This window comes from Marininema mesophilum (genome assembly GCF_900106775.1).
In the GTDB taxonomy this organism is placed as follows: Bacteria; Bacillota; Bacilli; order Thermoactinomycetales; family DSM-45169; genus Marininema; species Marininema mesophilum.
Window position 1 is genome coordinate 1 of the sequence record NZ_FNNQ01000015.1, and the last position, 57,671, is coordinate 57,671.

Annotated in this window: 29 protein-coding genes (1 of these 29 running past the window's edge); 8 read left to right on the plus strand and 21 right to left on the minus strand. The window is 44.5% G+C overall.

The genetic code is table 11. The features are described 5' to 3' along the window. The 7 genes from BLV90_RS13360 to BLV90_RS13390 form a co-directional block, all read right to left on the minus strand. Positions 1–182: helix-turn-helix domain-containing protein (locus tag BLV90_RS13360; RefSeq protein ID WP_177167880.1), on the minus strand; the 182-nt coding region annotated here is incomplete at its 3' end. Between the two features lie 208 nt (positions 183–390). Beyond that, positions 391–12,675 (minus strand): non-ribosomal peptide synthetase, encoded by a 12,285-nt coding sequence (locus tag BLV90_RS13365; protein ID WP_091742043.1) that lies wholly within the window; start codon positions 12,673–12,675, stop codon positions 391–393. A 23-nt stretch (positions 12,676–12,698) separates the two neighbouring features. Then, positions 12,699–15,827: a cyclic peptide export ABC transporter gene (locus BLV90_RS13370; protein WP_245726359.1), complete on the minus strand. Its 3,129-nt coding sequence runs from the start codon at positions 15,825–15,827 to the stop codon at positions 12,699–12,701. A 24-nt stretch (positions 15,828–15,851) separates the two neighbouring features. Further along, the gene (locus BLV90_RS13375; protein WP_091742046.1) at positions 15,852–20,384 is read right to left on the minus strand and encodes a non-ribosomal peptide synthetase; all 4,533 of its coding nucleotides are present in this window, start codon (positions 20,382–20,384) and stop codon (positions 15,852–15,854) included. Between the two features lie 57 nt (positions 20,385–20,441). Further along, positions 20,442–24,710, minus strand: a complete 4,269-nt coding sequence (locus BLV90_RS13380) for a type I polyketide synthase (protein ID WP_091742049.1) — start codon at positions 24,708–24,710, stop codon at positions 20,442–20,444. After that, positions 24,707–30,460, minus strand: coding sequence for a non-ribosomal peptide synthetase (locus tag BLV90_RS13385; RefSeq protein ID WP_091742052.1), 5,754 nt, complete (start codon positions 30,458–30,460; stop codon positions 24,707–24,709). The genes BLV90_RS13380 and BLV90_RS13385 overlap by 4 nt, the downstream gene beginning before the upstream one ends. A gap of 12 nt (positions 30,461–30,472) precedes the next feature. Next, complete coding sequence (locus BLV90_RS13390; RefSeq protein ID WP_091742055.1) at positions 30,473–31,195, minus strand: thioesterase II family protein; 723 nt, start codon at positions 31,193–31,195, stop codon at positions 30,473–30,475. Positions 31,196–32,252: 1,057 nt separating this feature from the next. On the opposite strand from BLV90_RS13390, the gene BLV90_RS13395 reads away from it, so the two are divergent. Continuing rightward, entirely contained in the window at positions 32,253–33,260 is a 1,008-nt protein-coding gene (locus BLV90_RS13395; protein WP_091742058.1) for a fatty acid desaturase family protein, read from the plus strand. A 132-nt stretch (positions 33,261–33,392) separates the two neighbouring features. Here BLV90_RS13395 and BLV90_RS13400 read toward each other — a convergent pair whose 3' ends face one another. After that, the gene (locus BLV90_RS13400; RefSeq protein ID WP_091742061.1) at positions 33,393–34,436 is read right to left on the minus strand and encodes a serine hydrolase domain-containing protein; all 1,044 of its coding nucleotides are present in this window, start codon (positions 34,434–34,436) and stop codon (positions 33,393–33,395) included. Positions 34,437–34,688: 252 nt separating this feature from the next. Here BLV90_RS13400 and BLV90_RS13405 point away from each other — a divergent pair, with 252 nt between their 5' ends. After that, positions 34,689–35,522, plus strand: a complete 834-nt coding sequence (locus BLV90_RS13405; RefSeq protein ID WP_091742064.1) for an isocitrate lyase/PEP mutase family protein — start codon at positions 34,689–34,691, stop codon at positions 35,520–35,522. Here BLV90_RS13405 and BLV90_RS13410 read toward each other — a convergent pair. The 3 genes from BLV90_RS13410 to tnpB form a co-directional block, all read right to left on the minus strand. Further along, positions 35,514–36,761 carry an MFS transporter gene (locus BLV90_RS13410; RefSeq protein WP_177168067.1) on the minus strand — a complete coding sequence of 416 codons (1,248 nt, stop codon included), beginning with the start codon at positions 36,759–36,761 and terminating at the stop codon, positions 35,514–35,516. The two genes, BLV90_RS13405 and BLV90_RS13410, sit on opposite strands and share 9 nt — an antisense overlap. Before the next feature lie 185 nt (positions 36,762–36,946). Further along, the gene (locus BLV90_RS13415; RefSeq protein WP_245726360.1) at positions 36,947–38,092 is read right to left on the minus strand and encodes a HesA/MoeB/ThiF family protein; all 1,146 of its coding nucleotides are present in this window, start codon (positions 38,090–38,092) and stop codon (positions 36,947–36,949) included. Between the two features lie 135 nt (positions 38,093–38,227). Beyond that, positions 38,228–39,358: an IS200/IS605 family element RNA-guided endonuclease TnpB gene (tnpB, locus tag BLV90_RS13420; protein ID WP_091742070.1), complete on the minus strand. Its 1,131-nt coding sequence runs from the start codon at positions 39,356–39,358 to the stop codon at positions 38,228–38,230. 618 nt (positions 39,359–39,976) lie between these two features. On the opposite strand from tnpB, the gene BLV90_RS13425 reads away from it, so the two are divergent. Then, positions 39,977–40,867 carry an AraC family transcriptional regulator gene (locus tag BLV90_RS13425; protein WP_091742073.1) on the plus strand — a complete coding sequence of 297 codons (891 nt, stop codon included), beginning with the start codon at positions 39,977–39,979 and terminating at the stop codon, positions 40,865–40,867. A gap of 176 nt (positions 40,868–41,043) precedes the next feature. Here the strand turns inward: BLV90_RS13425 and BLV90_RS13430 are convergent, their stop codons facing one another. From BLV90_RS13430 to BLV90_RS13445, 4 genes are all read right to left on the minus strand, one after another. Next, positions 41,044–41,649: a histidine phosphatase family protein gene (locus tag BLV90_RS13430; RefSeq protein ID WP_177168068.1), complete on the minus strand. Its 606-nt coding sequence runs from the start codon at positions 41,647–41,649 to the stop codon at positions 41,044–41,046. Next, positions 41,646–42,527, minus strand: coding sequence for an alpha/beta fold hydrolase (locus BLV90_RS13435; protein WP_091742079.1), 882 nt, complete (start codon positions 42,525–42,527; stop codon positions 41,646–41,648). Before BLV90_RS13435 ends, BLV90_RS13430 begins: the two co-directional genes overlap by 4 nt. A gap of 259 nt (positions 42,528–42,786) precedes the next feature. Beyond that, on the minus strand, positions 42,787–44,202 hold the full coding sequence (gene pepV / locus BLV90_RS13440) for a dipeptidase PepV (RefSeq protein WP_177168072.1): 1,416 nt from the start codon (positions 44,200–44,202) through the stop codon (positions 42,787–42,789). A 27-nt stretch (positions 44,203–44,229) separates the two neighbouring features. Further along, the gene (locus BLV90_RS13445) at positions 44,230–45,054 is read right to left on the minus strand and encodes an inositol monophosphatase family protein (protein WP_245726361.1); all 825 of its coding nucleotides are present in this window, start codon (positions 45,052–45,054) and stop codon (positions 44,230–44,232) included. A 179-nt stretch (positions 45,055–45,233) separates the two neighbouring features. Here BLV90_RS13445 and BLV90_RS13450 point away from each other — a divergent pair, with 179 nt between their 5' ends. Next, positions 45,234–46,139, plus strand: a complete 906-nt coding sequence (locus tag BLV90_RS13450) for a zinc dependent phospholipase C family protein (protein WP_091742084.1) — start codon at positions 45,234–45,236, stop codon at positions 46,137–46,139. A 34-nt stretch (positions 46,140–46,173) separates the two neighbouring features. Here the strand turns inward: BLV90_RS13450 and BLV90_RS13455 are convergent, their stop codons facing one another. The 4 genes from BLV90_RS13455 to BLV90_RS13470 all read right to left on the minus strand — a co-directional run bounded on the left by BLV90_RS13455 (position 46,174) and on the right by BLV90_RS13470 (position 51,529). After that, complete coding sequence (locus BLV90_RS13455; RefSeq protein WP_091742087.1) at positions 46,174–46,392, minus strand: hypothetical protein; 219 nt, start codon at positions 46,390–46,392, stop codon at positions 46,174–46,176. A 146-nt stretch (positions 46,393–46,538) separates the two neighbouring features. Further along, positions 46,539–47,531 carry an inorganic phosphate transporter gene (locus tag BLV90_RS13460; protein WP_091742091.1) on the minus strand — a complete coding sequence of 331 codons (993 nt, stop codon included), beginning with the start codon at positions 47,529–47,531 and terminating at the stop codon, positions 46,539–46,541. After that, positions 47,524–48,144, minus strand: a complete 621-nt coding sequence (locus BLV90_RS13465) for a DUF47 domain-containing protein (RefSeq protein ID WP_091742094.1) — start codon at positions 48,142–48,144, stop codon at positions 47,524–47,526. The genes BLV90_RS13460 and BLV90_RS13465 overlap by 8 nt, the downstream gene beginning before the upstream one ends. A gap of 271 nt (positions 48,145–48,415) precedes the next feature. Beyond that, complete coding sequence (locus BLV90_RS13470; protein WP_177168069.1) at positions 48,416–51,529, minus strand: MMPL family transporter; 3,114 nt, start codon at positions 51,527–51,529, stop codon at positions 48,416–48,418. Between the two features lie 382 nt (positions 51,530–51,911). Here BLV90_RS13470 and asnB point away from each other — a divergent pair, with 382 nt between their 5' ends. Both asnB and BLV90_RS16300 read left to right on the plus strand, forming a co-directional pair. Then, the gene (asnB, locus tag BLV90_RS13475) at positions 51,912–53,756 is read left to right on the plus strand and encodes an asparagine synthase (glutamine-hydrolyzing) (protein ID WP_091742100.1); all 1,845 of its coding nucleotides are present in this window, start codon (positions 51,912–51,914) and stop codon (positions 53,754–53,756) included. A gap of 94 nt (positions 53,757–53,850) precedes the next feature. Further along, positions 53,851–54,006, plus strand: coding sequence for a hypothetical protein (locus tag BLV90_RS16300; protein ID WP_177168070.1), 156 nt, complete (start codon positions 53,851–53,853; stop codon positions 54,004–54,006). 41 nt (positions 54,007–54,047) lie between these two features. Here BLV90_RS16300 and BLV90_RS13480 read toward each other — a convergent pair whose 3' ends face one another. Together BLV90_RS13480 and BLV90_RS13485 are read right to left on the minus strand one after the other, a co-directional pair. Beyond that, positions 54,048–54,377: a hypothetical protein gene (locus BLV90_RS13480; protein ID WP_091742103.1), complete on the minus strand. Its 330-nt coding sequence runs from the start codon at positions 54,375–54,377 to the stop codon at positions 54,048–54,050. Between the two features lie 99 nt (positions 54,378–54,476). Continuing rightward, a complete protein-coding gene (locus tag BLV90_RS13485; RefSeq protein ID WP_091742106.1) occupies positions 54,477–55,394 on the minus strand; it encodes a tetratricopeptide repeat protein in 918 nt (305 codons plus the stop codon). Positions 55,395–55,725: 331 nt separating this feature from the next. Between BLV90_RS13485 and mnmA the strand changes: the two genes are divergently transcribed. Both mnmA and liaF read left to right on the plus strand, forming a co-directional pair. Then, positions 55,726–56,823: a tRNA 2-thiouridine(34) synthase MnmA gene (gene mnmA, locus BLV90_RS13490; protein ID WP_091742109.1), complete on the plus strand. Its 1,098-nt coding sequence runs from the start codon at positions 55,726–55,728 to the stop codon at positions 56,821–56,823. A 263-nt stretch (positions 56,824–57,086) separates the two neighbouring features. Next, positions 57,087–57,671 carry the 5' portion of a cell wall-active antibiotics response protein LiaF gene (gene liaF / locus BLV90_RS13495; protein WP_143035060.1) on the plus strand. It continues 303 nt past the right edge of the window, so the window shows 585 of its 888 coding nt (coding positions 1–585); it begins with the start codon at positions 57,087–57,089; its stop codon lies off the right edge, out of view.

The following is a 57,671-nucleotide window of genomic DNA, read 5'->3' on the forward strand; positions in this document are numbered from 1 at the left end:
TTCAATGAAGTCAGTTGGGCAGAACAGGTTCCATAGGTCAGACCTTTTCCTGTGCTGTCATAGGATTCGTTCCATCTGGCTAGAAAGTGATTAAACGTGAAGCGACTACAGCCGATAGATTTATTGATGAGATTGGTTTGTTCCTTCGTTGGACACAAACGAAATTTAAACGCTTTGTGCATTAGTTCACCTCCCCTATACTTAATTATATACGGGGATAGTCGAACTTGCGAGAGGGAAAAACTCCCCCTCCCTCGTTCGACGCGCCTTATATCCCATGGCTGAAGCCAGGGGTTTTACGGCGCTTTCTATAAAACACGTTGCGCACAATCTTCCTACGACATATATCTTAAATCACTCTTGAAAATCAACCAACACACCAAGGAGCACTCAAAAATCAAAAATCACGTCTTCTATCTCTGTATTTGCAACAATGACCCCTTCAATCTCTATTTCATTTAATGGGGTAGCTGGATTGGTTGTGATCGCCTCTAGAATAGCTAGATAATCCTTAGCCATCTGCTGAATCGTGTCCTTGGTAAAGAGCTTACTTGCAAATTCCAATTCAAAATGCAAATCCTGCTCTCCCTTTTCCACATATAAACTGAGATCAAATTTTGAGATGCGATTTCGATATTCGATGGGCTTTAAGGAAAGGCTATCGGTTCCCTTCCATGGCCTCTGTTCTTCTTGCAGTGACAATAACGTGGAGAAGACGGGATTTCTTGAGGGATCTCTCTTTATCGCCAACTGATCGATTAGGCTATCAAATTGATAATCCTGATTCTCCAAGGCATGTAGGGAATTATCCCGAATCTCACTCAATAGATCCTTAAACATCTTATCTCCTTTAGGGAAGGAACGGATCGCTAGTGTGTTAACGAACATCCCGATAATCTGTTGCAAATCGGCATGGGTACGTCCCAGAACAGGAGAGCCAATGATGATATCCTCCTGGGAAGAATACTTGGCCAACAAGGTGCTGTAAGCTGCAAACAGAACCATATACAGTGTCGTATCCGTTGCCACACACAATTCTTCCAAGTGTTTCTTTAATGTCTCTCCTGCTGTAAAGGTAAACCGATCTCCAGCATAGCTCTGGACCATCGGCCTTGGAAAGTCCGTTGGCAGTGTTAAAACAGGTAACTCACCAGAAAGATGATGGAGCCAGTATTCCTCCTGTTCTTTCGCTACCTCTGATTGCAAAAAGCCATGTTGCCATGCTGCAAAATCTTTATACTGCAACCCAATCTCCGGCAAGTTCTTTGCATGGTAACTCTCCAACAACTCACGTACTAAGAGTTGAATCGAGTAACCATCTGCGATGAGATGATGCATATCGGTCAATAGTACGTACTGATTTTGCGCGAGGCGAATCAAACCAATCCGAAGCAAAGGAGCTTGACTGAGATCAAAGGGCTGGACAAAGGCATCGATTCTCTGCCTCAATTCTTCATCCAATTCAATGGTTAGATCTGTAATCAGATCCTGCTCTAGGTTAATATAGCTGATGTTCACCTGAGCCATGGGATGAATTCGTTGCCTTACCTCTCCTTCCACCACCTCAAAGGAGGTACGGAGGGACTCATGTCGTTGAACCAGCTCATTGAATGCCCTCTCCAGTCGCTGTGTATCCATTACCCCTTCCAACAATGTTGCCCGCGGAAGATTGTAGCTGGTTCCAATCCCCTCCATGTAATTCAACGTATACAATCGCTGTTGTGCTGCAGAGAGTGCATAGGTTTCATGGCCGATTACTGGTTTTAACTCGGAATAGATACTCTGGGATGCACGCTTAATCTGTGTTGCCAATTCTCGCACCGTTGGTGATTTAAAAACCTCTCGGAGCAATATGTTCACATGAAGACGCTTATGAATCTCTGAGATTACCAACATCGCCTTGAGGGAATCTCCACCCCGTTCAAAGAAGTGATCATGTGCTCCTACTCCCTCGATACCAAGCAACTCTTCCCATATTTCAGCGATGGTTTGTTCCACCGCATCTTGGGGTTTCTCAAACTTCACTTCAATGATGGATTCCTCCGAGGGTTCAGGAAGCTTCTGCACATCTACTTTCCCATTTAAGGTCAGAGGGAGACTCTCCAGTTGGACAAAGGAGACCGGCATCATGTAGTAGGGAAGCTTATTCGATAGGAATTGTCTTAGCTGTAATCCATCTAGTTTCTCATCGGATACTAGATAGGCATGTAGTTGCTGGTCAAAATGATCCTTCCCTCTAGCAACCACAATGGCTTCATTGACCAACTCATGTCGTAATAAGACAGCAGCAACTTCCTCCGGCTCAACTCTAAATCCGCGAATTTTGAGCTGATGATCCACTCGTCCTAGGAACTGAATCTCACCATTTACAGTATATCGGCCTAAATCCCCTGTCCGATAAAAACGGAGGGACTCCTGTCCAAAGCAGGGTCTCTGCACAAATATTTCTCGATTTAACGCATCGTGCTGGATATAACCCTCCGTTAATCCAGCACCTGCAATACAAATTTCACCGGTTACACCCATTGGCACTGGATTGAGGTCTGCATCTAGAATCGCAACCTGAACATTGTCGATAGGCTTACCAATAATCGGCCGAGTTGCCGCTTGGTCCACATCTTTAAAATCAAAGAGATGGGCGATAGCCCCTACCGTCGCCTCAGTGGGTCCATAATGGTTCATCCACATCACTTCAGGATACTTCGCATGGAACGTACCGAGGTCAGGTAGGTTTATCTCCTCTCCACCTAAAACAACCAACCGTAAGGATAGATCCCTACCTCCTTCGCTGAAGGATGAATGATTGACCAAAATGTTAAATAACGAAGGCGTCAGCTTTAAATAACTGATCTGATGCTCCGCGAGATAGGGAAGTAGTTTTTGTGGTTGTACATAGAATCCCTTCGGAGCCAAATGCAATTCTCCACCATTTAACAAAGCAGAATAGAGACTGGTATATCCCAAATCAAAGGCGATAGAGGATAGAAGGATCGTCTTATCATGAGGTTGAATGCCTGCGGTTCGCGCAAACCATGATTGGTAGTTTACCAGGTTTTGATGCTTTATCGGTACACCCTTCGGCCTCCCTGTTGTACCCGAGGTATAAATGATATAGACCAGATCTTCTGGTAGGTTCCTATTTTCAGGGTTACTTACGCTACCAGTAAAGATCGAGGCATCATCGATATCGATGATCTCCCCAGTGAAGGCTTCTGGAGCCTGAACATGGGACTGTTTCAAAAGAATTTTCGAACCACTGGAATGAAGCATGTACTCGATGCGCTCTCCAGGAAACTCAGGGTCGATGGGGAGATACGTTGCGCCACTTTTGATCACGCCCCATAACCCCACTACCATCTCTAGGGAAGGCTCCACCATCAGCGCAACCACAGGTTGGGGGCTAGTGCCTTTTTTTATCAGATGGTGAGCCAATTGGTTGGATCGATTATTTAACGCCTGATAGGTTAACGTCTGTTTCCCAGACACTACTGCCAGTTGGTGGGGATGCTGAACAACTTGTTCTTCAAAGAGATCCTTGATCGTTTTCTCCTGTGGAAACACTACCTTGGTATCGTTAAACTGAGTGAGTTGCTCCTTTTCCCTAGTCGATAAAATATCCATCGAATGAATTGTAGAATCGATCTCTTCAACCATGTACCTAAGGATCTTCTGTAGGTGTCCCGCCATTCTTGTGATGGTCTCTTTCGTAAATAGATGACTGCGATATTGTAAGGTGAGGGTTAGCTCCCCATGCAACTCGGTCACCTTTAACTCGAGGTCAAACTTCGTCGTGTGATTCTTCATTTCACAAGGGACTATTTCAAAATCTCGCATCTGAACCTTGTTTGCATCTACGTTCTCAAAGGCAAACATCACATCGAAGAGCGGATTGCGGTTCAAATCCCGCTTAAGCTCTAACCTATCGACAAGCATCTCAAAGGGATAGTCCTGATTTTCAAGCGCATTCATGATATGGGAAGCTACATCACTGACAAATTGAGCCAGTGTCATATCCCCAGAAAGGTGATTCCGAAGGGCGAGTGTATTGACAAACATTCCAACCACATTCTCTAGCTCAGCGTGACGTCTACCTGCCACAGGAGTTCCCACTACAATATCCTGCTGACCCGTCTCTTTATAAAGCAATACATGAAAGGCCGATAGCAGGAGCACATATAGCGTCGTTCCTTGTTCACGAGCTATGCCATGCAATTGAGCAGTCACATTTTTATCGAAGGTGAATACGACCTCATCCCCGGCAAAGGTAACTCCCTCGGATCGAATGAAATCGGTTGGCAAATCGAGTAGCGGTACTTCTCCACTGAAGGACTGCAACCAAAAATCCTCTTGTTGTTTGAGATATCCTGACTGAATCTCTCGATTTTGCCAAGCCGAGAAGTCTTTGTACTGGATTTTTAGATCGGGTAACTCATCCCCGGCATAGAGAAGAGTAAATTCGTTAATCAAAATGCCGATAGATAACCCATCGGAGATGATGTGATGCATATCATACATCAACAAATAATTATCGGATGATAACTGAACCAGGGCAACCCGGAATAGAGGGGCCTTTGTTAAATCAAAGGGGCGCACAAAAATTCCCAGGTAATGATCTGGATCAGCTCCCGCTTCAGGAAGATGTTGGACAGTAAAATCAACTTCCTGATAAATCCGTTGCATGATTTGACCATCGCTCTGAACAAAGGAGGTTCGGAAAGCATCATGCCGCTGAACCAACTCCTTAAATGCCTCATCCAATCGCTTCCTATCTACATTTCCCCGAAGGATGACAGCACCTGGCATATTATAGTTCGTGCTAACCCCACTCAGCTCACTAACCATGTACATTCGTTTTTGTGCCGCTGAACACTCATAGACATTCTGGATAGGAACCGGTTCAATGGATACAAAGTGGGAGCGCTGACCCCTTCCTTCCTCAATAAGAAATGCTAATTCCTTCACCGTCGGACTTTCAAACACCTTAACCAAGGGGAGCTCCACTTCAAATTCTCGATGAATCTCTGAGATCAGGGTGATCGCATTTAACGACTGTCCACCTAACTCGAAAAATGAATCATGGATCCCAACTCGCTCTGCACCCAGAACCTTTCCCCATATCTGGGTAAGTCTTTTTTGCACATCATTCTGTGGAGATTCATAGGCCTTGGATACATCCCTAGTAATTTCCCAGCTTTCTAGCTCTTTGCGATCGATCTTTCCGTTGGGACTCATGGGGAATCGTTCCAACTCGATAAAATACGAAGGTATCATATACTCCGGAAGCTTTTGCCGTAGATTCTCCTTCAGAAACAATGCGCCCTTTTTCACAGGAGAAGGTGGAATATAAAAGGCAACTAGCATCTTCTCATTTCTCGCATCTGTCTTTACGACCACGACAGCATCCCTTACAAACTGGCTTTGGTTTAACACAACCTCCACTTCACCTATATCAATGCGATGCCCACGCACTTTGGTTTGCGCATCTTTTCTGCCCAATACTTCGATGTTTCCATCAGGGAGTAAGCGTCCCAAATCCCCCGTGCGGTACAACCGACTCCTATCCTCTTTAAAGTAGGGATCTTGTACAAATTTTTCTGCAGTAAGATCTTCTTTGTTTAGATAGCCCCTTGCAAGAGGGATTCCTCCGATACAAATCTCCCCCTTAATGCCAGCAGGTAGCAACTCCATCTTCTCACCGAGGATATAGATGCGGCGGTTGGCCAGAGGTTTTCCTACAGGAATAAAGGTAAGATCTGCACTCTTCTTTCCATGCCCTGATACATGATAGAGGGTACTGGTCATCGCTGTTTCAGCAGGGCCGTAAGCATTGAGAAAGAGAATATGCTCACAGGGTAAATCTTCCCACAGCGCTACCTTCTCTGGTGGCATCTGTTCACCACCGACAACAATGAGACGCAAACTCCCACGAGGAATAATAGGTGGTCGGTTATGCCACTCCTGAGCGACCTCTCCCCAATAGGAGGTAGGTAGATTGACCAGGGTGAGGGCATATTGCTCACACTTCTGCGAAAATTGATAGGGTGTCCAAACCTCTTTATCTCGTAAAACGAGGGTAGCTCCGGCCGCCATCGTAGAGAGAATCTGTTCAAGGGAGATATCAAAGCTGATCGAGGAGAATTGCAGCACCCGATCCTCCGCTGTCAGCTGATACCGCTTGATCATATCGAGGGCATGACTGACACAAGCCTCATGAGGCATCATCACACCCTTTGGTTTCCCCGAGGAACCCGAGGTGTAGATGATATAAGCCAGGTTATGAGGAGCGATCCTCCCTAGAGGTATCTCCTTCGATTCCAAAAGAATCGATTCCCAATCTCCCTCCCCGACCTGATCTAAGCAAAGACTGACTCCCTCATAATGGCGAACCCTTGCGGCAAGCCTCTTCTGGGTGAGCAGCACCGGTACCTGCCCATCCTCTAGCATCATATCAATGCGTTCACCAGGATACTCTGCATCCATGGGCAGGAACGCTCCACCTGCTTTGAGTACCCCAACGATCCCGATCATCATCTCAAGAGAACGCTCCACATAGACCCCGACAGGTACATCTGGGCCAACGCCCAATTGGATCAATCGGTGGGCCAATTGATTGGAACGGATATCCAACTCGTGATAGGAAAGTTGCTCATCCCCTTGCATCACCGCCGGATGATGGGGGCGTAGGAGAACCTGCTCCGCAAAAAGATCCGTAAAACAAGATTCCTTTGGATAATCCATGGAGGTATCGTTATTACCGATTAGAAGCTGATCGACCTCTTCCTTAGCCATCATGGCTACCTCACCAAGGGTTGTCGCCTCGCCTTGGATCATCTCTTCGATGATATGCACCAGGTGCCCGATCAGGCGGCTCGCCTCGCCATGATCAACATAACGAAGGTCATACAACAACTTAAAATGTAAATCTGGTTGCAAATTGCAATAGACGGTAAGCGGAAAATCCATTTGTTCCTCTACGCGCATCGACTCTACTTTTAAAGAGCCCAGCCCATCCTTGAGTGCTACATCAAAGGGATAGTTTTCAAAAATCACGATACTTTCATAGAGATCATATAGGGCAGAGTTGCGTGGAGTCTCACTCCAGCTACGAATATCGGCGAGGGGGGTGTACTCAAATTGACGCATCTGCACCTGCTTTAGCTGGATATCTTGTAGCCAAGAGGACAGATCGACCCCCTCGCTGACTGCGACCCGAAAAGGGAGTGTATTCATAAAACATCCGATCATGGCTTCAGAACCATCCAGATCGGTAGGACGCCCTGAAGAAGTAGCGCCAAAGACAATATCCTCCTGCCCAGAATAGCGGTTGAGAAGAATTGCCCAGGCTCCCTGCACCATCGTATTGATCGTGATCCGATGTTGCTTCGCGAACGCTTTCATCTTTCTTTGGACATCGAGAGAGACATCATAGCTTACATCGCCAAAGGCAGACTCGCTCGCTCTCTTCACCTTTGTAGGGAAGATACTATTAAAACGGACAGGCGTCCGAAAGCCTTTTAAGGATTTTCGCCAGTATGCCTCTGCATGATTCAAATCCTGTTTGCGATACCATCTTATATACTCCTTAAATGGGATCGCTTCCGCTAGCGTAATAGAGGCTCCTGAAGCGTACGCCTCATATAGCTGGCCAATCTCCTTCAATAAAATGCTATTACACCAACCATCCAGTTGAAGATGATGGTGGGTCCATATCACGTCATAGAGAGCATCGGCTCGTTTGATGACAAAGACCCTCATCAGGGGAGCAACAGCGAGATCAAACCCTTGTTTTCGATCTTCCTCCAACAGTTGCTCTACTTTTATTTGCCCCTCTTCCTCAGAGAGGTGCGCCCAATCTTTAAAATGAAAGGGTACCTTCACTCCCTTGTGTATCACTTGTACCGGTTCTTTTAGCCCCTTCCAGTGATAAGAAGCCCTCATGCTTTCATGACGGTCTACAATCTGCTGCCACACCTTTGCAAAAGCATCGATATTCAGGTCACTCTGAATCGAAAAGACCGTTTGCTCCACGGTAACCGAGGAGTCTGGAGAATAGATATGATGAAAAACCATGCTTTGTTGAACAGGAGAAAGAGAGTAGATATCTTCAATCGCTATGGATTGCTCTGCCCAGGTATCTAAATTCTTCTGTTCCAGAGTAGCCAACGGGAAATCCGAAGGGGTAAAATAGGTACCTTCACGTCCGAGGCAATATTGAATCAAGGATTGAAGATGAGCGAGGTAATTATCCGCTAAACGCTGGATGGTCTCAGCCTTATGCCTATTGGCGCTATACTTCCACTCCATCGTCAACACCCCGTCCACAATCATGCAATCCATCTCTAGTAAATGACTGCGGATATTCTCAGTATCGCGGGAGGAGCCCGTATTGACATCAGAAATGGTAAAACGTCCGTTGTTCCTTTGGTTTCGTTGATCCAACTGTCCCAAGTAGTTAAAGCTGATTTGGGCTCTTTGTTTGGAGGCTACTTGTGCTCGCAGATCCTCATCGGCTAGATAATAGAGAAGCTCATAACCAATGCCCCCCTTGGGGATGATCCGATATCGCTCTTTCACTCGCTGAATAACCCTGCTTAGCTCTTCCTTTTCATCGGCATCCCCTAAAATCAGCGGGAAAACCGAGGTGAACCAACCGATGGTACGAGAAACATCATGCTCTTCTAACAACTTCTCTCGACCATGACCTTCTAAATCAACCAAGGTCTTCCCTGTCCATTCTCCGAGGGTTGCAGAAAGAGCGGCTAACAGGATATCATCGATTCTAGTTCGAAAAGATGAGTGGATATCGTATACCAGATGGTGGGTTTCCTCTGCGGACATCGTGAGGGATATCCGTTGGGCTGAACCCTCCGTATTAGGCCCCTCCTCTTTATCCACAGGAATCAATGCGGCGGAAGCGGACGTCTGCTCCATCCAATAATGGAGTTCATCCTTGATCACATCCGAGTGAGCATAGTCAGATAGATACTGGGACCATTTCTTAAAGGAAAGGGTCTTGGGAGGGAGAGAGAGCTGTCCGTGATTTTCCCATTGATCATAGAGGTTTTGTAAATCCTCCATCAATACTCGCCATGAGTATCCATCGACGATCAAGTGGTGGGCGGTAATGAAAAGTCGCCCTTCCGCCTCTTCTCCTGCATAAAAGAAGGCAGCTTGAATCAAGGGACCCTCTGTGATATTTAAGCTCCTTTGTAAATGATCGATGATTCCCTTCATTTTCTCTTCTCGTACAACTTGTGTCATTCCTGACACATCATACACATGGCACTGCCCATGATCCTTTGTCTCTGCATAGGCTTGTACCCATTCCCCATCTTGCTGATCATACCGAAGCCGAAAACTATCATGGTAATCGATCAACTGGGCAAAACTCTTCCGAATTCCCTCGGGTTTCGTCCCTATCCGTGTCTCAAGGAGGATCGCTTGATTCCAGTGATGGATATTTTGCAGGTCCTGCTCAAAAAACCACTTTTGAATCGGTGTGAGCAGAGCTTCTCCCACAGGAGTATCTCTTTCTTCTTTCTTTTTAGTCCCTGTATGTTGAACCACTTGGGCTAATTCAGTGATCGTTTGGTGTTGAAACATCTGACTAACGGTTAACTGTATTCCCTTTTGCGTAGCCTTCCCAGCAATTTGAATACTTAAGATCGAATCTCCGCCCAGTTCAAAAAAGTTATCCTCCACACCAACCTGATCCTCATCTCTGCCCAACACGATGGACCAGATCTGCACCAGTTCCTTCTCCATAACGGTACGAGGAGCGACATAGGTATTGCCTGTTTTCATCTGAGGAACGGGTAGAGCTTCACGATCAATCTTCCCAATCGATGTTAATGGTAACTTATCCAATTGCATGATATACGAGGGAACCATATAACTAGGGAGGTCCACAGATACAAAATCTCGTAGACTCTTTTCTTCGAGCAAAAATTCCCCAACGACATAGGCGCACAACACACTTTTGCCCAAATCATTTTTATGATCGATCACTACGGCATCCGTCACGTGCTCATGCAGTAATAACTGGTTCTGAATCTCACCCAATTCAATCCTGTATCCGCGAATCTTCACCTGGTGATCCATGCGGCCAATCAATTCCACCTGGCCGTTGGGTAGCCATTTTCCCAAATCCCCTGTGCGATACATTCGGTCGTTTGGGTAGAAGGGATCTTGTAAAAATTTTTCTTGGGTAAGGTTTGGTAGATTTAAATACCCCTGGCTGACACCTGCCCCGGCAATATAGATCTCGCCTGCTACGCCAATCGGTGCCAAGTGATGATCCTGATCCAGGATATAACACCGTACATTTGCAATCGGCTGGCCTAAGGTTACCTTCTCTTCCGAACAGCGCAAGCTTAAAGCTTCCACCGTGTTCTCCGTCGGACCATAGTTGTTGTATACCGTATATCCTTTTTGGAGCAAGTCATTTTTTAAGGAATCATCTAGCTTTTCGCTACCTGATATGACCGTCTGTAAACTGCTCAGTTTTCGATCATGGACGAGTAACTCTTTTAACACGGTTGGAATGAAATTAATCAGATGGATCTGATGTTGTTCCACATAGTCACAGAAAGCCTCCCGATTGAGTAGGACATCTTGTCCCGCGATATGAAGAGTAGCACCATGAAGTAGCGTTGCAAAGATATCCTCCAAACTAGGATCCACTGTGTAACTGGACATCATCAACATATGCGATTGATCGGTCACCTCATATTGTTTGCCAAACCAGTGAACGAGATTGTGAACACTCTTGTTCGCAATCATAACTCCCTTTGGCTTCCCTGTTGTCCCTGATGTATAAAACAAACAGAACAAATCGCTTGGCTTCCAAGGCCTGTTCGGGGCACAACCCTCTCCGGCAAACCACTGTGGATCATCCAGAATCAAGAGCTGATTTGCGGAAAAAGCCTCAGCGACAGCCGTACTTTTTTCAGCCACCCTTTCCTGGGCAAGCAAGTACCTGACATCACTATCCTGAAAGATATGCTCTTTTCTCGCTTCTGGATAATCAGGATCAATGGGCACATAGGCACACCCACCTTTCAAAATCGCCAACATACCAAGGACCATTTCGATCGAAGGGGTTGTAAGAAGTCCGATGAACTCTCCTTTGTGGATACCCTTGCGGATTAATGCGTTTGCTAGATTGTTGGCCATTCTGTCTAACTCGCGATAGGTAAGCTCTCTTCCTTCACAAATAATGGCTACTTGATCAGGAGAATTTGCCGCCTGTTGTTGGAATTGCTCGATCACGGTAAACGGATGGGGAATTGTTGCTTGAGTATTATTAAACTCCCTAAGGATCTGATTTTTTTCTTCAGGTGCAAGCATCTCAAGCTGGGATACTAGTTGTTCTGGATGATGGACCATCTCATTGATTATGTTACAGAAGTGCGTAGCCAACCGATTCATCATTTCGGGATTAAACAGCTTTTCGTTATAACTAAAGCATACCTCCACCTCATCAAAGGCCGTCACACTAAGGGTTAAAGCATAATTGGTCTTTTCAACGGTGGAGTAAGAACCGAAGGTAAGTCCCCCTTGTCTACTTACGTCACCGTGTTGCAAAGCTTGATCCAAGGGGTAATTTTCAAAAACAACAATCGTATCAAATAGATTGGTACCTTCCTCTAGTTCACTGTATTTCTTGATATCTGATAGGGGAGTGTTGTCCACTTCTCCTCTGTCTTGCAGGGTACGATTTACTCTGCGAACCAACTCCGCTACCGTCTCACCCGATTGCGCTGTGATCCGTAAAGGGATTGTATTGATAAAGAGACCTACCAGATCCTCAATCCCTTTAAAGGCTCCTGATCGTCCGGAAACCGTCGTACCAAAAATAATATCCTGGCTGTGATTGTACCTTTGCAAGAGAGTTCCCCACACGCTGTAAATAAGCGATGCCAAGGTCACCTCATGCTCCCTTGCAAATTGATCCAAGGGCTCCTTTGCCAAATGGATCAAATCATGCCGTTCCTGTCCACCCTGCTGCCCATGGGTCGATTCATTGGATAGCAACGTTGTCTGAGCATCAAAACCTGCCAGATACTCCTGCCAAAATTGTTGCTGCCCGTTTTTATCTTGCTCTTGAATGTATTTCACAAAATCCCTGTACTTTTTTTTGTTAGGAGGCAGATAAGCCTCTCCCTGGGATACACACCTGTAGGCATCGACAAACTCCTTCAATAGAAGACCATTACTCCAACCATCATATAAAATGTGATGATTGTTGATAATCATCACATTCTTTTCTTTTTCTAATTTGCACAGGGTAATTCGGAAGGGGACCTCTCCTAGGTCAAATTTTCTCTCGCGATCCTGCCTTTGCATCTCACTCAGTAAAACCTGCTTCTCCTGCTCACTTTTACCTTGCAAATCAAGGACGGTCCATTGTAAGGGATGTTCTTTAAGGACAATCTGCACAGGAGCCTTCACCTTTTCCCAACGAAACACAGTACGAAGCATCTCGTTGCTTTGCATAACGGACTCCCAGGCTCCTCTTACATGCTCCTCATTCACTTCTCCTAGAAGCTCTATGCTTAATTGCTCAACATACTCTTCACTTTCAGGATCCTTTAAATAATGAAACAAGATCCCTTCTTGTGTTGGGGTAAGGCTAAGAATGTCTTCCACATTCTGTTTATCTAGCTTTGCCATGAAACATATCCTCCCCATTCACCTCAATAATTTGACGGCACTTTATTTGCCTGGCTCTCTTCTACGACCTGACCGTTTTCCATTTTGATCACCTTATCCGCCAAATGGAAATACCGATCATCGTGGGTGATGGCGATCACACATTTCCCCTTCTCCTTAAATTCGGGAAGCAATTCTTCGTAGAAGAATCGACGGAACTCAGGATCTTGATCCGCAGCCCATTCATCAAAGAGATAGATCGGCTTCTCATCTAAATAGCTGAGCAATAGCGCGAGCCGCTTTCTTTGACCCGTTGATAATTTTGTTGTACTGAAAATCCCGTTTTCAATGTGGAGTTTTTCATCAATACGAAGCTTCTTAAGATAGTGATCGATGGTCGCTTGCTTGGATTGATGATCGATGCCATACATCTTGGTGAACAGGTAGTAATCACTATAGATAGCGGAGAACAGTTCTCCCAATTCCTCCGGACTTATCGGCTGATCGTTCATCATGATTTCCCCGTGAACAGGAGAGTACAGTCCAGTGATCAACTTTGCCAATGTCGATTTTCCACTCCCATTACCCCCTGTGATAAAAACAATTTCCCCAGATGTAAAACGGCATTGAATCGGCCCTACGCGGAAAGCCTCACCATTTTCTCCTTGGTATTCATACTCCACAGCTCTCAAATCCAATTTGAGTTCAGGGGAGGGTAGAGCGAGTACCTCGCCCTTATATGGTTCTCTTCCTAGCTCCGTAATATAGTTGGAGAAATCAAGGATCCTCTTCCAACTAATCTTCATCTGTACCGCATTTGGTATCGTATTCAAGATGCTATTGATGGGGCCTGTCATATAGAGAAAGACGAAGACGTAGCTACGCAGGGATTCGCTTTGTCCCCCTTCAAATAACAGGGGAAACAAAAAGGTGACGGCACCGATCACAAAGGTAAAGAGCAATTCTCCAACGATAAAAACATTGGCAAACTTCAGCCCACCTAAAATCCGTTTCTCTTTATACTCGAGACAGCTCTCTTGCATGTCCCCTTTAAACTGATCCCGTTTCGTTTTTCCAATGCTGAGCTCTTTATATCCACCGACAAGATCATTGAGATATTTAAAAAAGATATTTTGGATGTTTCGGGTTTGTTCCCATAGTTTATCGGCGGATCGGCCCGCTACATAATAGAGACCCGCCGCAATCAAAATCACTCCGATTGAAATGAGAAGCCCATAAATATTGATAATCCCGAGATATACCAGGCAACAAATCAAGGTAATCGAATCTGTTAATCCCGTGATCAAACTACCCGCATGGTTGCTAATCGCCTCGGTATCATTGTTGAGCGTGGTTTGTACTTTTTCCGTTTCCATTTGTTCGATGCGTTCGTAGGGCGTATTTAATATCTTGTTTATCAAATCCATTCGTTTCTCGTAAATGATGGTATTTGTTAGCTGGATCAACTTGGTTCTTACAACCTTCTGCGCCAACACATAGACCATGACCCCTAAGACGAAGTAGAAAAATAAGTTGCTACCAGACTGATCCGTCCGATTCAAGGCTTCATTGACGATAAAGATGATGAGCGCATTACCAAACCCACTGGTAATACTGAGTACCATCAGCGGAAAAAAGCTCTTCTCTTTCTGTGCTGGAAAAATCGTCGTGAAGGTAAGGTATAGACAAAAGAGTACAATCGCGGTAAATACCGTGATCACAGCGACTGGCAAACTAGCAGGCGCCCATACTCGTATAAACTCCCAGGATAGACCGGAGAAAAAGACAGCAGGTATCTGATAAAGTCCATAGCCTGCAACTAGGACAAACAGCCATGAAAAGAGGGGAACATTGAGAACCTTTGATATCCTTTTTTCTAGGCTTCGCTGTTTCTTGAACAGTTGGCGCAAAGCAATCCCAATAAAGGTGAGGGTGGCACATATAAAGGGAATGATAAGCAGAATAACCGTGAACGAAAAGGAATCAATGCTTTTATAAATATCCCCGGTATTCTTCTTGGGATCTTTTCCTTGCAGAATATCCACGATCCCTTGCCCAATCGTATGTGTATAAGTGGAATTTAAGTTAGCTAAGACAGCCACTCCTACTTTCTCCTTCGGCCTGAAAACAATAAAGGAGGAGAAATTGGGGTTGCTTCCATCATGGGAATACTCCCCGGCACCATTCTGATAGGATTGCCAACCTGCAGCATAGGAAGAACCATCCTTATCAGGGGCGACGGATCGGTCCGCTGTGTGTGTCCGTTGGATCGCTTTTTTGTCCGCTTGTTTTAAGGAGGCTATCCCCATCTGAATCTGTAGCCATTTCTCCATATCATCTGCATTGGAAATAAAATACCCTGCAGGAGTATTTCCACGATACATAGGAGCATTGTAAGCTCTAGGTTGTAAGTAGCTGATCTTATACCCTGTAGACATCCCTTGGCGGGAAGCCTTCTCTCTAGTTAAGTAGGTATTATTCAATTGAAAGGCATCCACAAGATGCTTCTCGGCATAGCCTTCAAAGGACTGATGAGTAACTTTTTGGATGACCAATCCTAGTACATCGTAGTTGATGGTAGCGTAGGAGAATTTCTCCCCTGGGTAGCTATCCAACTTTTGGTTAACTAGCGTCCTCACCGTTCTTTCGAGGGCCTTTTTATCCTTTGCTACCGGAATTTTGGCAATCGTATGAAAGGGGATCCCACTCGTATGATGGAGAAGCTGGTTAATGGTGATATCTACGTTCTTTTTCACCTTTTTTCCTTGATACTCTCCTTCATATCTCATCTGAAACCAGGGTAGGTAGTGACTTACTGGTTTGTCTAAATCGATCCGGCCCTTTTCCGCTAGTTGATAGATCGCTGCCGCTGTATAAGCTTTACTGTTGGAACCAATTTCGAACAAGGTTTTATTGGTAACGGGTTTCTTCGACTCGATGTCCATTTGTCCAAAGCCTTTTTTGTAAACAGCTTGATCCCCCTTGACCACTACCACAGATAAACCTGGGATCTTTCCTTCATCCATCTGTTCTTCGATGAAGGATGCCAGCCGTTGCTTCTCTTTTGACGAAAGTGCGGTATCTTCTCCAGCGGCCTGAGCCATCGGCACACCTACAATACATTGTAACTGCACGATGATCATCAGAGTGATCCACACCGTTCTTGCTCTCATCATCGCCACCTATCCTCACTCCCTTCAGTCCTCAAAAATGCTGTCGAGCTCTTCACTGGATAGGGCCGTCGTTTCAAAATCACTAGGAGTAAACTCCGGTTGCTTTCTTTCACAACAATGCTGAATAAGTTGCTTCAGGTGTTGAAGGTAGGACTCCACGAACCGTATGACCGTCTCCTGCTTAAACTCCCTTTTGCTATAGGTGAAGACGAAGTGGAGCCTCTGGTTCACCGAATATGCCACAATATCGAGCAAGCAGGTCATGGTGTTATGCCGACTGCTTTCTCTCCCCGACGATTCCTCCGCCAGGGCAAACCCCTTGTGGATGAATGAGGCGCTAAAATCGCCCAAGTAATTAAAACGGACATTCCTTCGTAAATCCTTCGGCAATGAACCAGCGATGGTTTTTAATACCCCATAACTTAAGCCATTGTGGGGAACTTGCCGCAGTTGTTCTTTTAGTCCTTTGATCTGGGACGAAGTCTCCTCCCCTTCGATGGCCAATCGGATGGGATAAAAGCTGGTAAACCATCCTACTGTCCGCGAAAGATCTAGGTCTACGCCAATCTCCTCCCTACCGTGCCCTTCTAATTCAATGATCACCTCATTGGACTGTTGCTGATCCTTCATCGCCAAAGCTAAGGCCATAATCATCAGCTCATCCGCTTTTGTTCGGTAAGCATCTGGCGCCGTAAGAAGTAATTGCTCCGTTTCGGCAACCGTCAATGAACGGGTAAACTCCTCACAATCAGCTACGAGCTTCTCCCCATAGTCAGCATCCCCCCAAGCTACTGGCTCCCAGGAGTCTACCATTTCCCAATATGCTTTATGGAGGAAGGCCCCGTCTTGACTAAACTCATCTAATGCAGTGGCCCAACTTTGCACAGAATCCGTCTTCCCAGGTAGAACAACCTGCTCATCGCTGCTCATCTGTTCCACCAAACGAAAGAAATCTTCCAAAATAATGCGCCAGGATACGCCGTCTACAGCAAGATGATGCGCTGTTAACAGCAGTCGATCTCCCTGATCCCCTAGATGAAAGAGAGCAGCTTTAAAGAGGATGTCCTCTTCGATATTAAAACTAGCTTTTATCTTCTCCCCAATCTGGGCTAACTGCTTTCGTTGATCGACTATAGAAAATCCAGAAAGATCGATGCTTTCCAAGGCAATCTTCTGTGTTAGATGAGAGGCGTTGTAATAGAGTTCCTCTGTCTGTGGGTAAACATTGAAGCGGAAGGCATCATGATGGCGAACGACTAGATTGATAGCGGTCTCAAGCATATCCCGATCAACCTCACCCATCACTTTTAGTAACATCGACTGTGTATAGTGATTTCCTTCGCGCAAATGTTGGGAAAAGAACCACGCAGGTGCAGGAAGGGTTGCAATCGGTCCTGCACAGGGTTGCCCCTTAGCAGAATCCCTATCTTCTCTTGATTCCAAATATAATGCCATCTCGCTGATAATCGGATGGGATAAGATATCCTTCACCTTGATTTTGTGTCCAGTGAGGCTTGCCTTCGACTGAATCTGAATCGCTTTGATCGAATCCCCACCTAAGTGATAAAAATTATCCGTAATTCTTACATCCGCAAGGTTTAAAACTTCTTGGATGATCGCTAGTAATAGCTCTTCCTGATCATTTGTCTGTGAATCTCTCGATGCGGTAATTTCTTGGACAGACTGCATCGCCTCTGGCTTTGGCTTTGGCAATTGATCCCGATCAACCTTACCGTTGATCGTCAGCGGGATGGACTGAAGCGCAATAAAGAAAGTAGGAATCATATATTCTGGGAGCAATCCTTGTAAATAGCCCTGTAAGAGAGAGGGAGCTATCTTATATTTCTCCGTGTAGTAGGCGCATAGAAAGGGGGTATCCCCTTTGGATGTTTGTATGACTACTACCGCATCTTTCATACAGGGATGAGTGAGCAGCGCTTGTTCGATCTCCCCAGGTTCAATGCGATATCCCCGAATTTTCACCTGAGCATCGGCTCTCCCTACATACTCTACGTAGTTACAATCAACAAAACGAGCCAAATCCCCTGTCTTATACATCCGCAAACCACTAGCGAAGGGGTCAGGGATAAACCGTTCTTCAGTTAGCTCTTTTTGATTCAGATATCCCTTAGCTACTCCATCCCCAGAAATATAAAGTTCACCGACTTCACCAGTGGGTACCGGCTGCCGCTCATCATCCAGCACATAGATCTTTGTATTGGTAGCAGGGATTCCTATGGGAACAGATACACCCTGATCCTTTTTCCGATCATAAAGATGAATCATACAAGCCACCGTTGCTTCCGTTGGCCCATATTCATTAAAGATCCTTGACTCATCACCAAACCGATCATGAATTGCCTGGGCGAGGGCAACGGTTAACTCTTCTCCACCCACTATCCATGTCTTGATGGAAGAAGCCACCTTCTCCCCCTCTTTTAAAAGGGAGAGATGGGAAGGAGTAAGTTTGATTATCGTCGCCTTGTTTTCTCGCAGAATTTTATATAAAACATACTCCTCTTCATCCGGTGGATAGACGATGATCTCATTTCCACTAATCAAGGGAGGGAAGATGGAAGTAACAGTGAGATCAAAGGATAGGGAAGAGTAGAGGGGGAAAACCTCCGTGTTACTCGATCCGATATACTGCTCCACTGCCCAGGTACTATAATTAACCAACCCTCCATGCTCCACCATCGTCCCCTTCGGCTTACCAGTAGAACCCGATGTGTAGATAATGTAGGCAAGATCAGTAGGAAGACTAGGCACATCTAGATTGGAGGCTTCACCGCTGTATAGCTCTGGATCATCGAGGTCGATCACTTTATCTACCCGCATCGGGGTGGATGCGGTACCTTTGTTAATCAGCATCATTCCAAGGCCGGAATCGTGAAGCATATGTTCCTTTCGATCCCATGGATAATCGGGGTCAATAGGAAGATAAGCCCCGCCTGCCTTTAGCACAGCTAAACATCCAATAATCGTTTCCAAGGAATGTGTCGTCGATATGCCAACGATCATTCCTTTTTCCAGGTGGTTTTGCTGGAGTACCCTCGCCAACTGATTAGCACGGGCATTTACCTGCTGATAGGTTAGTTGATGATCTCCCAAGCGGATAGCCACTTTATTGGGGGTTTTTACTACTTGTTCTTCAAATAACTGAACGACACTCTTCTCCCGTGGATAAGCGCGCTCGGTTGCATTAAAATCAACGATCAGCTTTCTTTTTTCCGCTTCAGATAACAATGTGAGTTCGCTAATTTTCTGTGCAGGATTTTCTAGCATTTGCTCTGTTAGATGAATCAGTGCTCGGAACATCTGCTTGATCTGCTCCACAGAATAATCCTCAACCTTATAATCGATATCTAGTTGAAAGTCACCCGAGTTGGACCATTCACGGATAATCAGTTGCAGAGAATAGAGCTGCTTTCCATTGTAAAATTCCGTATTTTCAATCGTTGCTCCTGTAAATTCCTTGGTCAGTTCTGTGTTGTAAAAATTGATACACGTGTTCAGCAGATGATCGTGACCCTTTTTGCTTAGTTCAAGGTCCTTAATTAGTAGATCAAAGGGATACTTTTGATGATAATAGCAACGTTTCAATTCACTACCGATCAACTCAACTAAATGGGCAACTGAGACCTCTGGACTTAGCTCAAAACGAAAAGGCATGGTGCTAGTAAACATCCCCACCATACTTTTTTCTTTTTTGCCAGAGCGGTTGAGCAATGGCATTCCAATCACTAAATCCTCTTGCCGTGTTCTTTTATGAAGATAAATAAGATAGAGAAGGGCGAAAAAAGTAAAGGGGGTCGTTTGATAGTGCGAGGCCCATTCTTTGATGCGAGTGGACTGCTCTGTTGGAAGGACAAAGGTTTTTCGCTTTCCCTCACCACATATAAAACGAGCATGTTGGCTTCGTTCTGGAAGACTCGCAAATTTCTCGTTCCAAAAGTGTTTATTTTTTAAGAATCGCTCAGAGGATAAGTATTTTTGCTCCTGTTCGATATAAGAGGTATACGACTCTTGGATTTCATCCGTCAGGATCTCACCCGCAAGTCGTTTCCGATAGGAAGTGCAGATTTGTTGCGTCAGGATATTCATCGACCATCCATCGGAGATGAGATGATGCGTCTTGATCAAATACCCGCCTTCGTTCTCCCCTAGTTTAAACATCACCAACTCATATAAAGGGTAGTCATACAACGGAAACGGCTTGGCAGCTTCTAGGGAAACCCACCGAGTTAGCTCTTCCTCTGGCCTAGGGCTCCCACTAAAATCATAAAAGCGAAGGGGCGACCGTTGATATTCTGCTACGTATTGCTGAACGAATCCATCGGATTCTGTCAGGCGAAGCCTCATTCCATTATGTTGCTGGATAAACCATTGGATGGCCTCTTCCAAACAATCAAATTGAATCGCTTCTTTCATCCGTACCGTCCCGCCAATATTATGGAGGGGTTGATCGGGGTACGTTTTTTCTAAATACCAGATCCTTTTTTGCGGATGAGTAAGGGGATAATATTGCACCCCACTCTGTAGGCTAACGTTTTCCATCACGTATCACCTTTTCTCTCCATTTTATTGATGTCCCTGTACGCACCTTCTTTGCAATCACCGATGAACCCTCTCCATCTCAAATAGATTGACATCCCGGCAGTGTTGGATCATTTTTTGGGCAGCGGGTTCATCGATGGGGTTCCACTGAAAGCTCATCTTCTCTAACAACAGCATCGTTATTTCCGAACGAATATGAAATAGCGTATGGTTTTTTAGTTCTTCAACAGCAGGAATTTCATCCCCGATACTGTGTACTTGAATGTTGTAGATGTCTGACTCATAACGCTGGATTCTCTTTTCATCGAAGACATAATCTATGAATTCATCGATGGCCACCTTTTTCATCTCTAGCATTAAACTAGGATAGGTGAGCAGTTCAGATAAACTAATAAACTCTGGGTTACAAATATGATGGGTCTCATTGAGGATCTCTTCTTTATCAAATAGAGAGATTATCGCTTGGCTTACATCATCGATACAAGAAAAGTCCAAGTCTCTTTCCATCTCAGGAATCCAACCGATTTTTACATAGGATTGGATGATCGAGTAGATCGCGTTTTGTTTTATGTTTTTTTGAAACTTCCCGGATGTAGAGTCAAAAGCGATATTCCCCACCCGGAAAATATTCACCTTCAACCCTTTTCCCCGTGCCTCCATCAGCATTTTTTCCGCGTCTAGCTTAGTTTTTGGATAGGGATTATCGATAACTTGTCCCAGATCATGATCAAACTCTGTGTACATGAGATCGTGCTCCCCATCGATCTGACCAGAAGCCACTGCTAGGGTAGAAATATGATTAAAATCCTTGCTTCTACCCACGCTAGCAAAATCGATCAAGTGCTGTGTGGCCAGGGAATTGGCTACATAGGATTCTTCATATTTCCCATAGTGACTAACATTGGCCGCAGCATGCATCACACATTGGATGGTTTCACTCAACCGCTGATATACCGAGGTGTCCAAACCTAAATCAGCCTTTGTTAAGTCACCACAGTATACAAAAATGCGTTCCTTCTCTTTCTCCAGCAGTCGTGAGCCAAAAGTCTCTGCTAACTTTTCTTTGACTCTCTCTTCTGCTTTTCCTTGCTCATCGCTGCGCACAATCAGATGAAGGCAGCTTTCTGTATGATGTAGTAAATCTCGTAGCAAATAGGAGCCAAGATACCCCGTACTTCCTGTCAATAAAATATCGGAGTACGTTACCCGATGAGTGAGATCTTTTTCCTGATAGACTTGTTTCTTCTTGTTATACAGCCGGGCGACCTCACCAAAATTGAGCTGTGCCTCCCTTTCCCTGCCAATTCGTTCACGTAAAGCATGGAGGTAGGTTTTTAGCTTATTTTTATTCACCCGTTGCCCATCACTCCGCACCTGGATCTGTTCGGCAAGATCTAGCGGACGAGGATATTCAAATAAGTCATTGATCGAAAGGTGAAACTCCTTCTGTAAACGTGCCACGACATTGACTGCGGTTAAGGAGCTACCCCCCAGATCAAAAAAATCATCTTCCCGTTTAATGTGTTGTACCCCTGTGACCTCCCGATACGCGGCCATGATTTTTTGTTCTGTAGCTGTTAAAGGAGGCCCTTCTATCTCCTCTTCAAAACCGCTATTGAGGGCAGTGCTCTCCTTCTGCGGCAAAGGAATGGTACTCTCTAATCTACGGTCACTGACCCCATCCCTCTGTGGTTGGATGCGAAAAAGCTGTCGGTCAAAGGGATAGGTAGGCAAAGGGATACGGAAACGTCTCTCCCCTGAGAAAAACTGCATCCAGTCTACCTTCACTCCAGAAGCATGAAGCTTTGCGATATTTTGTAGCAAAAAGCGATAATCAGAGCCCTTTTCTTTGCTGGTAGGTACGGTGGTAGCCACGAGATGAGTGGAGGGCTTAGGTAGATGTTGTCTAACCAACGTACTTAACCCACGACCAGGCCCTACTTCCAGCAAAATCTGATTCGTATCCTTCAATAGTTCCTTGACACCTTGAGAGAATTGTACGGTTTGACGTAGGTGTGTCACCCAATATTCTGGATCTGTTGCATCTGCGGAAGTGATCCATGTCCCCGTTACGTTTGAGATATAAGGAATCTTGGGTTCATGAAAGTCCATGGTCTTCGCTTTTTCCCTAAAAGCGTGAAGAATCGGCTCCATCATGGCAGAGTGAAAAGCATGGGAAGTGATCAATTTTTTATATTGGATTTCCTCTTGGGCAAAGGAGTCGAGTAGCTCCTCCATCTCCTTATCTGGACCTGCAACCACACAGAGTGAAGGTGCATTCTCTACAGCGAGGGAGAGGTTTCCCTTCAAGCGAGGAAGTATGTTATCCTTTGGCGCCATCACGCTAACCATGCTACCAGGGGCTACTCCCTGCATCAGTTCTGCCCGGGTGGATATAAACCGGAGTGCATTTTCTAACGAGAGGACACCCGATAAACAAGCAGCAACATATTCACCGACACTGTGTCCAATGAAACGATCGGGGCGAATCCCCCATGACATCAGGGTTTTTGCCAAGGCATATTCAAAGATAAAAACAGCGGGCTGAGTATTCATCGTCTGATGAATGTGATCCTGCTCGCTTACCTCTGTCCTTGTTGGAAAAAGGATCTCTTTAAAGTCATCACCGCGGACTCTTTGTAAAATAGCACAACAGCGATCCACTTCCTCGCGAAAAACCTTTTCTTCTCTGTATAGATCCCGCCCCATATTTGGGTATTGAGACCCCTGCCCCGGAAAAAGAAAGGTAATCGGTTGGCTGGACTTACCTGCTACAGTAATGGGAGATGACTTGGTTAACTGATTTGCGGATAATTGTTCTTTTGCTTCTTTGCTATCCGAGACCACCCAGGTTCGGTTGTACCTGCACTTCTTTCTACCAATCAATAATGTATAGGCGATATCTGCTATGTTTACATCGGGATGTTGTTCCAAATAAGTAAGTAGCCGCTTTCCCTGTTCATCCAGGGATTTTTTTGATTGGGCAGAGAGTGCCAACACATGATCGCTTCTTCCTGGATCGGATTCTCCTCGATCAGGGGCTTCCTCCAAAATAGCATGGGCGTTCGTCCCCCCTATACCAAAGGAACTTACCCCAGCTCGTAATGGAGAGGATGACGGCCTCCATTCCTGCAATTGTGTATTCACATAAAAAGGACTATTGGCAAAGTCGATTTTCTCATTGGGTTGTTCAAAGTTAATACTTGAGGGGATTAATCGATGCTTCAAGGAAAGAGCCGTTTTTATAAACCCGGCAATCCCTGCCGCATTATCTAGATGGCCAATGTTTGCTTTCACAGATCCAAGCGCACAGTAGTTGCGCTTATTTGTATGAAAGGCTACTTTAAGACCCTCAACCTCAATTGGATCGCCTAATACCGTGCCTGTACCATGGGTTTCTACGTAGGAGATGCTTTCCGGCTCTACCTCTGCCATCTGATGAGCCGCTCTAATCGCTTCCGCTTGACCATCCACACTAGGGGCAGTGAAGCTGATTTTATCCGCTCCATCATTATTGATCGCTGTTCCCTTTACTACCGCATAGATGTTATCCCCAGCGGCTATCGCATCCTCTAGTCGCTTGAGGACAACCACCCCTGCTCCATTTCCATTGACGGTCCCCTTTGCGCCAGCATCAAAAGGACGGCAGTGACCATCTGGGGACATAATCATCCCCTCTTGATAAAAATAGCCTCGCTTTTCTGGGAGGGTGATTGAAACCCCACCCGCTAAAGCCATATCACAATCCCCACTCAATAGCGCCTGAGCCGCCAAATGTACTGCGACTAACGACGAAGAACAAGCCGTTTGTACGGTATAACTGGGGCCCTTTAAATTTAATTGATGAGAAAGGCGTGTACTGAAAAACTGGGAACTATTGAGCAACAACGCTTCTCTCATAAAATCACCAGCATGTTGGAAAACCGTGTTCATCCAATAAAGATTCGTTCCGCTACCGATGTAGACCCCAACTAGCTCCTCCATCTCATCGGTAGCATAACCACTATGCTCCAGCGCCTCCCATGCACACTCATGGAGCACTTTCACCTGGGGGTCCATCACTTCTGCTTCACGGGGGGAATAACCAAATAAGTGATGATCAAACCACTCGGTTCCGGCAATTGCCCCGCCCGCCTTCACGTACTCCGGATGCCGGATCGTCTCCCAGTCGATACCCGCATCTCGCAGTTCCTCATCAGAAAAGTGAGTGACCGACTCAACTCCATTTTTGAGATTTTCCCAGAAAGCATCGATATGACTACCACCAGGAAATCGACAAGCCATACCGACAATAGCGATCTCCAAACCATTACTTGTACTAGTCATTTTAATCCCCGCTTTTTTTTCATTCTCTGTTTTAAGCGATTCTTAGACTCCTTCATCACCTGACTTCGATCCGCCGCTTCTCTTGTCCCTTCCCGTGAATCCCCTTGTAATTGCTTTGCAAGGGAGTAGATAGTGGTATATCGGAACAAGGCTACTACGGGCATCTCGATGTTCAGCTCTTCTCGCAAGCGATTACTCACCTGTATCACCGTGAGAGAGTTTCCGCCAAGATCAAAGAAATGATCGTGTAAACCTACCTGTTTTACACCAAGGATTTGTTGCCAAATCGATGCGATGGCTTTTTCTAAAGGAGTAACTGGTTCGGTATAGTTGGTACCTTGGGACATATACTGATCGTCCGTCTTCTCCTGCAACTGTTTGATATCGACTTTATCGCTTGAGGTTAACGGGAGCTGATCCAGCCTTACAAAATGAGCTGGGATCATATAGTGAGGAACGATTTCCTCTAAAAAAGATCGCAACTCAGCAATCATCATCCTCTCATCCGTCACCACATAAGCACACAAATACAAGTCCCCATCAGGTGTACTTTTGGGAATGACGACGGCGTCTGTCACCCGAGGGTGTTTGACAAGATGAACGTTGATCTCATTGGGTTCAATTCGTACGCCTTTGATCTTTACCTGATGATCCTCTCTACCGATATACTGGATCTTTCCATCGGGTAACCACCTTACAAGATCACCTGTGCGATACATCCTCTCCCCCGGAGCAAAGGGATTTTCCATAAATCGCTCCTGAGTTAGCTCCAATCGATTACGATATCCACGTGCTACTCCCGCTCCACCGATCCATAGCTCTCCCGTCACACCGATGGGAACAGGATGAAGCGCTGGATTCAGGATATAAGCCTTATAATTGGTCAAGGGCTTCCCAATCGGTAGGCTTGTTCCTTGTACGACTCCATCACAGATGTAACAGGTTGCATAGATAGTTGCTTCCGTGGGTCCATATAGATTGACGATCTTCTCTGCCTGTATCGATGCCTGCAATTGATCGTATAGCTTCGTTGTAAACGCTTCCCCAGCTAACATGATGGTACGTAAGCGAGGGCGTGTATCAAGATTAGCTAACAAGGCATTCATATGGGCAGGTACAGCCCCCATCACATCTACCTGATTCTCTTCAATAAACGACCATAATCTTTTAGGATCGACTGTTGTCTCTTTCTCCGGAATAAAGAGTTGACCACCCGATAAGAAGGGGAGGAGCAATTGTTGCACCGAAACATCAAAGGTGAATTTAGCCAATAGCAGATGGCTGAAGGATGCATCAAATTCCAATGTAGTAATTAGCCCTAACAACTGATTAACAATTTGCCTGTGTTCAACCATGACACCCTTTGGTCGACCTGTCGTCCCCGAGGTATAGATCACATAGGCCAAATCCTCTGGGCTATTTTCTAGCTGAAGAGGAGAACCATCCTCCTGAACGATCTCTTCATCCGCAAAATCAAGCACTTCCTGTTCCAGGGTGAAACGACTGGTAAACTGAGACTGCATCAGTACGTGTTTACAGCCACTGTCTTGTAAAATGTAGTCGACCCTACCCTCAGGAAAATCAGGGTCGATGGGTAAATAGGCACCACCCGATTTTAAGACTGCCCATACTCCGATAACCATCTCTAGTGATGGCTCTGCAACAATCGCTACAATCGACTTTTTGTCTACCCCTTTTCTTCTTAAGTAGCGAGCCAGCTGATTGGCACGCTTATCCAACTCCACATAGGTTAACTCTTCTCCTCCATAACTAAGTGCTAACGAAGTAGGTGTACGTTTTACTTGCTCTGCAAACAAATCAGGAAGGATCTGCTGATCGAGAACATCCCCTGCTGTCGTATTAAAGTCGATAAGAATCTTTTTCTCTTCTTGCTTTGGCAGGAATCGGACCTCCCGCAAAAGGATATCCCCTTTGCTACTCACCGCATCCAGTAACTGAATAAACTGCTCCGCCATGCGATCCATCGTTTCCTGCACAAAAAGTGCTGTCCGATACTGAAAGTCAAAGGAGATTGATTCTTTATTTTCAAAGGCATGAATGGATAGATCAAACTGTGTCATCCCTGTTTCCAGAGAGTGTTTATGAAAGGAGAGCTCTCCAGTATCGATCACACTCGGCTCATTCTCCAGGGTAAATAAAACATCAAACAACGGATTTCGCTCCGTGTTCCGTTGCACACCCAATTGATCCACCAACAATTCAAAGGGATAATCCTCATGGTCAAGGGCATTAAGGGTGTTCTCTTTAACCTCAGCTAGTAATTGATTAAAGGACTGATCCCCTCTTGGGAAATTTCTCATCACGACGGTGTTGACGAACATGCCCATTAACGCTTCCAAACCGGGTCGGTTTCTCCCTGAAACCGGCGAACCAATGGCAATATCCTCTTGACCTGTATACTTGTACAATAGGGTATTGAAGGCAGAGAGCAACACCATATAGAGAGTGGTTCCATGTGTAGCAGCCAAGCTTCGCAAACGGGATGTTAACTCAGCACTCGTTTCGATAGAGACGCGGTCGCCCATAAAATGCTGGGAAGGTTGGCGAGGGAAATCGGTATTTAACTGCAACACGGGTACGTCGTTTTTAAATACCTCTAACCAATAGGCTTCGTTCTTTTTAAAAAGTTCACTTTGATTCATCCTCTGTTGCCATACCGCATAGTCACGATACTGCAAGGTTGGGCTTACAGGATGATCCCCATCATAGTGACGAATAAACTCTCTCATCACTAATTCCATCGAAATGCCGTCGAAAATAATATGGTGAGCATCCGTCAGTAACAAGTGTTTTTTATGATCCACCTGGAGTACCTTTACGCGGAATAATGGAGCATGCTCCAGATCAAATGGTTGAATAAAGCGCTGTACATGGTCTTCTAGTTCTTCCTCTTTCACTTCAGCAAAATCAACGATGTTCTCCATATGGGGATGAATCCGCTGAACTAATTCACCCTCTGCAAAAGCAAAGGAAGTGCGGAGAGATTCATGGTGTTCCATCAACCGTTGAATCGCCTCGGATAACTTTTCTCGATTCAAGTTCCCTTCAATCATCGTCGCAGTGGGTAGGTTGTAGGCGACAGAATTTTCTTCTAGTTGCCACAGAATAAACAGCCGCTTCTGTTGAGAGGAGACCGGATAATATTCTCTTTGCTCCGTGGGGTGGATGGATTGGTTTCCTAGTTCCTGTCGCTGAGAAACTAGCAGGGCTAGCTCTCTCACTGTTGGCTGACGAAAGATTTCGCTTAGATGTAGGCTCGTCTCTAATTGATCGTTCACCTTTAATAGGATTGCAGCGGCCTTTAACGAGTGACCACCTAGCTGAAAGAAGTCATCATCCAAACCAACCTTCTTAACTTCAAGCACTTCAGCCCATATTTGCGCAATCCGTTGTTCTATTTCATTTTCGGGTGCAACAAATGTAGCGCTTGCTGTCGCACCTAGATTCGTAGTAGGTAGCTTTTTTCGATTGATTTTCCCATTCTGAGTCAATGGCATTTGATCCAACTGAGTGATGTAACCTGGAACCATATACTCTGGTAATCGCTCGGCTAGAAAGCTCCGCAGTTGTTGGATGGGCACAGACACATCCGCCACAAAATAGGCACTCAATGTTTGGGTTCCAATCGAGTCCTCCAGACTGATGACAACAACTTCCTCCACATCCGGGTGCTTCACCATACACGTCTCAATCTCACCTAACTCCACTCGGAAGCCTCTGATTTTGGTTTGGTGATCGATTCTACCGATATACTCAATCGTGCCATCTGGTAACCAACGTGCAAGATCCCCTGTCTTATACACCTTTTTCTCATAGATAGTAGAAAGATTCACAAACTTACTCGCTGTTCTTGCTTGAGCTTTGTAGTAGCCACGCCCCAAACTAATTCCACTGACACATAGTTCCCCCATTACGCCTACAGGGAGTGGATTCATATTGGAATCTACCATATAAACTTCCACATGGGGGATTGGCTTCCCAATGGAAACAGGATTGAGTGCTCTAATCTCTTCATGGCTAACTTTGTAGAATGTAGTGATATCTGTACACTCTGTAGGACCATAAGTATTAAACATTTCACAGTGACAGTTCGTCGATAAAATCCATGGTTGTAGCTTCTTGGTGTTCAACGATTCTCCACCCAATACCACATTCTTCAAGGAGGAAAGTTTTATATAATTTGATTTTTTATTATAATCCAACAACGGATAAAAGGCGCTGGGTGCACAATTTAACGTAGTAATTTGATGATTAATAATATCATCAGAAATCTTATGATAGTCATAGATCCCAGGGTCAATAATCCTTAGACACCCCCCTGAGATAAGAGGCGCAAATAGGTTTTTATGGGCAGTATCGAAGCTCATCGGAGCCATCATCAACACATTTTCCATGTCAACTTCACGAATATACCACGTGAGTAAATTCACAAAGGAATTTCTCTTCAGCATCGCTGCCTTTGGTTCACCTGTGGTTCCTGATGTAAATAGGATGTACATCAGACCGTCAGCCGCATAGGTCAGACCAAGATTCTCCTCCATCGATGGTGAATTAGCTTCCTTAGCTAGAACCTTATCGATATCGATGGTATGAATGTGCCCAGGAGCGTCATAGTGGATATCGCCCGTTTTCAATAATATCTCTACATTGGAATTGGTTAATAGATAATCAATCCGCTCTGTTGGGTAATTGGGATCAATCGACAGGTATGCTCCCCCCGATTTCACAATTCCTAAAAAGCCAACAGGCATTTCAAGAGACCGTTCCACTAGGATGCCTACAATCGATCCTTCGCCGACACCCTCTTCCACTAACCGGTGAGCAATACGATTGACCTTCCTGTTCAATTCCTTGTAGCTCACTTGTTGATCCTTAAAGCCTACCGCAATCTCATCTGGCGTCTTAACTACTTGTCCCTCAAATAATTCAACCACGAATCTGGTTTCTGGCGGCTCAGTAGCCGTGTCGTTAAATTGGTAGAGGACTCGATCTTTTTCCTCTTCGGATAACATACTAATCTCAGAGAGTAGACCAGTAGGGTTACGAACTCCAGAGAGGAGCACTTGATTTAGTTGATCAAGTACTCGGCGTAACTGCTCATGTTTCCTTTGATCCTTAAAAGACACCTTGCATTCTATCTGTTCACCGATCACATTAAATTGAAAGATCGTATCCGCATAAGAAGGGTACTCAAAATCGATATTCTGGATATTTTGCATCGCCACCATCGTGCGCGGACTTAACGAAGGCGGTGTCGATGAATCCTTTTCCAACAACTTGCTCAATTGATCGTAGGAGACTCTTTGATGTTTATTCGCTTCAACAATATTTTGTTGTACCTCGAGGAGCAGCTCCTTAAAGGTAAGCTCACTCCGCAGATATTGCCTAATAATCAGGGGATGATCTTGAAATGATACGCCTGATTTCGACTGTAGTACGGGTATTCCCAAAGATACGTCTTGATTTCTTGTATAGATAGAAAGCAGATACTGAATTCCACTGACCAGAATAATGAAAATTCCATACTCTGAACCTCTACCCAAAGCACTGATTTCCCGGGATAGCTCCTCAGGAAGCGAGTACTGAAATTGATGGATCTCTGCAGGATTTACTCCCGTTTTTCGCTCATGTAGCACAAAGCTACCCATACTCATATCCGCTGACAACTTATTGAGCCAAAACTGCTCTTCTTTCGTTACCTCCGTTGACGGCAAAGTCGTAGTATCCATGAGAACCTCCTCTTACCGATGACCGACTCGATCATTTCGGTGTCCGATTTCTTCACTAATCGTCCTCGCAAGTTCTTCATAATGATCATTGATAAAAAAATGACCTCCTGGATAACCCCACACATGAAAATGACTCGTTGTATACTCACGCCATTTTTTTATCGCTTCTTCATCCACATCGTCCTCTTCTCCGTATAGGCCGATTATCGGAGAAGGTACTTTAGACTCTTCTTTTATGAATCGATACTCTTCAACTAATCGAAAGTCCGCTCGTAGAATCGGAGAAAAAATGCTGAATAAATCCTGATTATCAAGAACTTCTTGGGGTGTCCCCTTCAATTCTTGAATCTCTTTTTTAAAAGCATCATCTGGTAGGTGATGGATGGAGCGATCACGTGGCTGATCAGGAGCCTTTACACCTGAAAGATATAGATGGGCAGGTGGTTGGTATCCTTCCCTTATCACTTTTTTACAAAGTTCATAGGCGATCAACCCCCCCATACTATGACCAAAAAAAGAGTAATTTGCTGATCCAATCGTGTGCTTCAACTGATGAAATAAGTCCTCTGTCGCATCATCCATCTGTTGATAGAATGGCTCACTCCATCGTTTTCCCCTGCCTGCATACTCTACCGGATAACATTCAATCCCATGAAGTAAGTGTTTTCGCCACTTTGCATAGACCGATGCGGCTCCCCCAGCATAGGGAAAGCAGAATAGAACTTGTTTAGTCATCAAACATCCCTCACATTCTCATATCACAAGTTTACTAAGTTGCTCTTCGATTTTTTTCACGACTGGATAACCCGATGCACATGGTTTATTTTTTATAGAGAGGATTATATTTACATAGACAGAACTACAATGAACAAGCCATATTAACAAGTAATTTGAAACATTTCGATGAATGAATCCATGTCTGATCTATACATATTTCATATCGTTCTATCTTTAATAAGTAGATGTGCTGCCCCAGAAGGGAAGTAGGGCTTTGGAATACGGAGGGATTCTGATTGTGAAAAAATCAGAACAGTGAGGTAGTTAGTAGATTCATCACGCGTTGACTTGTTATTCAACACCGTGTGTAGAAATCTATATTTCAATTACTGGACTCCATCATCATAACCTATCTCGAATGTGGAATGCCACCCTTAAATTACAAAATTCATCATGTGATGGGATCTCAAGTAACTTCACAAAATCCAGAGATTATACGGCCTGACTGAGGCGAATAGATTGCTAAGGATCCTATTCAATAAAATGACACCATTTATTTTTTGAAACTTAATAAATACATCTATGTTAATTAACATTAATGGTGTATTATGATGGTAGTTAATTTTCACTATTTTACAGGAGGACTGATAACTGCCTGTCAATTAAGAATACTTATACTCCTACAACAGTCGCTTATTTCAACCGTCGGCCTGATCAAGTTCACCTACTATTCTTCCAGCTTCCCGATCAATCGCGTGATTGTTACCCTCGCTTCTTTTTTGTGTAGCGTGCATGTTCCTCTATCACTTGAACACCTTTCTTTTGACCCTATCATGCTATGAAAATTAGATTACATGACGCTATGTTCCCATGATCCTATTATGAGATGGTTATTTTCGTGTGTGAAACTCGATTTGCATGCTCCTAAAGGAGGGATTACAAAACTAAGATCAATATATCAGCTATCTCTTCTGACTATTCTGAATAATAATCAATCCTTCGCTATCTGAATTTATAACAGTCAGTGATTTATAGGCACACTAATTAATTGATAGAGGAAGAGGGAGTGCTTCCCATGAATACGTCCATAAACCAATTACATTCACATCAAGAAATGCAAAAATATCATTTTTCCCCGGTGATAGTGAAAAAGATCCGTCAGTTGCAACAGCGTAATAACTGGTACAATTTTTTTGCCATTGGACTCGATTGGCTCATCATTGCCTCAGCGATCGGTATGTACTATCTATATCCTTCTATTTGGGTCTATCTATTAACGATTACGATCATTGGTAGTCGCATGCGTGGGTTGGATATCATGATGCATGAATCGAGCCATCATATGCTCTTTAAAAATCGCAAACTAAACAAGTGGGTAGCAAGCTTTTTCGCCGCTTTCCCCATCCTGATCTCCCACCATGCTTATCGTAAGGGACATATGGTCCATCACAAATATTTGTGGAGTGAAATGGATCCAGACTTTCAAAGATATCAGTTGGTCGGCTTAGATACACCACCTACCAGTCGTATTCAATTTTTACTTCGCCACTGCCTACGCCCCTTATTCTTAATTCACCTTCCTATCTATTTAATGGGCATGCTAAAAGTAACCATGTATGCAAAGGATGAACCTCGTTTTGATGTAGTGATCCGCGTTACCTACTGGACATTGATTATTACCGCATCCATCGTATTTGATTTTTGGTTAGAGTTCATTCTCTTCTGGTTTGTGCCCTTTTTCACAACCTTACAGATTATTAAATACTGGGCTGAGATGGCTGAACATGCTGGACTGGAATCTGATAATGAATTATTTGCTTCCAGAAATTCCTTTGGAAATTGGTTCGAACGTAAATTAATCCACCCCCATCGGAATTCTTTCCACTTAGTTCATCATCTCTTCCCAGCCGTTCCTCACTATAACATCAAGAAAGCCCATCTGCTTCTTATGGAAGATCCCGAGTATCAAAAAGCCCATCATTGTACGGGGTTCTTCCTCTCCCTCGCCCCGGGTTTCTCCTCTGTGATCGATGATGTTCAAGGGCGTATTCCCTTTTGGAACAAGATGAAAAAATCCAATTAAATTACATCGTTACACACCGTTCCATTATCAACCGTTCCAAACCCATTTAAATGACCTAAGCCCGGGGTTACCAGGCTTAGGTCATTTAAAACATCATAGGGTGACTAAATTATTTGTCAAATTGACATTCATTCATCCGTTCCGAACCTGTTCACTATCCACCATTTCATCAATCGATTTGGCAATCGGTAGCAATCCCACATCCACATTGGCTAGGATATGAGCTTGCGCCTTCGACTTCGTATAATAGGTGGATCGTAACCTTACTCCCGGATCACTACCAAACACCAGATACTTAAATACCTTATCTTCTCTCTTCAACATCCAAACCCCATAACCATAATACACCTGATCATTGCTATGGACATGGGGTGTCAACATCTGTTTCGTCACTTTTTCTCCCATCAACTGATGTTGAGTAAGGGCATTCCAGAACTTCTCCAGATCTCGCACAGTTGTAAAGGCGCCTCCATCAGGACCCCCTTTGATCGGAACCGAGTAGATATTGGTTTTCCAGGATTGATTCTCTTCATCGTCGATATAACCGAGCGCTGTTCGTGCTGGCAATTGATCCAACCGATAGTATCCCGAATCATCCATCCCACTCACGCGGAAGATATTCTCTTCAACATACTGCGTAAAGGGAGTTCCTGTCACTTGTTCAACAATCAACCCTAGTAAAATAAACCCTGCATTACTATATGAAAACTTCTCCCCTGGGTTAAATTTCATTGGCTGATCCTTAAACATCGGAAGGAAATCCCCAGGACATTGAATGGAATACATCGGTGTAGCTACCCACAATTCCTCAAAATCATCCATGATTTCCTCATCAAAATAATCAGGGGCCCCTGAAGTATGGGTTAACAGTTGGTGGATCGTTATATCATCGTGGAACTGTTGAAAGGACACGCCTACACAATCCTTCAGGTATGTATCGAAGGTTAGCTTTCCTTGCTCAACCAATTGGCAAATCGCCACCGCTGCAAATATTTTGCACCCCGATGCCATTCCAAACCTTGTCCGCTCTGTATTACTAATTTGCTCACTGCGGTTGGCAAATCCATACCCACTTGCAAAAAACTGCTCATGATCCCGAACCAATATCGAACCAGAGAACGCCTGAGCTTGATAGTGTTTGCGAATAATATCTTCCACTTTATTTTTTAGATTCATTTCTCCACAACCTCTCTTTCTATTTTTCAGCTCCCCTTAATACAATCCACAAATAATAAATAAACACTTTATTACTAATATATCAGAAGAATACGAGTACGCAAATTCTTCTCATCACTCTGAAAATCCACTGAACCCTTCACCTTCCCAATAGATACAAGTTGCCCAAAAGAGGAAATCCACCGCTAAACAAGAAGAAAAAAACAATAAATAGCGTCCCATAATAGACGCTTACATCCAAGGAGGAGCACTATGGGAACCACTTTGCAAGGACAGAAGGATAAAGCGAGTGCCTTCAGCCAATTACATCTTGACCCAACCATCCTCGTCCTCCCCAATGCTTGGGATGTCGCCAGTGCAAAAATTTATGAACGAAAAGGTTTTGCTGCGGTAGGTACGACTAGCGCAGGGATCGCTGCCTCCCTCGGCTACCCTGATGGAGAGTATGTACCTAAACATTTATTGATGGAAACAACCAAACGAATCACCGATCATCTTGCTATCCCCGTAACTGCTGATATTGTCAATGGATATGGTAGCACTTACGCAGAAGTACTGGATACCGTCCGTACCATCATCGAATGTGGTGTAGTGGGGATCAACATTGAAGATGGTCTTCCTAACCATACCCTAGAAAAAATAGAAAGCCAGTCGGAAAAAATCCGCGCGATCCGGCAATTAGCGGATACACTGGATATCCCTCTGGTCATTAATGCACGGATCGATACCTATTGGTCACAAATCGGTGAACCAAGCATCCGGCAAGAACAAACAATCCAACGAGCAAACACCTACCTTAGAGCCGGTGCTGACTCCATTTTCATTCCGAGTGTGAGCGATCCAGCAACCATCCAGACCTTTGTCTCCATGATTAACGGACCTATCAACATCTTAGCTGGCCCACATTCCCCTTGTATTTCAGAATTGGAGCAATGGGGAGTCTCCCGCGTCAGTTTTGGTTCAGGACCCATCCGTAGAATCTTTACTCATATCGAAGCCATCGCAGATGAAATCGCCAGTCAGGGTACCTATCACACCCTAACTGATCCCATGCCCTATAGCGAATTGAACCACCTATCAGAGTGATCCCACCTCTCCTTTCCTTGAAAAGGGCTCATCCGTTTTTCCTATTCGTTTATGCAACATCGTTCGTAACGTGATCAGAGAGAAAAACAAAACAAAGATCCCTGATGTTAAGAAGACCACCCCTACACTCACGTACTCAGCAGTCACTCCTGCAATCATTCCACTAAAGGGTACCGCTAAAAAGGACACCATCCGAGTGGAGCTTATTACACGACCGAGTAATTCTTTAGGGACGACCTCTTGTCGCAAGGTAAACCAATTAATCGCAAGTAGTGTAGTAGAACCGAGGATCACCATTCTGCAAAGCACGAGACCAATCACAAAGGACTGCGAAACTACCAACATCACTTGCCCAACCCCGATGGCGAATCCTGCATAGATCATCAAATTACCACGTGGGATGTGTTTCATCCGATTCGCTAGATAGATGGCAAGGAATGAGCCCGCCATCTGACACGAAAATATGATCCCGATCTCAGGAGCTGGTAACTTTAGATGCCCTTTTAAATAAAACATAAACAGTGCTTCCACCGCTCCATAACCCACATTAATCAGAAAGATAAAGAGGGTGCCTAGCCAGATGATCTTCGTTCGAAATACATAGCGAAGACCTTCCTTGATCGGTTGAACAATCGCGGGCATTCCCGATTTTTTCTCCACCTTATGTAAAGTGACCATAGACACAAACATCGCCGATAACACAAAGGATAAACTATCTACATACAACACATTCGCCGTACCCAACAAAGCGACCATCACCCCCGCAATCGAGGGTCCGGTAAATGTGGTAATCGTCTCAACAAATTTAAACAGTGAATTTCCCTGAACCAGGTTGTCGTTCTGTAGCACTTCAGGTACAACCGATTCAAAGCACGGGTGGTAAAAAGCACTCACGCTGGCTATACAAAAAATCACCACATAAACCATCCACACTTCAAGCACACCAAAGCTGTAGGCCAGAGGTACAGTAACGATCAATAAAGAAGAGGTGATATCTCCGATCACCATAATCTTTTTCTTGCTCATTTGATCAGCTAAGGCGCCACCAAAAAGGCTGAATAAGACCATTGGCAAAATCTCTAACACGTAACCGAAGGCCATTAAACTAGGGGATTTTGTTAATTCATACACGAGAAGGGGAAGTGCGATCAAAAAAAAGGAATCTCCCAATTTACTGATGGACATCCCAGCCAATAGCTTCACATAATTCTTATTTTTCAGTACCACAGGAATCTTCATCCACATAGCTCCTTTACAAGGAATAAGAAAGTGGGTCAGAGATAATCAACACTCCTGTCCTTAGACTAGGAATGCTCTAACCCACTCAACTTACCTATATCACCATGCTTAGATAGAGCCTACCCCTCAATTTACTTACTGACCTCAAGGGTGTTCTCCCCAGAGAACACTTTCGTTTCTATACCTTATGATAGAGAAGAAGCTTCTAAGGATACTTTATCACGAAAACTGCGAGCAGAGTGACAAACCGGGCAGGTTGAGTTTTTCTCCCAGCTAGAGATTTCCTTCGTTTGAAGGGTAAAGAAATTAACCTCCATGATTTTCCCTAACGCTATCGGCGCAGGAAACCCTGTAACAATCTTCAATAACTCATTCACCATCGCACCCGCTAAGATGGCAACATTGGGACTAATCGCCGCATTGTTGCGCTGGAAGTCCATTCCCTCCATAAACTTCAACTGCCGCTCAAACTGATCATCCGCTACTTTTTTAGAGTCAACATGACATTGTACACAGCCTGTTTCACCCGGAATCATGCTGTAAAATCGCCCACGGGTATTCAAGACGCCACCAGATACCATCGGTAGCCCCGCTTTAACAATCGCTTCATTTACCCAGTTTTGGATATATAGTGTCGGTTTATCCGCTACACATACGACATACTCTGTCTCTTTGATATGATCATATACCTCTTCGGGCTTCCCAATCTTACAATTGGTAATCGAAAGGTTCACATTGGGATTAAACTGATTGATTCTCTTGAGCGCCATTTCCGTTTTTAATTGACCCACATCTGCTTCCGAGTAAAGCAATTGGCGATTAAAGTTACTCAGTTCGAGACGATCAAAATCAAGGGCACGGATATTGTGGAAGCCTAGCGCTGCCAGATGATAGAGGATCTGACTTCCCAACCCTCCAACACCGAGTAAGGAGATTTTACAGTTATTAATCTTCTCTTGTATTTCATACTTACTTTCTTCCAGAGAAGTAAACAACGAGAAGAAATTGATATTTGCTTTGTATCTTTCGAGATCATATTCCTTCAGACTAGTAGGCTCAATCGATGCATCTTCAATGTATCCTTCGTTATCCAAAGCTTGAATCGAGGTAAAAATATCTTCTCGTGGAATCTCAGGAAAGTCCTTCTGGACAATCTGAACCAGTTCATCCACCGTGTTCTTCCCATTCATTGATTGTACCAAGAGCGTGATGCTCCCACTTGGGTCAGGAATGATCCCAGCTAATCCATCCTCTTCACCAATCTGTATCTCATTCCCCCAACAAAACACAGGGATTGTCTCTTTAAACTTAGGTTTCATAGTAGGCTTCATGGTTTTCCTCCAGTTATATGGATTGCCCCTTATGTAATAACAAGGACATCAGAATCATCTAAGCCTTGACACTCACACAGCTAAAGCAGTGGGATTCTTGGGAGCTCCCATCTACTGACGGGATCCTATCCAAGCTTAGACGGTCTGCCCGACCGCAAATACGCGAAGTCCTTCTTGCAAGATGTTTTTGGATGCATTGATATCTCGGTCATGATGGGAACCACACCTGGGACATGTCCAAGCCCGAAGGTTGAGGTTTTTTACATCCTTGTTGCGATAGCCACAGGAGGAGCATAGCTGACTGGAAGGAAACTGTTTCCCGATTTTCACCACGTTTCTTCCATGCCAGGTTGCCTTATAGCTCAGCATGGCGACAAACTCCGACCAGGAGGCATCGGTGATGGATTTGGCTAGCTTATGATTCTTCACCATGTTTTTTACACAGAGGTCTTCGATGCAGATCGTTTGGTTTTCACGAATCAGCTTGGAAGACAGCTTATGTAGGAAGTCATGGCGAGCGTTTACAATCTTCTCATGGATACAAGCAACCTTCATCCGGGCTTTGTGCCAATTGGAACCGCCTTTCGTTCGTCGGCTCATGATCCTCTGCGCTTTCGCTACCTTCTTTTCATATTGCCGGAAGTACCGGGATGGTTTGATCTTCGTTCCATCGGTCAGAATCGCAAAGTCCTTTAACCCGAGATCGACACCGATGGCCTTTTCTTTGCTTACGGGCACATAGGGACATTGATGGATCTCGGACAAGACCGATACAAAGTACTTGCCCACGGGATTGCGCCTGACAGTTGCGGATAGAATCCGCCCTTCTACTTCACGAGATTTTGCAACCTTCACCCATCCGAGTTTCGGAAGTTTGATCCGATTGGCTACTACCTCGATTGTGGGTTTCCCCTTTTTCGGATGGTTGCACTGACTCGTGTAGGATTGGACACGGTTTCGCTTACTTTTGAATCGAGGACGGTCATTCTGCTTTTTGAAGAAGCGCGAGAAAGAATCCGCTAGGTGTTTCAAGGTGTTCTGAAGCGAAGTAGAATCGATTTCCCGCAACCAATCGACCTCTTTTTTCAAGGAAGTCAATTGGGCGGAACACCTTTCATAGGTAAGACCTTTGCCTGTCTGGTCGTAGCTTTCATTCCACTTCGCTAAGAATTGGTTAAATACAAACCGGCTACATCCAATGGATTTGTTAATGAGAATCGCTTGTTCCTTCGTTGGATACAAACGAAATTTAAACGCTTTATGCATAAGTTCACCTCCCCTATATCCAATTATATAGGGGGATGGTTGAACTTGCGAGAGGGGAGGGGGCCCTCTCTCGTTTAACGCTCACTTTCATCCCAACCCTGAAGGGCTGGGTTTTCTAGTTCGCAATCTATAAGGTTCTGTATCTCTTTATTAATACGTGCCGCAAATCTCCGTGGCAATAGCCAGGAGATTTGCGGTGTGTTTTCATGTATTAACTCATATTGCTTATTAGCCTGGAAGAGCAACCACTACGCCAGCCAAGCTTGCGCCTTTTTCTACTTTGATCATCATGAGCGAATCACCTCCTTACTAGGATATGAGAATTATATGAATTAAATAAAAATTGGTCAAATTCGAAATAAGCTATTTGGCAAAATAAATTTCCCATTATCTCGCCCAATCGATCTTAATGGATGTTTTTCCATAATATATGAGTGTTTACAAATCATGCAGCTACCTATTTTTCATCTAGTGTAACGGTAAACCCATTGAGTACTACCGCCGCTCTCCTTTAACAATCATCAAAAAACACCATTTACCCGACTTATTTGAATTCTCCATTGTCGGGTCGAACGATTTTATCCATGTTAATTTTATATCAGACGGGAGGTCATACCCTTGGATTTACTGCAAAGTATGAATGGAGCATTAACCTATATTGAAGATCATCTAACCGATGAAATCGACTATCAAAAAATAGCTAGGCTTTCTTGTTGCTCGGAGTATCATTTTAAACGTATGTTTTCCTTCCTCTCAGGAATCACATTGTCCGAGTACATTCGTCGCAGACGCCTTACATTGGCCGCATCCGAATTAAACCAAAGCAAAGTACGAGTGATCGATGTTGCATTGAAGTATGGTTACAGTTCACCTGATTCCTTTGCTAGAGCCTTTCAAAGCTTACATGGGATTACACCATCAGAAGCGAGAACAACTAGCCAAACATTGAAAGCCTATCCGCGTATGACCTTTCAGTTGACAATACAAGGAGGAGAAGAAATGAACTATCGTTTGGAAGAGAAAGGCGCCTTTCATATAATCGGTATCAAGAAAAGAGTACCCATCGTATTTAAAGGGGTGAACCCAGAGATCGCTGGGATGTGGAAAAGACTCAATAAAGAGATGATCCATCAACTAAAAAAGCTTTCAAATGGTTCACCACCTGGACTCCTTAATGTATCTACCAATTTTTCTGAAGGTCGCATGGAGGAAAAAGGGGAGCTGGATCACTATATCGGTGTTGCTACAACGAAGGAATGCCCCCCAACCTTCGTAGAACTTGAGGTCCCTGACTCTACTTGGGCTGTATTTGAAGCTGTTGGGCCTTTTCCAGATACCTTGCAAAATGTTTGGGGTCGCATATACTCCGAATGGTTCCCCTCCTCTACCTATGAACAAACCGAAGGTCCTGAAATCTTGTGGAATGAGAATAAAGATACCACCTCTTCTTCCTTTAAGAGTGAGATATGGATTCCTGTTTCGAAAAGAACTGACATCGAAAAATCGTAATTTGAGGTACGCGCTTGAGCACTCTAATTACTAACATGTATCGTTTCTCAACATATACTTCAGATGATTTAGGAGATGTTAAATGAACCCTTTATCATTTAGAAAGGACGGACAAATTGTCCGTCCTTTCTAAATGATAGATCATATATTCAAATGTTTACTTTTACCCTCTTACTTCATTCATTTACATGGGATGTCTGCAAAAGTTCCACTCTATCTTTCTCTAGATCGACCTTCAAAAGAGAGGTGGGATGTAAATAAGGAGGGTTCCATAATTGGGAAGGTGTTCGTTTTTCCACACAGGCAATAATTGATTTGATGGTCACCGTATGGCTCACTAGCAAGATACACTGATTTGAGCACTCTACCAACAAACGTTGTATTCCCTTTGCAGCGCGGAGCCTTACCTCAGAGAAACTCTCCCCATTCCCTTGGGGCTGATAGGAGATGGGATCATTCCAGAATGAATCCCATTGGTTCGGCCATTTTTCTTTTATACGATCATGTTTCATCCCTTCCCACTCTTCAAAGGACATCTTCAACCATATGGGATCGTTATCAATCGGGATGGAACGATTTCCTCGAACTATCTGGGCAGTAGTAAATGTTCGTTCACTCGTACTTGTGATTATACGATCAAAGGAAGTAGTAGATAAATAGTTGCCTATCGCTTCAGCCTGCCGAATCCCTCTGTCGGTGAGAGGTGAATCAAGCCTCCCCTGAAATCGCTGTTCTTTATTCCACTCGGTCTCTCCATGACGTAAAAGATAGAGTTCTGTCAATTTTTCAACTCTCCTGATAAACTAGTCATTTCTTTATGAAATGACAGAATCGCATGGCTCATCTCTTCATAATGATCAAACATCATCGCATGGGTAGTGCCCGGGATTACTTCGGTTTTACTGATGGTGAGAATCGGTTCCAGCTTATCTTTGATAAAAGTAAGCTTCCCCTCAAGATCTCCTTCTACCTCTGCTGGAAGAAAGAGAACTGGACATTGAACATTGGTATACCAATCCTCTAACTGAACGTTAAATAAGTGTTCCAACAGTTGCATCGAAGAATTGTGTGATGGTTTCGTTGCGACTCTACCGTCTTCTCGTTGATCTACCTCAAGCCCCTCTAAAGTTCTCTCCTTCACCTCACTCCAGGGTAACCATACAGCTTTAAGATGCTGAATATAAGCTTCTTTGGAGGAGTATGTAGTCTCGCTTCTGCTTCCTAACTTGGCCATTCGTTCTTCCTTTGACTCTGTAAACTTTCCACCTGGGCCCGTATCATTTTGCAAAGCTCCTTCAGAATTAACAAGGGAGAGGCAACGCTCAGGCCATCGGGCAGCAAAGGAAGTTGCTACGTAAGCGCCCAGGGAGCTCCCCACGAAATGAGCAGCGGTGATCCCTAGGTGATCTAATCCCAATGCTATATCCTCAGCTAATGTATCAAAGTCGTACCCTTTACCCCGATCCTCAGAATATCCGTGTCCACGCAAATTAATCGTAATCACACGATAATTCTCAATGAAAAAAGGGATCACACCGTTCCAAATCGCTTCATTTCCTCCCATATAGTGAAGAAAAATCAGTGGTTCCCCTTCCTCACTATGAATCGTTCCATGGAGGATCGTATGGTCTGTGGTGCAATAATGAAATGGTTTCTTCATAAGTAAGCTCTCCTTTAGAGGATGTTATTTTTTTATAAATAATATTTATAAAGTTATCCAAGGACAGGTTACTACATTTGGAAATTTTCTGCAATTATATTTTCTTTTGGACATCCTTGCAGAAAAGCGTCTCAAGATGGATGATCCAATATGGCAGTACTTAGTCTTCCTACAAAAAAGGTTGGTGACTCCATTGCTGAGCCGCCAACCTTCTTTATAAGTTCATCTTATACGAATGGTTAAGAATCGTCGCCTACGATCACTTCGCCAATTCGTAGATCGCCTGGGCATACAACGCAGTGGCTTTTACTAGATCCTCCACTACGATATATTCATTCCGTTGATGAGCAGTATCTTCACGGCCTGGGAAACCCGGGCCAAAGACCACACCTGTTTCAAGGGCACGAGCATAGGTTGCACCGCCAATCGCCAGTGTCTCACCTTTTTCTCCCGTTTGTTCCTCATATACGCGAGCGAGAGTACGGACAAGGACATGCTCCTCATCAACGAAGTGTCCCTGTTTATGATCCACCACTTCTACGGTAAATCCAAAGGGCTCTACTTCAGTTTCCATCTGCTGACGGATTTGCGCAAGTTCCCCCGAAATCGGGTAACGGATATTTAACCCAACACCTTGTTCCCCAGCTGCTTCGTAACGGAAGATCCCTCCATTTACCGTCAATGGACCTACCCGTTCATCACTTTGCGCAAGGTTCAACTTCTCCCCTTTAAAGCCTTCACATAATTTTTCGCTGATAAAACGTATGTACTTACTTCCTGTTGGGTCTAATGTTGCTGTATCCAGAAACTCAGCAAGCCGTAACGCGGCATTTAACCCCCCATCCGGCTCTGATCCATGATGGGCTTTTCCTTCGAGGACCAGGGTAAGGTGGTCGTTGGATTCCTCAGCATATCCCTGAATCCGATTGGATAACAGAAAATCTTGATACTTCTCCTTCAGTTCAAAAACATCCCCATCTCCCTGCAATTGTGCCCGTGCTAAATCAGGTACCATGTTGAAACGTTGCCCTGCTTCAAAGGATTGGAGTAACCACCCCGCTACTGGCGCTTCACCAGGCTCTACTTTACCAGTTAAGGTTAAGTCGATCATGCCTTTTTCCGCAGTGATAATAGGGAAGTCTGCATCCGGCGTAAAGCCCATGTCCGGCATTTTTTCCCGGGCAAAATAATAATCCATATCCCGCCAGTGAGATTCCTCATCCGTACCCAGGATCAAACGAACCTTTTTGCTTAAGGGGAGACCCAACTCCTTAACCATCTGCATGGCAACAAAAGCAGCCATAGCCGGACCCTTATCATCCTGGGCTCCACGAGCATAAAAATTCCCTTCACGCACTTCGGGTTCAAATGGAGGAGAGATCCAACCATCTCCGACCGGTACCACGTCCAAATGGGCCAAAACGCCGACCAATTCCTCGCCTCCTCCCATCTCAATGTGACCTGCATAGCCATCCACACTTTTTGTGGTAAAGCCAGCTTTATCCCCTAGATCTAGCATATAGTTTAATGCTTCTGAGATTTTCTCTCCAAAGGGAGCACCAGGGCTCGCTGTTGAATCATCCAAAACACTTTCAATGGAACATAGCTCTGTCAATTGCTGCAGTAGTTGATCCCGTCGTTTTTCTGTTTCTTCTAACCAATTAATCCCCATTATTCTCTCCTCCTATGTAGGCCTATCCCTTTAAAAACCTGTTGCACCAACTGCAGCTAAGGCTTGTTGCACCTCAGTGTGAACCTGCCCGTTGGTCGCCAAGATATGGCGGACACCAATCTCATAGCTTCCACCGATTGTATCCGTTGCTTTGCCACCCGCTTCCATTACAAGTAATGCACCTGCCGCTAAATCCCAAGCATTTAAATCCAATTCCCAGAAACCTGTGAGTCGCCCAGCGGCAACATATGCTAAGTGTAATGCCGCTGATCCTCCTGCACGGATATTTCGTACCTGGGGAGATAATTTTAATATCCCATCGGTGTTTATCTGCCTCATTCCAGCAGGGTCCCCTGAAGGAAATCCAGAGGCTAATAAACTTTCAGCCAAAGTCGCCTCGGTGGATACCTGGATTGGTTCATCATTCAACCATGCGCCCTTTCCTTTCTCGGCTGTAAACAGTTCATCTGTCATCGGATTATAAATCACTCCAAGGACGACCTCCTGCCTAACCGCATAGGCGATAGAAACGCAAAAAAAGGGAAATCCATGGATAAAGTTTGTCGTTCCATCGATAGGATCGACAATCCATAGATCTTCATGTTTTCGATGCTTTTCCAACGCTTCTTTAGCTGCAACAGCTCCCGCATCCACGCTCTCTTCACCCAGGATCATATGATCCGGATGACGAGAGGTGATGATCTCGCGGATGATGGATTCCGCCTCTTTATCCACCTCAGTCACTAGATCATGGGCTGATGATTTTACATCGATTCTTTTGGCAACCGCCGCCTTTTCACGAATCTTAGATCCGGCTTGACGAGCTGCATCGATGGCTGTCTGTAATTCCTTCACAATAACCCCTCCGTGCCATGATGAGATTGACCTTCTTACTATACCATTTTTAAATGGCAAAGCTGAAACCATGGTTATTCTAAAGTGAGCCCTCAGTCCGAAAAAAGTGAAAAAGAGGAGTCTATCGATTCGTATCGAAAACGAAGAGAAACCCTTTTCTTCGTAGAAAGGAGCCTTCAATGCCAAACGCCTGGAGCCATATCCTTTTCGGCCACATCGCCTTAAAACATGCTGATCTACCTATCCCTCAAGATCCACGTGCCTTTCAACTGGGCTGTCAAGGCCCTGATTTTCTGCTTTACCATAATTTCTGGCCATGGAAATTTGGTAAAACGGTAAATAACTTAGGCAATGAGATTCACAAACGACACTGCGGTCCCTTTCTTACCGATCTTATTCAAGCCGCTGGTAGCCATCCAGATCTAGAGGAGTATGTGTCAGGTTTTCTAACCCATCACATACTGGATCGGCATGCTCATCCCTATATTGTCTACCGTTCTGGTGAAGGTAAACATAAGCATCAACAGTTAGAAGTCTACATCGACACCCTATTAGCAGAACGCTTGGAAAACATCCGCACTTGGAAAACCCCTGTCGTGCCACGAATCGATATCGGCCCTCGACTACCTGATCATTGGTCTAAGATCATGCACGATATTGCTCGTAAGCATTTCCCCTCCGAAACAGCCCAAATTCGCCCAGAGGATTGGAATACTGCTTACAATGACATGAAAAAAGCCCTTGGATTTTTTTACGATCCCTCGGGCATCAAACTCGCTCTCACTTTTGGTTATATCTACCCCTTCCGCTATCGTCCTCTCCATGATGGTGTGGATTATCTTAATGAGCAAGAGCGGGAGTGGCTTCATCCTGCAGTACCTACTGAGCGTCATCGTGAGCGTTTCATGGATTTATGGGATAATGCCCTCACAGAAACAACCCACCTTTTGCGTCTTACCTATTCATACTGGAAAAGTGACACATCTTTAGAAGAGCTCTCTGAGCAAATTGGAAATATTTCCTACGACATAGGGAAACCCGCACAGCTCAATTTACAAGCTCAAGTTGCAGAACCAATTGTGTAGGGTAACATCAGCTTTTCTATCCAGACTCTATATACTAGCCTGCCCCCTCGATCTTTAAATTCTTATCCATATCGATGCTTTTGTTAAAATCTCCAGTTACAGTTGAGCCTCCAACTTGGTCAGAATCACTTGAGGCACCTACATTGAAACCATTTCCTAAAGCAATCATCCCTCCAGAAATACTAACGATTTTAAAATTGGTAATATTATTAATTACTCTGCTATTATTGATAGAATTAGATGTACCAGCCATCCTGCAATCATCCCTTTATTTATGCTTGGTTCATAGTATGTCAGCAAATAAGGGCCCGTTCGCTTCCATCCACACAAATCATAAAAAAGAGAAGTCCACTGACAATACTCAGCGAACTTCTCTTTTTATGTCTCATTCGTAAGATCCTACTCTAATACTTTTAGTACTTGGTAAAATAACCATGCCATGATAGCTGTACCTGGGAGAGTAAATACCCAAGCATAGACGATTTTACCTGCAATCCCCCAGCGAACGCTCTTCACACGTTCTGCTGTCCCTACACCAAGAATGGCTCCAGTCATCGTTTGCGTAGTACTTACTGGAATACCCACTTTCGCAATCGAGGTGAGCAGAACGGCAGCGGCTGTTTCTGCGGCAAATCCATGGGGCGTGTCCAAGTGAGCCAAGCGCATCCCCATCGTTCTAATAATCCGCCAACCCCCGATAGCTGTTCCCAATCCCATAGTAAGCCCAGCAGCAATAACTACCCAAGTGGGTACTTCTACGGTATCTAAGTATCCACCCGCTACCAATGCGAGAGTGATAATCCCCATAGCCTTTTGTGCATCGTTCGTTCCATGACTGAAGGCCATCAATGAGGAGGAGATGATCTGGAGTGGCCGGAAGATCCGTTTCACTTTGGATGGATTGGAGTTAGCAAATAATGCTCGAATCAGTTTCATTAACCCATACGCCAACAAACCACCAAGGAGTGGAGAGAGAAGAAGTGCGATGAGGATTTCTAACAGCCCAGTTACCTTCAATACTGCAAAGCCCTTAAAAGCTACAGCAGAGCCAACGAGCGCACCAATCAAACCGTGGGAAGAGCTCACAGGCATACCGATACGCGCCATAATCACATTCCATACAATAGCCGCTAACAAAGCGGCAAGTACGACCAATTGGGTAATAATTTTAGCGTCTACGATTTTCGTTCCAATCGCTTTCGCTACCGCAGTAGAAAAAAAGGCACCTGCGACATTTAAAGTACCTGCGAGGAGCAACGCTTTGGCTGGAGTGAGCGTCCGTGTACCAATCACTGTAGCGATGGCATTGGCTGAGTCGTTCATCCCATTGGTAAAGTCAAAAACCAGGGCAAAAACGACGACTAAAATAATGAGCACTAACGGGTCAAGCATACTTCATAACCACGCTTTCCAGAACATCGGCAAGATCCTCAGCACTATCGGTGACGCCCTCTAGCTTTTCGTATAGTTCCTTCATCTTGATTAGTTCGACTGGATCTTTTTGCTCCTCAAACAAAGAACCAACGGATTGACGCATCAGACGATCTGCTTGATTTTCTACCAGGTTAATTTCGACAACCAGATTCTGAATGGTTGGGAATTCACGTTTTTGCAAGGCAATAAAAGCTTCCTGCAAATGTTCAGCTACCTTCTCCAATAGCTCCGCAAACTGCATTAAGTACGGTGTGGTTTTCTCTACATTGTAATAAACGAAACGGGAAGCACAGGCCTCCACCCCATCCAGGATATCATCTAACTTAATGGCTAGTTCCTTAATATCCTCTCGATCCATTGGGGTCACAAAGGTAGAATTCAATTCACGAATGAGAATGTGCGTAAATTCGTCCCCTTTGTTTTCCAAGTCCTTCAACTTCTCGGCGTAATCTTCTTTGTGTTGCAAAGTCTCCACGTTCTGGCGGAAAAGCTGCATCGCCTCAACGATGTTGCTAGCGGCCTCCACCAAGGTATGGTAGAACACCGAATCCTTCGAACGATTAAAGATCAAGACTGAACCCCCCTAGTATAATACGGTCTTATTAGATTGGAACTCTCTCTCCTGTTATTAATCAATCCTCCCTAATAATAATGCTTTTGAAATAGAAAGCAAAGCCTGTTTCAAGTTTTATTGTGAAGATACGACTGGGAACCCTTTGGAGAATAGATAGGCGGGAAGCCATGGCTTCCCGCCTTCCATGGGTACAACCCTCATAGGGTAGACTACCCAATCATCCCAAAAATGCAACCATTTTATCCATTATTTCACATAAGAAAAGCGATTATAAACTTCCTTTCTCACCTTGAGGCCCATCTGGATCAGCATTTAAGCGACGAGTAACGGCCATCATTCCTGGTAAGAAGAGTGGCAACATCAGAAATGCCATGATGAACAATCCGAGGATCACAACGGTAGCTACCTGCATTAAGGTAAGAATCCCCGAGGGATAGAGCGCGGCAAATGTACCTGAGAGGATGATTGCCGCGGAAAATACCACGCCACCGATTTTACGGGAAGCTTCCACAACCGCTTTTCCTGGTGTCCAATCACGGTACTCCAAGTAACGCATCATAAGGAAGATACTATAATCCACTCCCAAGGAGACAATCATGATCATAGAGAAAAATGGCGTAGACCATGTGAGACCAGGATAACCAAATCCTTCTCTGAAGATCACTTCAGTAAACGCTAAGGCACTGAAATAGGAAATCACTAACGAAGCAATAATGTACACCGTATTCCAGAAGGAGCGTAACATCCAGAGAAGAACCAGGGCAATCCCCAACATCATATAAGTAGCCGTTCGGGTAAAGTCCTCTGTGGATAATTTGTTCAAATCTCTGTTTTGAGAAGAGAGACCACCCACTCCATATTTGGAGTCACTGTACTTGGTTTTTTTCAATTTATCTGAAATGGTTTGATCGATATCTCCAGCTGTCTTCATCGCCTTCTCTGAGTATGGATCTCCTTCGAGAACGATGTTCCATTTCAAGATGTGACGATCACCGGACATATATGCATCTAAGGACTTTTGAAAGTCTTTCCCAGTGCGCTGTGCTTTGGGTAGGAAAAAGGTATGGGATGCCTTCGTACCGGCTACTTCACCTAAGTACCCTTGTGCTTTGTTTAACCCTTTATCGATCTCACCTAGTCCCTTAGAACTTTTGCTAAGTCCTCCTTGCAGTTTCTTGAGATCGTTATCCATTGAGTAAAGCCCATCATTTAGTTGCCCCTGCCCATTGGCGACTCTACCCAATCCGGTATCAATTTGACCGAGGGCATCCACTACCTGCGCTTCACCAGCACTTCCTTTTTTCAAACCCGCTGCTAGCGCCCTAGAGCCTTGTTCCATTTGGGTAAGTCCCGCCAGCAATTTTTTCTGTTCAGTCGTAATTTTATTCAACCCTGCGTTAGCTTCTGCAAATCGACTATTGATCCCGGTAAAGCCAACATTCAATTCCTGTAAGCCATTATCTAATATCTTAACTTGAGCATCTAACGGATTAACCTTCTCTTTTAATGCTGCTACTTTTGCTTGCTCCCCAGGGCCCTGCGGATTTAATCCGTATACTTGGACTTTAACCCCAGCGGCCAACGGTTTAATTTGATCCATAAGAGACTGTAGCCTGTTAGCCCCATCTCCGAGCTTTTTATAACCCGCATACAAACTGTTATACCCGCTATTTAGTTTGCTCGTATTCGCCACTAAGATTTCTACGCCACTACGCATCTTTGTAAGCCCTGTATTTAGTTCTTCAGCCCCAGAGGCCCCTTTATCTAGACCAGCCTGAATTTGCTTGGAAGCCTTCCCAACCTCCTGCACACCTTGTTGAGCGGCCTTTGTCCCTTTGTACAATTGATCCACCTGGGACATATCTTTACTACCTGCATTCATTTTTGCTAGGATTTTTTTTAAACCGCTATTAATCTGCTCGGTTCCCTTTTCTGCCTTACCAATCCCTTCATTGGTTTTCTTCGTCTGCTTATTCACGTAGGCTGCTTCGATGGGATTGCCCTTTGGTTGAGTGGGTCCATATACGGTATCCACTTCTGGCACACGCCTTAAGCTATTGGTTACCTCATCAATAAAAGCCAAAGCCTCTGAGGAATCTAATTTTTTGTCGCTTTTAAGAACCACTTCGACAGGCATCGTCTGTCCTGGTGTAAACTCCTTGGCGACAATGTTAAAGCCTTTTAAGGATTCATAGGAGTTGTCCACCTCATCCAAGCTATTGTAGGATAACTTTCCTTGATGGAAAAAAAGAATAGGTACTGTGATAAGTGCCACAATCAGGAGCCCTAAAAGGGGACGACGATAGGAGAAGGAAGAAAGAGCTGGCCAGATCCGGCTGTTCACTTTTCCTTTCACCTTTTTCACAGGCCAGAACATTTTCATACCTAACACGGACATAAAAAAAGGAACAACGGTGAGCAAGGATGCAATCAAGAATAGGACACCGACAGCAACCGCTACCCCTGCTTGATAGACGGAAAACTTTGCAAAGGCTAAACAGCTAAAACCGATGAATACCGCAATGGCACTATAGAAAACCGTTTTTCCAGCCGTTTGATATGTGACAACAATTGATTCAGAAATCGATTTCCGCTGGGATAGCTCCTCTTTGAAGCGGGCAAAAAGGAGGATATTATAATCTGTTCCTATCCCAAATAAAACAAGGATCAAAAAGATCTGTGTAAAATTCGCAAAGGGGAAGTCCCACCATTGCACCATATGGGCAACCACTGCTAGGGATGTGATATAGGATATTCCCACCGATAGTAGGGAGATCACCGGTGCTACAGGAGATCGGAAAACAGCGATCAACACCACAATAATAAAAGCAACCGTGATCGTCTCGGTCTTCTTTACACCCTTTAAGGTGGTTTGGCCAAAATCATCTTGAATGAGCTTGTTTCCAGTTAAGTAATGATCTACGGAGACGGATTTTAGAGCCCCTCTTACGTCTTCTCGAACATCAGATAACTGTTTTCCACTCCGATTTACCGTAAAGAGAGTCATCACTGTACTTTTATCCTTGGAGACAAACTGATCTTTCAGTTCTTTTTCATTAAAATGGGTGATGACATTACTCACACCCAATTTTTTATTGGATTCGAGGTTATCAACTCCCTTTTCGATCTCTGATAACTCATTTTTCGTTAACGGTTTGTCAGAATGAAAAACAACTAAAATATCAACATCTTTGCTGTTTTTCGAAGAGTTACTCATTTCCTTTTTCAAATTATTTGCCATCTGTGAAGAATACTTGGCATGAATTTTGGGTTCTGATTCTCGTGTCATCTGCCCAAGGTCGGGCATTGTCACGATCGATAGGATGACCATCGCTACCCAAGCAATCAAAACCACCCATTTATATCGAAGAACTGTACGCATACTCTGCCACCTTTCCATCCATCATCTCTCTTTTTGCCTACTCCCCATATCGTCTTGATAAAATCTTTTACTAATTTTTTGCGTCGATTCTTGATATGTAGAAGGCTCTCTCCATACCACTTTCCTCCGTTCCCTGCCATTCTCATTATTTTCATTCTAACGTGGAATGAGCTAACATGCGAGACAAAAATATTGCATCCATATATTTCGACCAACTAATATTACGTAAATAAATAAAAAATAGACCTTACCCCCTATTTATTAATCCTCATCACCGAAGAATAGCAAGCATGCGACTTGCCCTTTTAGTATCAGAGAGTTACGTTAAAAAGGTACCTCGTTGGTTAATATTACTATTGACAATAGAAGGAGATGTTGAACAATGTGCGGTATCACTGGATGGGTAGATTGGAAACGTGACCTGTCAAATGAAAAAACGATCCTTGAACAGATGACAAATACGCTTTATTGGAGAGGTCCAGATAACGATGGTTTTTGGCTTAGCCAACGCGCTGCTTTCGCCCATAGACGACTCATTGTCATTGACCCCGAAGGGGGAAAACAGCCCATGGTTCGTCAGGAGAATGGTCGTCAGTATGCACTTACATACAACGGCGAACTATATAACTTTCGCGAGTTGCGTCAGGAGTTAATAAGTCTTGGCCATACCTTTGAGACCCGATCAGACACCGAAGTCGTCCTTCGTTCCTACATCGAATGGGGAACAGATGCCCCCCGGCGATTTAACGGAATTTTTGCAATCGCTATCTGGGATAGTGCAAAACAGGAACTGATCCTGATAAGAGACCAATTGGGTGTAAAGCCCCTTTTCTATGCTCAGCGGGAGAGCTCTGTCCTTTTCGGTTCTGAACTAAAAGCACTCTTAGCCCATCCAAGCGTTCGTCCAGAAATCGATCGTACAGGATTGGCTGAATTATTTATTACAGTGCCTGTGAGAACACCTGGCAATGGCATTTACCGCGATGTACATGAAGTACGTCCCGGTCACCTTCTCCGTTTTAGTGCTAAAGGCATGCAGGATGAAACCTACTGGAAACTAGAAAGCCATCCCCATGAGCATGACCTTGAGACAACGACCCTTCATATCCGTGAATTGTTACATGATACCGTCCAACGGCAATTGATCGCCGATGTCCCTGTAGTATCGCTACTCTCGGGTGGACTGGATTCAAGTGGATTGACAGCCCTTGCCGCCCGTGAGTATCGCAATCAAGGGAAAGATCCTTTACACACATACTCTGTCGATTTCATAGGAAGCGACCGTGATTTTCAAACAGACCCTCTTCATCAAAGTTTAGACACCCCTTGGGTTCAGCACATGGTAGAACATACAAACAGCCACCACCACAATGTCACCCTTGATACCCCAGATTTAATTGCTAATCATGATGTCCCTATCCACGCCCATGATCTTCCTGGCATGGGAGAAATGGAAATTTCCCTCTATCTGCTTTTCCGCGAAATTAGAAAAAAAGCGGTAGTTTCCTTATCTGGGGAGTCTGCGGATGAAGTTTTCGGAGGATACCCTTGGTTCCATGATCAAAAAGTGCTTCAAGCAAAAACATTCCCTTGGAATGTCACAATGGAATCAGGCAAATCACTTTTATCAAACTTCCTAACCCCAGATGCACAAGAGGTTCTGCAGTATGATGAGTATCTTCACCAGCGTTATGAAGAAGCCATCGCAGAAGTTCCTACACTTCCTGGAGAAAATCCTCACGATGCACGAATTCGTGAACTTTTTTATCTAAATTTAACGCGGTTTCTTCCAGTCCTGCTCAATCGAAAGGATCGTATGAGCATGGCGACCGGTCTTGAAGTACGTGTACCTTTCTGTGATCCACGTCTTGTACAATATGTATGGAACATTCCCTGGGAAATGAAAAACGTCGATAATATCGAAAAGGGAATTCTACGGAGAGCATTCGCGGATGTATTACCAGAAGGGATCATCAAACGACGTAAAAGTGCTTATCCCTTCACCACTAATCCGACTTATCTAGCTGCTCTACGATCTCGGATGAATGAGATCATCCACGACTCTAACTCTCCATTAACATCCGTCATTGATCGTGATGCCCTACAAAAACTCTACGATGCAACAGAACATCCGAGTCAAAAGATTACACGGTGGATTCAAATACTAGATCGACTGGTACAAACGAATACATGGTTGAGTAAATACGATGTTTCCATCCGTTTGTAGTTCCACTGTATAATCCTCCTCACTTCTCCCCAAGTTATACTTGTGCGCCGGGTGGTTTGCCCGTCTCGCCAAATTTGTTGTAGGAGTGAAGGAGATGGCAGAGCAAGACCGTAAGCAAAAAGATAAAAAAGAAGTGAATCGAAATATCCAATTTGCCTATGAGCAAAGTGGAGAATTGACCAAGGAGAGCAAAGAAGAAAGGGACTCCGAACAAGAGCAGGATACAAAAGCGTGCAGGGACCAGGACTAACTAAGAAAACCGCGGGGTATATACCCGCGGTTTTTTCACGATTAGGCCTGTGTACTCGTTAAAATAAAATTACCTTCTATGTAGAGAAAGAGGACATTTAAATCAGCGATGCGACAGGACAAGTCGTTCATCTTCTCCATTAAGCGGTAAAAAGTTGCATCATCCTCTGCTGTGTGAAGCTCTTCAAAGTAGCCCATATATAATGCTTCAAATGCTTGGATACGGGGAGGGATCTCGGCACACACTTCTTGGCACAGCAACTCAAAGCGATGCTGCTCCTCCAAAGTAAGTACCTCATAGGCCACATGGAGTAGTGGACGCTTAATTTGAAGACGTTCATCGTCGAACAATTCATATCGTTGAGTTTCCATCTCATCCCTCCCTATGATCATTTCTATCATCATAGCTGTCCCTCAAGGGATACGCAAGAAATAGCACGTTTTTTACAGTAGATAGAGAGGGATACCCGATCAGGATACTCGTTCTAGCTTCTTTTCCAAGTGATGAATACGTAACTTCAGGATTACCCGATACTCTTCTTCACTTTTGGCGATCATCTCATTTAGCACATCGATGGCTCCTCGGATCTCCCCCTGTTCTTCCAAGGCTGCAACATAATCAAGCCCTGCATAGGGAGTGAGAAACTGAGGCGTCCAGTATTTCTCTGCCATTTGAATTAATTCATCACATAAACCATGCCTAAATAAGAGAGTCGTCACTGTCATCAAAGCAATTTCCTCTTCCCAATCAGGAGGATCCTTTTTTTCCTCATGATAGCCACAGCTGGACTGGATCGCTAAACAAAATTGACTGATGGCTTCCTTCACATTTCCTTCTTTGAGATAAATTCGACCCAGTTCTAACTGGGGCCACCAAGCTTCTTCATTGGTAGCAAAGGATCCAAGGAGAGCTATTGCATGCGCTGGATCAGGAGTTGCACCAACTAACATGCGTAGGGCCATTTCTTGATTAGGTTCCCGAGTAAGTCCTTGATTTAAAGCATCGATCATTTGCTCCTGCTTTTTTTCTGCCGCGTAAAGTCGAGCAAGGTATGTAAAGGCAACTCCTCTATTGGGAAATAGATGGATGCACTCTTTGAGGATCGCTTCCGCTTCTGAATAGTTCTTTTGTCGATGATGGATCAACCCTTTTAGTAAGAGGGCTTCTTCTCCACGATCAGTCAACTCTAGTATCCGATCTACACTCTCAGAAGCCTCGTCTAAAAAGCCATCCCGATAGAGTTGGACAGCAAAGGCGTACAAATTTTCTGGATGGTCCCAATCTGCCTGTACGTTCTCCGGAATTACTCGGATACGAAACTCTTCACGATCAGTCCAAATTAGCCGACCAAGTTCGTCAAACAATGGGATACTCTTTTGTTCCTCCAATGCCCAGCCTCCCGTTTTTTATATGCTTTATAATCACTTACTCGAGTAATGTTGGTTTCTTTTATCTTGACAGATGTCGCTTTCGTTGAACATACTACCCATGAACCAATTCATCTCCACCTCAGGTAGGATATCCATGTCAACCAAAGTAGCAGATTACCCAATCCCAATCTTCTATTAATCATCATGCTAATCTTCCTCAATTTGTTTCTAATCTATTAACCATGGTATAATTTATGGAATGGGGACTTTCTCCTAATTTTCGCATGATCAAGTTACCCATCCTCTTTTGGATTGGATCATGATATTTTTTAGTCAGAGGTGAGTTTCCATGAACGGAAAAACACCACGCGTTATCCTCGGCATGTCTGGTGGAGTTGATTCTTCAGTAGCCGCCCTCCTTCTGAAAGAACAGGGCTATGATGTAATTGGCCTTTTCATGAAAAACTGGGATGATACAGATGAGAATGGCTACTGTACAGCAACCGAAGACTTCGAAGATGTACGACGTGTCGCTTCTCACATCGGAATTCCTTACTACTCCGTCAACTTTGAGCGGGAATACCGAGACAAAGTGTTTCAATACTTTCTTGATGAGTATAAAGCAGGACGTACCCCAAATCCCGATGTAATGTGTAATAAAGAGATTAAGTTTGGTGAATTTCTAAATAAAGCCCTCCAATTAGGTGCGGATTATATCGCGACAGGCCATTATGCCCAAGTAGAGCAGGTTGATGGAACCTATCACCTTTTACGAGGTCAAGATCCAAACAAAGACCAGACCTACTTCCTCTACACCCTGGGACAAGACCAATTAGCAAAAGCCATGTTTCCTATCGGACATTTGGAGAAGCATGAGCTACGCAAAATCGCAGCTGAGGCAGGGCTTCCCACTGCCAATAAAAAGGACTCTACTGGAATCTGCTTTATCGGTGAACGGGATTTCAAAGATTTTCTCTCAAATTATTTACCAGCCCAACCAGGAGAGATGCAAACTCTTGCTGGAGAGGTAAAAGGACGCCATGATGGTCTGATGTACTACACCCTTGGTCAACGCCAAGGTCTAGGAATCGGAGGTGGTGGATCTGGGGACCCTTGGTTTGTAGTTGGAAAAGACCTCGCTCGCAATGTTCTCCTTGTCGGGCAAGGTCATGATCACCCAGCACTATACTCCGATGGGTTAATCGCCAGTCATCTCCATTGGACCAATCAGATCGAAAGATCCACTCCCTTCACCTGCACAGCGAAGTTCCGCTATCGGCAAAAGGATCAGGGAGTGCGTGTAGAGCCCCAATCAGACGGTACCTGCCGTGTCCTCTTCGATGAGCCTCAACGTGCTGTTACACCAGGACAATCCGTCGTCTTCTACGATGGAACAAAATGCCTTGGCGGTGGAATTATCGACACCCCCCTCCTTTTGGATGCCTAACTACTCAGCCTCGTTCTCAAAACGGGGCTTTTTTATGTTCAAACAACTCCGTCTGAAGACGGAGCTTCATCCCTTCCTCAGTACCTTCACCAATACTCTCCAATTTACTAAACTGACAATACAACACCTTATTTAGGAGAAAAGGATTTTAAGATCGAGATGTCCAACCTATAAGAATCATCCATGGATAATCACCCTTCATTCACCTATAGAAAGGAAGTGGCGCGGCACACCATGCAACTCCCAATGTGCCGCCAACTCTTATGAAACCATTCTTTAGCAAGAGTACATTGATCGCCTTCATTATCATCACCCTGGGGGTTTTATTTCTCCTCGAAAATATTGGCATCCTGACAATCCCTGTCTCCACTCTGATTTCCACCTGGTGGCCTGTCCTCTTTTTTGTGGTAGCAACAGCAGCGTTCATTAAAGGATTAAAACCTCTCTTTCGTAAACAATCTCCTCATCTTGGACCAATGATCGTAGGAACCGTTCTTTTTCTGGTGGGTTGGAATCTCCTGGCTAATAAACTAGGGTTTGACGCTCTCAATTGGAAAACCATCGCAGGTATCCTATGGCCGCTAGCCATCATCTATTTTGGTTTGCGAATTCTCTTCCCTGGCTACGCCCACAAATACTACCGTCACAGAATGCATCGCACCATCCATGATGCAGAAAACCAAGAACACTGCCATCATCGCTTCTCACATGCAGAGAACCCTTACACTTACAGAGAAGCTAAAAAGGCCTATAGAGAAGCGACTAAAAGACATCGGTCACGACAATCGAATCAGATGATGTTTGGAGAAATTCGGATTGGCAAAAAGCCTTTTCAGCTTGAAAATAAG

Excerpts from the sequence above, each read along its gene's own strand:
- mnmA (WP_091742109.1), top strand. The coding sequence starts at position 55,726 with ATGAACGGAAAAACACCACGCGTTATCCTCGGCATGTCTGGTGGAGTT.
- BLV90_RS13385 (WP_091742052.1), bottom strand. The coding sequence starts at position 30,460 with ATGGATACTACGACTTTGCCGTCAACGGAGGTAACGAAAGAAGAGCAG.
- BLV90_RS13365 (WP_091742043.1), bottom strand. The coding sequence starts at position 12,675 with ATGGCAAAGCTAGATAAACAGAATGTGGAAGACATTCTTAGCCTTACC.
- BLV90_RS13415 (WP_245726360.1), bottom strand. The coding sequence starts at position 38,092 with ATGAAGCCTACTATGAAACCTAAGTTTAAAGAGACAATCCCTGTGTTT.
- tnpB (WP_091742070.1), bottom strand. The coding sequence starts at position 39,358 with ATGCATAAAGCGTTTAAATTTCGTTTGTATCCAACGAAGGAACAAGCG.
- BLV90_RS13400 (WP_091742061.1), bottom strand. The coding sequence starts at position 34,436 with ATGAATCTAAAAAATAAAGTGGAAGATATTATTCGCAAACACTATCAA.
- BLV90_RS13395 (WP_091742058.1), top strand. The coding sequence starts at position 32,253 with ATGAATACGTCCATAAACCAATTACATTCACATCAAGAAATGCAAAAA.
- BLV90_RS13450 (WP_091742084.1), top strand. The coding sequence starts at position 45,234 with ATGCCAAACGCCTGGAGCCATATCCTTTTCGGCCACATCGCCTTAAAA.
- BLV90_RS13455 (WP_091742087.1), bottom strand. The coding sequence starts at position 46,392 with ATGGCTGGTACATCTAATTCTATCAATAATAGCAGAGTAATTAATAAT.
- BLV90_RS13410 (WP_177168067.1), bottom strand. The coding sequence starts at position 36,761 with ATGAAGATTCCTGTGGTACTGAAAAATAAGAATTATGTGAAGCTATTG.
- BLV90_RS13460 (WP_091742091.1), bottom strand. The coding sequence starts at position 47,531 with ATGCTTGACCCGTTAGTGCTCATTATTTTAGTCGTCGTTTTTGCCCTG.
- BLV90_RS13405 (WP_091742064.1), top strand. The coding sequence starts at position 34,689 with ATGGGAACCACTTTGCAAGGACAGAAGGATAAAGCGAGTGCCTTCAGC.
- BLV90_RS13375 (WP_091742046.1), bottom strand. The coding sequence starts at position 20,384 with ATGGAAAACGTTAGCCTACAGAGTGGGGTGCAATATTATCCCCTTACT.
- BLV90_RS13470 (WP_177168069.1), bottom strand. The coding sequence starts at position 51,529 with ATGCGTACAGTTCTTCGATATAAATGGGTGGTTTTGATTGCTTGGGTA.
- BLV90_RS13390 (WP_091742055.1), bottom strand. The coding sequence starts at position 31,195 with ATGACTAAACAAGTTCTATTCTGCTTTCCCTATGCTGGGGGAGCCGCA.
- BLV90_RS13480 (WP_091742103.1), bottom strand. The coding sequence starts at position 54,377 with ATGGAAACTCAACGATATGAATTGTTCGACGATGAACGTCTTCAAATT.
- BLV90_RS13380 (WP_091742049.1), bottom strand. The coding sequence starts at position 24,710 with ATGACTAGTACAAGTAATGGTTTGGAGATCGCTATTGTCGGTATGGCT.
- BLV90_RS13435 (WP_091742079.1), bottom strand. The coding sequence starts at position 42,527 with ATGAAGAAACCATTTCATTATTGCACCACAGACCATACGATCCTCCAT.
- asnB (WP_091742100.1), top strand. The coding sequence starts at position 51,912 with ATGTGCGGTATCACTGGATGGGTAGATTGGAAACGTGACCTGTCAAAT.
- BLV90_RS13370 (WP_245726359.1), bottom strand. The coding sequence starts at position 15,827 with ATGAGAGCAAGAACGGTGTGGATCACTCTGATGATCATCGTGCAGTTA.
- BLV90_RS16300 (WP_177168070.1), top strand. The coding sequence starts at position 53,851 with ATGGCAGAGCAAGACCGTAAGCAAAAAGATAAAAAAGAAGTGAATCGA.